Source organism: Pseudomonas sp. KBN12P06040 (assembly GCF_037574965.1).
Taxonomy (GTDB): domain Bacteria; phylum Pseudomonadota; class Gammaproteobacteria; order Pseudomonadales; family Pseudomonadaceae; genus Pseudomonas; species Pseudomonas aeruginosa.
Map to the genome: position 1 here is coordinate 5396894 of NZ_JBBELS010000001.1, position 56764 is coordinate 5453657.

At 64.7% G+C, this 56764-nt stretch carries 49 protein-coding genes, 4 tRNA genes, 3 rRNA genes and 1 pseudogene (2 of these 57 cut by a window edge); 27 read left to right on the plus strand and 30 right to left on the minus strand.

Annotated elements, in window-relative coordinates:
• Nucleotides 1-223 carry the start of a WbuC family cupin fold metalloprotein gene (locus tag VQ067_RS25495; RefSeq protein ID WP_003094965.1) on the minus strand. It extends 251 nt beyond the left edge of the window, so the window shows 223 of its 474 coding nt (coding positions 1-223); the start codon lies at nt 221-223; its stop codon lies beyond the left edge, outside the window.
• 1 nt (nt 224) lies between these two features.
• Nucleotides 225-782, minus strand: coding sequence for a hypoxanthine-guanine phosphoribosyltransferase (locus tag VQ067_RS25500; RefSeq protein WP_003094967.1), 558 nt, complete (start codon nt 780-782; stop codon nt 225-227).
• A 167-nt stretch (nt 783-949) separates the two neighbouring features.
• On the opposite strand from VQ067_RS25500, the gene upp reads away from it, so the two are divergent.
• From upp to VQ067_RS25540, 8 genes are all read left to right on the plus strand, one after another.
• Entirely contained in the window at nt 950-1588 is a 639-nt protein-coding gene (upp, locus tag VQ067_RS25505; protein WP_003094968.1) for a uracil phosphoribosyltransferase, read from the plus strand.
• A gap of 2 nt (nt 1589-1590) precedes the next feature.
• Complete coding sequence (locus VQ067_RS25510; RefSeq protein WP_003094970.1) at nt 1591-2874, plus strand: uracil-xanthine permease family protein; 1284 nt, start codon at nt 1591-1593, stop codon at nt 2872-2874.
• 320 nt (nt 2875-3194) lie between these two features.
• A complete protein-coding gene (locus VQ067_RS25515) occupies nt 3195-3743 on the plus strand; it encodes a Csu type fimbrial protein (RefSeq protein ID WP_003135087.1) in 549 nt (182 codons plus the stop codon).
• Between the two features lie 30 nt (nt 3744-3773).
• Entirely contained in the window at nt 3774-4307 is a 534-nt protein-coding gene (locus tag VQ067_RS25520) for a Csu type fimbrial protein (protein WP_003135089.1), read from the plus strand.
• Entirely contained in the window at nt 4307-4849 is a 543-nt protein-coding gene (locus VQ067_RS25525) for a Csu type fimbrial protein (RefSeq protein ID WP_031686593.1), read from the plus strand. The genes VQ067_RS25520 and VQ067_RS25525 overlap by 1 nt, the downstream gene beginning before the upstream one ends.
• Nucleotides 4850-4867: 18 nt before the next feature.
• Nucleotides 4868-5656 carry a fimbrial biogenesis chaperone gene (locus VQ067_RS25530; protein WP_031686594.1) on the plus strand — a complete coding sequence of 263 codons (789 nt, stop codon included), beginning with the start codon at nt 4868-4870 and terminating at the stop codon, nt 5654-5656.
• A 16-nt stretch (nt 5657-5672) separates the two neighbouring features.
• Nucleotides 5673-8045, plus strand: coding sequence for a fimbria/pilus outer membrane usher protein (locus tag VQ067_RS25535; RefSeq protein ID WP_033991158.1), 2373 nt, complete (start codon nt 5673-5675; stop codon nt 8043-8045).
• Nucleotides 8042-8989, plus strand: coding sequence for a Csu type fimbrial protein (locus VQ067_RS25540; protein ID WP_033991159.1), 948 nt, complete (start codon nt 8042-8044; stop codon nt 8987-8989). The genes VQ067_RS25535 and VQ067_RS25540 overlap by 4 nt, the downstream gene beginning before the upstream one ends.
• 1 nt (nt 8990) lies before the next feature.
• Here VQ067_RS25540 and VQ067_RS25545 read toward each other — a convergent pair whose 3' ends face one another.
• From VQ067_RS25545 to VQ067_RS25555, 3 genes are all read right to left on the minus strand, one after another.
• A complete protein-coding gene (locus tag VQ067_RS25545; RefSeq protein ID WP_003099328.1) occupies nt 8991-10364 on the minus strand; it encodes a spinster family MFS transporter in 1374 nt (457 codons plus the stop codon).
• 279 nt (nt 10365-10643) lie between these two features.
• Nucleotides 10644-11666 (minus strand): ferrochelatase, encoded by a 1023-nt coding sequence (gene hemH, locus VQ067_RS25550; protein WP_021264089.1) that lies wholly within the window; start codon nt 11664-11666, stop codon nt 10644-10646.
• Nucleotides 11663-12580: a TIGR01777 family oxidoreductase gene (locus VQ067_RS25555; RefSeq protein ID WP_031686598.1), complete on the minus strand. Its 918-nt coding sequence runs from the start codon at nt 12578-12580 to the stop codon at nt 11663-11665. Before VQ067_RS25555 ends, hemH begins: the two co-directional genes overlap by 4 nt.
• 413 nt (nt 12581-12993) lie before the next feature.
• Here VQ067_RS25555 and VQ067_RS25560 point away from each other — a divergent pair, with 413 nt between their 5' ends.
• The 4 genes from VQ067_RS25560 (at nt 12994) to phrB (ending at nt 17440) form a co-directional block, all read left to right on the plus strand.
• Nucleotides 12994-13977, plus strand: a complete 984-nt coding sequence (locus tag VQ067_RS25560; protein WP_003094987.1) for an NAD(P)/FAD-dependent oxidoreductase — start codon at nt 12994-12996, stop codon at nt 13975-13977.
• A 152-nt stretch (nt 13978-14129) separates the two neighbouring features.
• Entirely contained in the window at nt 14130-15089 is a 960-nt protein-coding gene (locus tag VQ067_RS25565) for a DUF523 and DUF1722 domain-containing protein (protein WP_031686599.1), read from the plus strand.
• Nucleotides 15090-15098: 9 nt separating this feature from the next.
• Nucleotides 15099-15998, plus strand: coding sequence for a MerR family transcriptional regulator (locus VQ067_RS25570; RefSeq protein ID WP_003141623.1), 900 nt, complete (start codon nt 15099-15101; stop codon nt 15996-15998).
• On the plus strand, nt 15995-17440 hold the full coding sequence (gene phrB / locus VQ067_RS25575) for a deoxyribodipyrimidine photo-lyase (RefSeq protein WP_031686600.1): 1446 nt from the start codon (nt 15995-15997) through the stop codon (nt 17438-17440). The genes VQ067_RS25570 and phrB overlap by 4 nt, the downstream gene beginning before the upstream one ends.
• A gap of 125 nt (nt 17441-17565) precedes the next feature.
• Here phrB and pagL read toward each other — a convergent pair whose 3' ends face one another.
• From pagL to hemA, 6 genes are all read right to left on the minus strand, one after another.
• Nucleotides 17566-18087 (minus strand): lipid A 3-O-deacylase, encoded by a 522-nt coding sequence (pagL, locus tag VQ067_RS25580; protein WP_003094992.1) that lies wholly within the window; start codon nt 18085-18087, stop codon nt 17566-17568.
• Nucleotides 18088-18220: 133 nt separating this feature from the next.
• A complete protein-coding gene (murI, locus tag VQ067_RS25585) occupies nt 18221-19018 on the minus strand; it encodes a glutamate racemase (RefSeq protein ID WP_003099300.1) in 798 nt (265 codons plus the stop codon).
• Nucleotides 19008-19766, minus strand: coding sequence for a molybdopterin-synthase adenylyltransferase MoeB (locus VQ067_RS25590; RefSeq protein WP_003141626.1), 759 nt, complete (start codon nt 19764-19766; stop codon nt 19008-19010). The genes murI and VQ067_RS25590 overlap by 11 nt, the downstream gene beginning before the upstream one ends.
• A complete protein-coding gene (gene prmC / locus VQ067_RS25595) occupies nt 19760-20590 on the minus strand; it encodes a peptide chain release factor N(5)-glutamine methyltransferase (RefSeq protein WP_003114694.1) in 831 nt (276 codons plus the stop codon). The genes VQ067_RS25590 and prmC overlap by 7 nt, the downstream gene beginning before the upstream one ends.
• Nucleotide 20591: 1 nt before the next feature.
• On the minus strand, nt 20592-21674 hold the full coding sequence (gene prfA, locus VQ067_RS25600; protein ID WP_003094997.1) for a peptide chain release factor 1: 1083 nt from the start codon (nt 21672-21674) through the stop codon (nt 20592-20594).
• A 17-nt stretch (nt 21675-21691) separates the two neighbouring features.
• Nucleotides 21692-22960: a glutamyl-tRNA reductase gene (hemA, locus tag VQ067_RS25605; RefSeq protein ID WP_003095001.1), complete on the minus strand. Its 1269-nt coding sequence runs from the start codon at nt 22958-22960 to the stop codon at nt 21692-21694.
• A 143-nt stretch (nt 22961-23103) separates the two neighbouring features.
• On the opposite strand from hemA, the gene lbcA reads away from it, so the two are divergent.
• The 9 genes from lbcA (at nt 23104) to VQ067_RS25650 (ending at nt 30209) form a co-directional block, all read left to right on the plus strand.
• Entirely contained in the window at nt 23104-24876 is a 1773-nt protein-coding gene (lbcA, locus tag VQ067_RS25610) for a proteolytic complex protein LbcA (RefSeq protein ID WP_074241324.1), read from the plus strand.
• A gap of 4 nt (nt 24877-24880) precedes the next feature.
• A complete protein-coding gene (gene lolB, locus VQ067_RS25615; protein ID WP_003095005.1) occupies nt 24881-25498 on the plus strand; it encodes a lipoprotein insertase outer membrane protein LolB in 618 nt (205 codons plus the stop codon).
• A 1-nt stretch (nt 25499) separates the two neighbouring features.
• Nucleotides 25500-26348: a 4-(cytidine 5'-diphospho)-2-C-methyl-D-erythritol kinase gene (ispE, locus tag VQ067_RS25620; protein ID WP_031686602.1), complete on the plus strand. Its 849-nt coding sequence runs from the start codon at nt 25500-25502 to the stop codon at nt 26346-26348.
• Between the two features lie 36 nt (nt 26349-26384).
• A tRNA-Gln gene (locus VQ067_RS25625) sits at nt 26385-26459 on the plus strand.
• A 55-nt stretch (nt 26460-26514) separates the two neighbouring features.
• Nucleotides 26515-27456, plus strand: coding sequence for a ribose-phosphate pyrophosphokinase (locus VQ067_RS25630; protein WP_003099281.1), 942 nt, complete (start codon nt 26515-26517; stop codon nt 27454-27456).
• Nucleotides 27457-27572: 116 nt separating this feature from the next.
• Complete coding sequence (locus tag VQ067_RS25635) at nt 27573-28187, plus strand: 50S ribosomal protein L25/general stress protein Ctc (protein WP_003095013.1); 615 nt, start codon at nt 27573-27575, stop codon at nt 28185-28187.
• Between the two features lie 41 nt (nt 28188-28228).
• Nucleotides 28229-28813 carry an aminoacyl-tRNA hydrolase gene (pth, locus tag VQ067_RS25640; protein WP_003099278.1) on the plus strand — a complete coding sequence of 195 codons (585 nt, stop codon included), beginning with the start codon at nt 28229-28231 and terminating at the stop codon, nt 28811-28813.
• 40 nt (nt 28814-28853) lie between these two features.
• A complete protein-coding gene (ychF, locus tag VQ067_RS25645) occupies nt 28854-29954 on the plus strand; it encodes a redox-regulated ATPase YchF (protein WP_003099270.1) in 1101 nt (366 codons plus the stop codon).
• Between the two features lie 178 nt (nt 29955-30132).
• Nucleotides 30133-30209, plus strand: a tRNA-Met gene (locus VQ067_RS25650).
• 150 nt (nt 30210-30359) lie between these two features.
• On the opposite strand, the gene VQ067_RS25655 is transcribed toward VQ067_RS25650, so the two are convergent.
• The 3 genes and pseudogenes from VQ067_RS25655 to VQ067_RS25665 all read right to left on the minus strand — a co-directional run.
• Nucleotides 30360-30665, minus strand: a complete 306-nt coding sequence (locus VQ067_RS25655) for a HigA family addiction module antitoxin (protein ID WP_003111575.1) — start codon at nt 30663-30665, stop codon at nt 30360-30362.
• An 11-nt stretch (nt 30666-30676) separates the two neighbouring features.
• Nucleotides 30677-30955 (minus strand): type II toxin-antitoxin system RelE/ParE family toxin, encoded by a 279-nt coding sequence (locus VQ067_RS25660; RefSeq protein WP_003113526.1) that lies wholly within the window; start codon nt 30953-30955, stop codon nt 30677-30679.
• 52 nt (nt 30956-31007) lie between these two features.
• A pseudogene (locus tag VQ067_RS25665) lies at nt 31008-31133 on the minus strand (phage integrase); the annotation flags it as partial.
• 150 nt (nt 31134-31283) lie between these two features.
• Here VQ067_RS25665 and VQ067_RS25670 point away from each other — a divergent pair.
• Complete coding sequence (locus VQ067_RS25670; protein ID WP_033991161.1) at nt 31284-33512, plus strand: TonB-dependent receptor; 2229 nt, start codon at nt 31284-31286, stop codon at nt 33510-33512.
• Nucleotides 33513-33582: 70 nt separating this feature from the next.
• Here the strand turns inward: VQ067_RS25670 and can are convergent, their stop codons facing one another.
• From can to VQ067_RS25710, 8 genes are all read right to left on the minus strand, one after another.
• Entirely contained in the window at nt 33583-34230 is a 648-nt protein-coding gene (gene can / locus VQ067_RS25675) for a carbonate dehydratase (protein ID WP_003095021.1), read from the minus strand.
• Nucleotides 34231-34291: 61 nt separating this feature from the next.
• Entirely contained in the window at nt 34292-35530 is a 1239-nt protein-coding gene (locus VQ067_RS25680) for a C69 family dipeptidase (protein ID WP_031686604.1), read from the minus strand.
• Nucleotides 35531-35728: 198 nt separating this feature from the next.
• The gene (rimI, locus tag VQ067_RS25685) at nt 35729-36181 is read right to left on the minus strand and encodes a ribosomal protein S18-alanine N-acetyltransferase (protein WP_003095025.1); all 453 of its coding nucleotides are present in this window, start codon (nt 36179-36181) and stop codon (nt 35729-35731) included.
• Complete coding sequence (locus VQ067_RS25690; protein ID WP_014603552.1) at nt 36178-37014, minus strand: hypothetical protein; 837 nt, start codon at nt 37012-37014, stop codon at nt 36178-36180. The genes rimI and VQ067_RS25690 overlap by 4 nt, the downstream gene beginning before the upstream one ends.
• A 124-nt stretch (nt 37015-37138) precedes the next feature.
• Nucleotides 37139-37675 carry a DUF6160 family protein gene (locus VQ067_RS25695; protein WP_003095029.1) on the minus strand — a complete coding sequence of 179 codons (537 nt, stop codon included), beginning with the start codon at nt 37673-37675 and terminating at the stop codon, nt 37139-37141.
• 30 nt (nt 37676-37705) lie between these two features.
• Entirely contained in the window at nt 37706-38725 is a 1020-nt protein-coding gene (locus VQ067_RS25700; RefSeq protein WP_033991163.1) for a hypothetical protein, read from the minus strand.
• A 1-nt stretch (nt 38726) separates the two neighbouring features.
• Nucleotides 38727-39773, minus strand: a complete 1047-nt coding sequence (locus VQ067_RS25705) for a DUF6160 family protein (protein ID WP_003095033.1) — start codon at nt 39771-39773, stop codon at nt 38727-38729.
• A gap of 204 nt (nt 39774-39977) precedes the next feature.
• Complete coding sequence (locus VQ067_RS25710; RefSeq protein ID WP_003095035.1) at nt 39978-40580, minus strand: hypothetical protein; 603 nt, start codon at nt 40578-40580, stop codon at nt 39978-39980.
• Nucleotides 40581-40865: 285 nt separating this feature from the next.
• Here VQ067_RS25710 and mksB point away from each other — a divergent pair, with 285 nt between their 5' ends.
• The 5 genes from mksB (at nt 40866) to VQ067_RS25735 (ending at nt 48370) form a co-directional block, all read left to right on the plus strand.
• Nucleotides 40866-42164 carry an Mks condensin complex protein MksB gene (gene mksB, locus VQ067_RS25715; RefSeq protein WP_003095037.1) on the plus strand — a complete coding sequence of 433 codons (1299 nt, stop codon included), beginning with the start codon at nt 40866-40868 and terminating at the stop codon, nt 42162-42164.
• Nucleotides 42154-42849: an Mks condensin complex protein MksE gene (gene mksE / locus VQ067_RS25720; protein ID WP_003095041.1), complete on the plus strand. Its 696-nt coding sequence runs from the start codon at nt 42154-42156 to the stop codon at nt 42847-42849. Before mksB ends, mksE begins: the two co-directional genes overlap by 11 nt.
• The gene (gene mksF / locus VQ067_RS25725; RefSeq protein ID WP_003106141.1) at nt 42846-45692 is read left to right on the plus strand and encodes an Mks condensin complex protein MksF; all 2847 of its coding nucleotides are present in this window, start codon (nt 42846-42848) and stop codon (nt 45690-45692) included. Before mksE ends, mksF begins: the two co-directional genes overlap by 4 nt.
• A 111-nt stretch (nt 45693-45803) precedes the next feature.
• Nucleotides 45804-46811, plus strand: coding sequence for an iron ABC transporter substrate-binding protein (locus VQ067_RS25730; RefSeq protein ID WP_003095046.1), 1008 nt, complete (start codon nt 45804-45806; stop codon nt 46809-46811).
• A gap of 20 nt (nt 46812-46831) precedes the next feature.
• The gene (locus VQ067_RS25735) at nt 46832-48370 is read left to right on the plus strand and encodes an ABC transporter permease (RefSeq protein WP_033874569.1); all 1539 of its coding nucleotides are present in this window, start codon (nt 46832-46834) and stop codon (nt 48368-48370) included.
• Nucleotides 48371-48454: 84 nt separating this feature from the next.
• On the opposite strand, the gene VQ067_RS25740 is transcribed toward VQ067_RS25735, so the two are convergent.
• From VQ067_RS25740 to VQ067_RS25775, 8 genes are all read right to left on the minus strand, one after another.
• Complete coding sequence (locus VQ067_RS25740; RefSeq protein WP_340080942.1) at nt 48455-50761, minus strand: PqiB family protein; 2307 nt, start codon at nt 50759-50761, stop codon at nt 48455-48457.
• Entirely contained in the window at nt 50754-51374 is a 621-nt protein-coding gene (locus tag VQ067_RS25745; RefSeq protein WP_003111274.1) for a paraquat-inducible protein A, read from the minus strand. The genes VQ067_RS25740 and VQ067_RS25745 overlap by 8 nt, the downstream gene beginning before the upstream one ends.
• Nucleotides 51361-52068, minus strand: a complete 708-nt coding sequence (locus VQ067_RS25750; RefSeq protein WP_011666770.1) for a paraquat-inducible protein A — start codon at nt 52066-52068, stop codon at nt 51361-51363. The genes VQ067_RS25745 and VQ067_RS25750 overlap by 14 nt, the downstream gene beginning before the upstream one ends.
• 146 nt (nt 52069-52214) lie before the next feature.
• Nucleotides 52215-52330: ribosomal RNA gene (rrf, locus tag VQ067_RS25755) — 5S ribosomal RNA — on the minus strand.
• Between the two features lie 143 nt (nt 52331-52473).
• Nucleotides 52474-55364, minus strand: a 23S ribosomal RNA gene (locus VQ067_RS25760).
• A gap of 226 nt (nt 55365-55590) precedes the next feature.
• Nucleotides 55591-55666: transfer RNA gene (locus tag VQ067_RS25765), tRNA-Ala, on the minus strand.
• Between the two features lie 28 nt (nt 55667-55694).
• Nucleotides 55695-55771: transfer RNA gene (locus tag VQ067_RS25770), tRNA-Ile, on the minus strand.
• A 64-nt stretch (nt 55772-55835) separates the two neighbouring features.
• Nucleotides 55836-56764 (minus strand): 16S ribosomal RNA (locus tag VQ067_RS25775) (it continues 607 nt past the right edge of the window).
• The 16S, 23S and 5S rRNA genes sit together here with 2 tRNA genes alongside, the layout of an rRNA operon.

The window sequence follows — 56764 nt, forward strand, 5'->3', positions numbered from 1 at the left end:
GCAGGCCGAGACGGCCCTTGAGCACGATCAGCGCCTCGGCCTTGCCCGCATCCAGGTGCCGGTGCGGCGGGATGTAGGTATTCGGCTGGAGGCCCACTGCCATGCGGTGGCAGGGCTCCTCCATGCGGTGGAAGTTGTGATGCTGGCGACCACGCGGCGCGTTGCCCGCCCCGCTCGCCAGTTCGGCGAACAATTGCTGGTCGAGGTAGCGCGGTCCGGCCATCTCAGAGCCCCTTGACCGCGAAGATGCCCGCGGCGTTGCGCCAGTAGCCCTTGTAGTCCATGCCGTAGCCGAACACGTAGCGGTCGGCGCAGTAGAGGCCGGTGAAGCTGGCCTTGAGGTCGGGCCGGGCCTTGCGCTCGTGTTCCTTGTCCACCAGTACGGCGGTGTGCACCGCGCGTGCGCCGGCATGCTTGCAGAAGTCGATGATCGCCGAGAGGGTGTGCCCTTCGTCGAGGATGTCGTCGATGATCAGCACGTCACGGTCGATGAAGGAGATTTCCGGCTTGGCCTTCCAGAACAGTTCGCCGCCGGAGGTCTCGTTGCGGTAACGGGTCGCATGCAGGTAGGACAGTTCGAGGGGGAAGTCGAGCAGCGGGAGCAGCTTGCCGGAGAAGATCAGGCCGCCGTTCATCACGCAGAAGACCACCGGGTTGGTCTCGCCGAGATCGCGGTTGATCGCCTCGGCGACGCGACCGATGGCTGCCTCGACCTCGTCGTTGTTGAACAGGCAGTCGGCTTCCGCCATGACTTGGCGGATGTGCGCGAGATCGACGGACATGGTGCTTCTCCCTGGCTGGGCTGAGAAAAAGTCGGCAAAGGTACTCATCCGGTCGCCATCGGGCAACCCCCGGCGGTCGAGTGCGAATCAGAATAATGGTCCAGACTGTGCGGAATGCATTACGCTAGCGCAATTTTTTTGCCCGCCCCCGTTGGAGACAGTCGCCCATGCCCGTACATGAGATCCGCCACCCCCTCATCCGCCACAAACTGGGCCTGATGCGCCGTGCCGATATCAGCACCAAGAACTTCCGCGAACTGGCCCAGGAAGTCGGCGCCCTGCTGACCTACGAGGCGACCAAGGACCTGCCCCTGGAACAGTACGAAATCCCCGGATGGGCCGGCCCGGTTACGGTGGAGAAGATCTCCGGGAAGAAGATCACCGTGGTGCCGATCCTGCGCGCCGGCATCGGCATGCTCGACGGCGTGCTCAGCCTGATTCCCGGCGCCAAGGTCAGCGCGGTCGGCGTCGCCCGCAACGAAGAGACCCTGGAAGCACGCACCTACCTGGAAAAACTGGCGCCGGACATCGCCGAGCGCCGCTCGCTGATCATCGACCCGATGCTCGCCACCGGTGGCTCGATGGTCGCCACCATCGACCTGCTGAAGAAGGCCGGCAGCAAGGAAATCCGCGCCATGGTGCTGGTCGCCGCCCCCGAGGGCATCGAGGCGGTACGCAAGGCCCACCCGGACGTGATCATCTATACCGCCTCGATCGACGAGAAGCTCGACGAGAACGGCTACATCATTCCGGGCCTGGGCGACGCCGGCGACAAGATCTTCGGTACCAAGCAGAAGGAAGCCTGAACATGGGCGATGCCTTCCAGGAGCCGCTCTGGCGCCAGGTGCTGTCAGGCGCGCAGATGCTGTTCGTCGCCTTCGGCGCGCTAGTGCTGATGCCGCTGATCACCGGTCTTGATCCCAACGTCGCGCTGTTCACCGCCGGCCTCGGGACCCTGCTGTTCCAATTGGTGACCGGGCGCCAGGTACCGGTGTTCCTCGCCTCCAGCTTCGCCTTCATCACCCCGATCATCCTCGCCAAGGGCCAGTTCGGCCTGGCCGCGACCATGGGCGGGGTGGTCGCCGCCGGCTTCGTCTACACCTTCATGGGCCTGGCGGTGAAGATCAAGGGCACCGGCTTCATCGATAAACTGCTGCCGCCGGTGGTGATCGGCCCGGTGATCATCTCGATCGGCCTGGCGATGGCGCCGATCGCGGCGAACATGGCGATGGGCAAGGCCGGCGACGGCAGCGAGTTGCTGCCGTACCGCACCGCGATGATGATCTCGATGCCGGCGCTGCTCACCACCCTGGTGGTGGCGGTATTCGGCAAGGGTATATTCCGCCTGGTGCCGATCATCGCCGGCGTGCTGGTCGGCTTCGCCCTGTCGTTCGTCTTCGGCGTGGTCGACACCGCCGCGATCGTCGCCGCACCCTGGCTGGAGCTGCCGAAATTCACCGCGCCGGAATTCAACTGGCAGGCGATCCTGTTCATCGTCCCGGTGGCCCTGGCCCCGGCCATCGAGCATATCGGCGGGGTCATCGCGGTGGGCGGCGTCACCGGCCAGGACTACCTGAAGAAGCCCGGCCTGCACCGCACCCTCCTCGGCGACGGCCTGGCCACCTCGGCCGCCGGCCTGTTCGGCGGACCGCCCAACACCACCTACGCGGAAGTCACCGGCGCAGTGATGCTGACCAAGAACTACAACCCGAAGATCATGACCTGGGCGGCGGTGATCGCCATCACCCTGGCCTTCGTCGGCAAGTTCGGCGCGATCCTGCAAAGCATCCCGGTACCGGTGATGGGCGGCATCCTCTGCCTGCTGTTCGGCACCATCGCCTCGGTCGGCATGAACACCCTGATCCGGCACAAGGTCGACCTCTCGGAAGCGCGCAACCTGGTGATCGTCTCGGTGACGCTGGTGTTCGGCATCGGCGGCGTGCTGATCGGCAGCGGTACCGGTCCCGACGACATCGGCCTGAAGGGCATCGCCCTGTGCGCCATCGTCGCCATTGTCCTCAACCTGCTGCTGCCGGGCAACGACGGCTGGCAGAACAAGGCGCTCGACGAACAGCACAAGGATTCGCACTGAAACCAACGGGCGGAACACTTCGCTGTTCCGTCCGTATTCCACCCGCCTCGTTATTTTCAAATCATGTAGTCAATCGCTTACTACTTTGTAATTAAACTTCCTTGCATTTCCCAAATAACCACGCCATCTGACTGGCAAAGATCTACTCGCGCTGCTATATAGCCAGTCAAACATGACTTGCGGACCGCTCTGCGCCGCGCCATCCATGAACTTATAGTTTTGCGGACATATAAGGCCGATCATTTAAAGTCGTGGGAACTTTATTTATCCGCCAACGTCCTTCTGCGCCACCGACATTCATTATCGACAGGAAGTTAGAGATGAATAAACGCACTCCGGCAGTCTTGTTGTTCTGTGCCTGCGCCAGCCTGCTGGGCACCGCCCAGGCCGCCGGTACGCTGATCGGCCAGGTCGGCGTGCAGATGGTCATCGGTGCCGGCTGCACCATCATCAACGGCAGCGTCAGCGGCGGTATCAACCAGTGGGGAACCCTGGACTTCGGCAGCCATTCCGACCTCACCAACGTGGTCGACGCGCAGACCGTCGGCACCAGCGGCAATATCCAGATCCAGTGCAGCACCGGCCTGACCCCGAGCCTGACAGTGAACGCAGGCCTGCACGCCAGCGGCGGCCAGCGCTACATGCAGAACACCACCACCACCACCAGCACCATCGCCTACAACATCTATTCGGACGCCGCGCGCAGCGCGCTGATCCAGGCCAACACACCGGTGGACATCTCCTCGGTCTCCACCGGCACCGCGGTCAACATCCCCCTCTATGGCCGCGTGGTGCCCACCGGACAAAGCACACCCACGCCGACGGCGGGGACCTACACCGACACCCTGCTGGTCACCATCGCCTGGTAAGACGCGCCGCCAGGCGCGGCGCCGGGCAGCATGGTCCTGGGGGGACCGATGAGCCTGAACCGCTACTTCACCGGAGGACTGCTCTGCCTGCTCGGCTGCAACCCGGCAAACGCGCAGACCGCCACCATCGTCCTGAGCGCCACGCTGCTCCCGGCCTGCGAGGCAGGTAGCGTCGGCAGCGGCGGCGCGATCACCTTCGGCACCCTCGACTTCGGCCAGTACGCCTCCCTGAACAACGCCATCAGCGCCACCAGCCAGCAAGGCGCAGGCTCCATCCGGGTCAAGTGCGTCAGCGGCCAGACCTATGCGATCACGCTCGACGGCGGGCTCTACGGCAGCGTCGCCACGCGGCGCATGGCGAACATCGCCAACACCGCCCTCACCCTGACCTACAACCTGTACAGCGACCGCCCCGGCGGCATCGTCTGGGACAACACCACCGGCGTTGCCGCCACCGGCAACGGCAACGACCAGTGGTACCCCATCTACGGCCTGGTGCCGGCACAGACCACGCCGGTCGCCGGGACCTACCGCGACACCGTCAACGTGACCATCAGCTGGTGATGCCGATGTCCAGCCGGCATCTACTCCTGTCGCTTCTCCTGCTCCCGCTGCCGAGCCTGGTCGCGCATGCCGATCCATCGCCGATCAGCCGCGCCTTCCAGGTCGAGGCGGTGGTCGCCAACGGCTGCGCCTTCGGCACCGCCATCAGCGACAACGCCTATGACCTCGGCACCCTGAGCTTCGGCACCCTCGGCAACCTGGCCAGTCCGGTTAACGTCGCCAGCAGCTCCGGGGCCGGCTCCATCATCCTGACCTGCACTCCGGGAATGACCGTCTCCGTCGCCCTCGACTACGGGGTCAATGGCGGCAGCAGCAGCCAGCGCTACCTGAAGCGGGTGAGCGGTAACGAGACCCTCGCCTACCAGCTCTACCAGGATGCCGCCTACTCCCAGGTCTGGGGCAACGGGGCACTCGCGCGGACCATCGCCAACTTTCCCGCCAGCACCCAGACCTACACGGTATACGCGCGCCTGTTCGCGGTCGGCAGCCTGCCGTCCGCCGGCAACTACCGCGATACCGTCACCGTCACCCTTTCGTTCTGAGCCGTCATGGAGGATCACATGCCCAGTCCACACCTACCTCTCCGCCCCGGCCGCTGGCTTGCGGCGCTGCTGGCGCTGTTCCTGGGCGGCCCGGCACAGGCCGCCAGTGCGGTGCTGATCTGGCCGATCAACCCGGCCATCGAAGCCGACCAACCAGCCACGGCGCTGTGGCTGGAGAATCGCGGCAAGCAACCGGTGGTCCTGCAGGTGCGCGTGCTCGGCTGGTCCCAGGCGGATTTCCAGGACGTCTATCGCAACCAGCAGGCAGTGATTCCCAGCCCGCCCTTCGTCAAGGTCGAGCCGGGCCGCCGGCAACTGGTCCGGCTGATCCGCCAGGGCGGCCAGCCCAGCACGCCGGAGGACGCCTACCGGGTGCTGATCGACGAAGTGCCCGACGGCAGCGCGGGGCAGACGCAACGAAGCCCCGGTCTCGCCCTGCAGTTCCAGATGCGCTATTCGGTGCCGCTGTTCGTCAGCGCCGACGGCGTCTGGACCCAGCCGCGCAGCGATGTCGAGCGCGACCCGGCCGACGCGACCCGGCCGAAGCTGGCCTGGCGGCTGGTCGAGGAACAGGGCAAGCGTTACCTGCAGGTGCGCAACGAGGGTAGCGTGCACGCCCGCCTCAGCCATGTCCGCTGGGAGGGCAACGGCCGCAGCCTGGCGCTGCTGGACGGCCTGCTCGGCTACGTGCTGCCCGGCCGGCAGATGCGCTGGCCGCTGCCGCCGGGGCTGCTGCCGGACGCCGGCATGACCCTGAAACTGCAACTGGCGGACAACGACGCGCCGATCAGCGTTCCCGGGTACTGAGGCGGACGTCGGTCCCGTGCCTCGCCCGTGTCAGCGGCGCTCTCGCCACCACCGCTCGCTACTGATCGGCCTGGCGCTGCTCTCCCCTGTCCATGCGGCGGACTACCTGGCCGGACTGCCGCCGCCGCAACCCGCTCCGTCCGGCGGCGGCAACGTCCTCTACTACCTGGAACTGGTGATCAACGGCCGCGACAGCGGCCAGGTGGTGCCGGTCAACGCCGCCGATGGCCATTACCTGCTCGACGCCGCGGCCCTGCGCGAAGCCGGCGTGCGCCTGCCTGGCAACCCCGCCGGACAGGTCGCGGTGGACGCCCTGCCCGAGGTCCGGGCGGACTATGACAGCGCCAGCCAGCAACTGCACCTGCAAGTGCCGCCGGACTGGCTGCCGGAGCAGCGCTTCGACGATCCCGGACTGGTCGCCCGCGCCCCGGCGCGCAGCAGCCTCGGCGCGCTGTTCAACTACGACCTGTACTACTCGGACCCCGCCGACGGCGCCACGCCCTGGCTTTCCGCGCTGCTCGAGCAACGTCTGTTCGACGGCTTCGGGGTGATCTCCAACACCGGCGTCTACACCCGCTATTTCGGCGACGCCGACAACCTCGACAGCCGCTACCTGCGCTACGACACCTACTGGCTGTACAACGACGAACGCAACATGCACAGCTACCAACTGGGCGACTACGTCAACGGCGCGCTGAACTGGACCACCCCGGTACGCATGGGCGGCTTTCGCTTCGCCCGCAACTTCGGCGTACGTCCGGACCTGGTCACCTATCCGCTGCTGCGCTTCGACGGCCAGGCCGCCGTACCCAGCACCGTCGACCTGTTCATCAACGGCTACAAGGCCAGCAGCGCCGACCTGCAGCCCGGTCCCTTCGCCATCAGCAACGTGCCGTATATCAACGGAGCCGGCGAAGCCACGGTGGTGACCACCGACGCCCAGGGCCGACAAGTGGTGACCAGCCTGCCGTTCTACGTATCCAACACCCTGCTGGCGCGCGGCCTGAGCGATTTCGACCTGTCCGTCGGGCGCCTGCGCGACGACTACGGCCTGCGCAACTTTTCCTATGCCGACAACGCCGCCAGCGGCATCTACCGCTACGGCGTCAGCGACCGCCTGACCCTCTCCACCCACGCCGAGGCCGCCAGCGACCTGCGCCTGCTCGGCATCGGCGGCGACATCGCCGTGGCCACCTTCGGCACCCTCAGCCTGGCGGCCAGCGGCAGCGACGGCCAGGGCGACAGCGGCCAGCAATACCTGCTCGGCTACTCCTACTATTCGCGACGGCTCGGCCTCAGCCTGCAACACATCGAGCGCAGCGCCGGCTATGGCGACCTCGGCACCCTGGACGGCGAGTACCAGTTGAGCCGGCGCACCGACCAGGCTACCGCCAGCCTGACCTTCGACGAGCAGGGCACCATCGGTGCTGGCTACTTCGACATCCGCGCCCGCGACGGCAGCCGCACGCGCCTGGCCAACCTCTCCTACAGCCGCCCGATCGGCAGCCGTAGCAGCTTCTACCTGGCGCTGAACAAAGATCTCGACGGCGACGGCTACAGCGCGCTGATGCAACTGGTGATTCCCTTCGACATCAACGGCCTGCTGAACATCGGCGTCACCCGCGACAGCGACCGGCGCTACAGCGAGCGGGTGATCTGGAGCCGCTCCACGCCGAGCCAGGGCGGCCTCGGCTGGAACCTCGGCTATGGCGGCGGCGCCAGCCGCTACCAGCAGGCCGACCTGACCTGGCGCATGCAGAACGTGCAACTGCAGGGCGGCCTCTATGGCGAGACCGGCAACTACACGCGCTGGGCCGATCTCAGCGGCTCGCTGGTATGGATGGACAACGCCGTGTTCGCCAGCAACCGGATCAACGACGCCTTCGTCCTGGTCAACACCAAGGGTTATCCACAGGTGCCGATCCGCTACGAGAACCAACTGATGGGCAGCACCGACGACAACGGCCACCTGCTGGTGCCCTGGGTCGCGGCCTACTACCCGGCGAAGTTCCAGATCGAGCCGCTGGACCTTCCGGCCAACGTCAGCGCGCCCGAAGTCGAGCAGCGCGTGGCGGTACGCCAGGGCAGCGGCCTGCTGCTGGATTTCCCGATCCGTGCCGTGGTCGCCGCCAGCATCAGCCTGGTGGACGAGCGCGGCGAACCGCTGCCGCTGGGCAGCCAGGCCGAAGAAACCGGCAGCGGCCAGCGCGCCAGCGTCGGCTGGGACGGCCAGGTCTATTTCGAAGGATTGCAAAGCGACAACCAGCTACGCGTGGTCCGCCCCGACGGCCGGGCCTGCCAGGCACGCTTCCGCCTGGACACGCGCAAACCCACCGTCAGCCAGGTCGGCCCGCTGACCTGCTCGGCCCCCATCGGAGATACGCCATGAGCCGCCACTCCACGTCCGCCTGCCTGCTCGGCTTCGCTACGCTCTGCACCAGCCCGTTGCTGCTCGCCGCCTGCACCACCAGCTCCGGCACCGGCAATTTCGGCAGCCTGAGCTCGTTCACCGTGGTCAGCACCGCACAGACCATCACCGGCACCACCGGCTTCAAGTGCACCGGCAGCCTGTTGTCGATCCTCAGCACCAACACCATCGACGCGACCATCGCCAGCACCGCCAATCCGCTGGGCACCACGCCGCGTCTGTACAATGCCGCCAGCGGCACCTACCTGCCCTACAGCATCTGCAAGGACAACGGTTGCGGCACCGTCTACAACGTCGGCTCGACGGTACGCTGGAGCAGCACCACCTTCCTCGGCATCCTCGGCCTGTTCAACGCCACCGACGGCAGCCTGCCGCTGTACCTGCGCACCGCCACCGGGGTGACCCTGCCGGCCGGCACCTATACCGATACCATCGGCCTGAACTGGGCCTGGCACCTGTGCGCGGCGGGCATCGGCCCAGTCTGCGTATACGACGACGGCACCGCCAGCAGCAGCGTCAACGTTACCCTGACGGTGCTCAAGGACTGCTTCATCGACAGCGCTCCGGACCTCAGCTTCGGCAGCGCCGCGCTGGTCTCGGCCTTCACCGCGGTGAACCAGAACATTGGCGTGCGCTGCACCCTGAACGCCACCTATACCATCGGCTTCGACAACGGCAACAACTTCAGCGGCGGCTGGCGGCGAATGCTCAGCGGCGCCAACGCGATCCAGTACAACCTCTACAAACCGGGCGACTCGACGGTCTGGACCACCAGCAACACCCAGGCAGGCACCGGTAGCGGCGCAGCGCAGAACGTGCTGTACCGGGCCATCGTCAACCCGGCACAGGGCAACGTCCCCGCCGGTACCTACAGCGATACCGTGCGGGTCATCCTCACCTACTGAGTCAGGCCGGCTGCCGGGACGCCTTCCAATCCTCGCCGCCCTCGCCTTCCCGTCGCAGGCTCCAGTCCTTCAGGTGCTCCAGGCTGGCGCGATAGGGCTTGAGGCCGATCCCCAGCAGGACCACCGCGCCGAGCACCGCGGCCAGGGTCACCAGCAGCAGCGAGTAGCGCAGCGCCATGTCGTCGGCGAAGACGAAATCGGTGACCAGCGCCACCGCCGTCGGGCCCACGCCGAGACCGAACAGGGTGACCACGAACAAGTAGATCGCCGAGGCCTGGCCGCGCATCGAGTTGGGCATGATCTCCTGGATCGCCGCCGGGGCCACGCCGAACGGCATGCTCAGGAAGAACACCGTCGGCGCCATCAGCGCCGCCGCCCAATTGGCGTTGTCCAGCAGCGGATAGACCAGGGTGAAGGGAATCACCGCCCAGGCGGCGAGCAGCCCGACGCGCATGTTCGCGTCGCTGCGCCCGCGCTTCGCCCAGTAGTCGGCCAGGCGCCCGCCGAAGACGATGCCGAGACAGCCGAACACCGCGACGATGCTGCCGTAGACCACCCCGACATGACCGGCGTCCCAGCCGTGGGTGCGGACGAAGAAGGTCGGCACCCAGGCGCCGCTGCCGTAGCCGGCGAAGGACAGGCAGGCGAAACCGAAGTTGTGGCAGAGCACGGTCTTGCGGTTGGCCCGCAGGTAGGCGCCGACCTCGCCCAGCGGCACCGCCACGCCTGCGCCGACTCCGCGCCGGGCCGGCTCGCGGATCGCCAGCAGCAACAGGCAGAAGAGCACGCCGGCGGCGCCGAGGATGAGGAAGATCAGTTGCCACGGGCGCACCTCGCCGAACAGCGGCAGGTGCACGTCGCCCTGGGCCGAGGCGAACTTGATCACCAGCCCGCCGAGCAGGAAGGCCAGCCCCGAGCCCAGGTAGATGCCCATCGAGTAGACGCTGATCGCCGTCGCCCGACGCTCGCGCGGGAAGCTGTCGGCGATCAGCGAATAGGCCGCTGGCGACAGCGCCGCCTCGCCAACCCCGACGCCGACCCGGAAGGTGAGGAATTGCCAATAGCTGCGCGCCAGACCGCAGGCCGCGGTCATCGCGCTCCACACCAGCACGCCGAACAGGATCAGACCGCGCCGGCTGCGGTTGTCGGCCATGCGTCCGAGCGGGATACCGCAAAGGGTGTAGAACAGGGCGAAGGACAAGCCCATCAGCAGGCTCATTTCCGTGTCGCTGATGGCCAGGTCGCGGCGGATCGGGCCGACCAGCAGGTTGAGGATCTGCCGGTCGATGAAGGACAGCACATAGGCGACCATGAGGATCGCCACCGTGGTCCAGGCCGCAAGGTTGGAGGGATAGCCGTTATTGTTGTTATGCATGCCGAACTCCTGGACGCCGCCGAAGCGGCGGATGCGAAGGGAGGGTCGACAGGCAGGATAAGCCGGCAACATCCGGGCTTATACCCAGGGCAAGGGACTATAGAACTGCTGAATGCGGGAAGCGGGTTCCGGCGAATGACCGCCAGGTCATTCGCCGCCGCGTGCGCTCAGAGCCTGTCCAGCATCTCGCGAGCTGGGCGGGGAAGCGGAGCTGACGAGCGGCAAATGAGCACTTCGAAGCCTTCATACCGCGCCGCGCAGCGGATCATGAACAGGCTCTCAGAGCGGCCTGGCCAAGCGCCCGCTCATGTCGGCCAGGGCGCCGACCCAGGCGGGGTGGTCGTTGAGGCAGGGAATCAGCACCAGGTCCTCGCCGCCGGCGCTGATGAACTGCTCGCGGCCGCGCATGCCGATTTCCTCCAGAGTCTCGATGCAGTCGGCGACGAACGCCGGGCACATCACCAGCAGGCGCTTCACCCCACGCTGCACCAGTTCGTCGAGCTTGGCGTCGGTATAGGGCTCGATCCACTTGGCGCGCCCCAGGCGCGACTGGAACGCCACCGACCAGCGCCCCTGCTCCAGGCCGGCGCGCTCGGCGAAGGCCTCGGCGGTGCGCAGGCACTGGCTGCGGTAGCAGAGGGCGAGGGCTTCGGGGCTGACGTTGCGGCTGTTCTCGGCCAGCAGGTCGTGGGCAGGATCCTTCACCAGCTTGCGGATGTGCCGCTCGGGCAAGCCATGGAAGCTCAGCAACAGATGGTCGTGGGGCTGCTGCAGGTACGGACGCACGCTTTCCACCAGGGCATCGAGGTAGACCGGCTGGTCGTAGAACGGCGGCAGCGTGCTGACCTCCAGGCCCAGGCGATGGGCGGCGATCACCCGGCGCACCTCCTGTTCGGCGGTGGTCGTAGTGCTGTCGGCGAACTGCGGATACAGCGGCGCCAGGGTGACCCGCCGGATACCACGGCGCGCCAGGTCGAGCAGGACCTTCTCGATGGCCGGCTGGCCGTAGCGCATCGCCAGTTCCACCGGTCCATGCGGCCAGTGCGGCTTCATCGCTTCCTGCAGGCGACGACTGAGGACGATCAGTGGCGACCCTTCGTCCCACCAGATCGAGCTGTAGGCGTGCGCCGATTCGGCCGGACGCTTGATCAGGATCAGCGACACCAGCAGGCGCCGCAGCGGCCAGGGTAGGTCGACCACGTAGGGATCCATGAGGAACTGGTCGAGATAGCGGCGGACATCCTCCACCCGGGTCGAATCCGGGGAGCCCAGGTTGAGCAACAGCAGGGCATTCTCGGTCATGCCTGATCCTTTCGTCGGGCGTCCAGGACATCGGCCAGCGCCACGTCCAGGTCGGTGAATTGAAAACGGTAGCCGGCGTCCTGCAAGCGTTGCGGCAAGGCTCGCTGGCCGCCGAGCAGCAATCCGGACATTTCTCCCAGCCCGAGGCGCAGGACGAACCCGGGGGTCGGTATCCGCGCCGGCTTGTGCAGCGCCCGGCCCAGGGCCTTGGCGAAATCGCGGTTGCGCACCGGGTTGGGAGCGCACGCATTATAGGGACCGCTGGCATCGGGCCGCCGCAAAAGAAAATCGATCAGCTCGATTTGATCCTCGATATGAATCCACGGCATCCATTGCCGGCCGTCACCCAGCGGTCCGCCCAGGCCGAGCCGGTAGAGCGGCAACAGGCGCCCGAGGAAGCCGCCCTCGGGGGCCAGCACCAGGCCGGTGCGCAACAGCACGACACGGGTGCCGAGCTTCTCCGCCTCGCGGGCGATCTGCTCCCAGGCTAGGCATAGCTCGCTAGCGAAATCCTCGCCGGCCGCCGCCCCCTCCTCGGTCACCGGGCGCTCGCCGCTGTCGCCATACCAACCCACCGCAGAACCCGATAACAGAACGCCCGGGCGCTGCTCACGAGCGTCCAGCCATTCCACCAGGCGCTCGGTAAGGCGTACCCGGCTTTCCCACAGCAGCGCCTTGCGCTTGTGGCTCCAGGGTTTGTCCGCGATCGGCTCGCCGGCCAGGTTGACCACCGCGTCGAGCGGCTGGTCGCCGTACTCGTCGAAACGATCGATGCCGCGCACGCCGACGCCGCACAGCGATTCCACCTGCTGCGGCCGCCGGCTGAACACGGTCAGCCGGTGTCCGGCCTGTCGCCAGCGGGCGCACAGGCGGCGACCCATCAGGCCGGTACCGCCGGTCAAGAGAATGTGCATGGCTGTCTCCTCGTTTTGCCTGCGTGCCCTTTCAGTCTGGACCCTGGACATCGATCTGCCCGATGACCGTGCATCCTCCCCCCATTCCGGCGTTATCCTGTGGATGGAAGATCCGTCGGCTCCGGCCGGGGAACCCTGGCGTCGTTTTCGACTCAGCCAAGGAACAGGGCTTGCATCGCACTGGTGCCTTAGTGAACGGCGCCAGCCGTCTATTCTTCAGATAACTCGGTTGATACTTCCGAACGGAACGTCTGAAGGTTCGACAGGCCAGGAAGCGAGCCGTGCGCCGCAAGCGCGCCATCGGCGCGATGCAAGGTGCGCCTCGAAGCACGCGCAATACTGTACATTAAATCAAGCTTGTACAAGAAACCTGATTCGCCTGTCCAGACGCTACACAACCAGAGAGGCATGTCATGAGCGTCCCCATCGCCATCATCGGTACTGGCATCGCCGGGCTTTCCGCCGCCCACGCATTGAGATCCGCCGGCCAGACCGTACAACTGTTCGACAAGGGCCACGGCAGCGGCGGCCGCATGGCCAGCAAGCGCAGCGAGGCCGGCACGCTGGACCTCGGCGCGCAATACTTCACCGCCCGCGACCGGCGCTTCCTCGACGCCTTGCAACACTGGCGCGAGGAAGGCTGGGTGGACGAGTGGAAACCCGCTCTCTACCAATACCGCGACGGCCAGCTGAGCCCCTCCCCGGACGAGCAGCCACGCTGGGTCGGCATCCCGCGAATGAGTGCGATCACCCGCGCCCTGCTCACCGATCTGCAAGTGGTCTTCTCCTGCCGCATCACCGAGGTCTTCCGCGGCAAGCAGCACTGGCACCTGCAGGACGCCGAGGGACAGAACCACGGTCCGTTCAACCAGGTCCTGATCGCCATCCCCGCTCCCCAGGCCACGCCGCTGCTGGCCAGCGTGCCGAAACTGGCGGCCACCGCCGCGAGCGTGGTCATGGAGCCGACCTGGGCGGTGGCGCTAGGCTTCCGCGAGGTACTCGACACCCCGGTGCAGGGCTGCTTCGTGCACGGCAGTCCGATCGCCTGGCTGGCCTGCAATCGCAGCAAGCCGGGGCGCGACACCGCCCTCGATACCTGGGTGCTGCACGCCACCAGCCAGTGGAGCCGGCAACACATCGACATGGCCAAGGAAGACGTGGTCGAGCACCTGCGCTGCGCCTTCGCCGAAGTGATCGGCTGCGCCGTGCCGGAAGCCGCCTTCAGCATCGCCCACCGCTGGCTCTATGCACGCCCGGCGGAGGCTCACCAATGGGGTGCCCTCGGCGATCCCGACCTGGGCATCTACGCCTGCGGCGACTGGTGCTCCAGCGGCCGCGTCGAAGGCGCCTGGCTCAGCGGCCAGGAAGCCGCGCGGCGCCTGCTGGAACATCTCTGAGGGGATCGGGCCGTCGCCTGGCGGCCCGATGTGACAAGAAAATACCTATACAAATACATTGACCTGTACAAGATAAGTTCTAGGATGTGTCGTATGACCGCCTGGCTGTCGAGCTGCGCGCGAACCTCCTTTCCCCTCGGGAGACGACACCGATGCACGAATCTCACCACCCTTCCCTGACGCCCCGACTCGGCATCAGCGCCTGCCTGCTCGGCGAACCGGTGCGCTTCAACGGCGGCCACAAGCGATCCGCGCTTTGCGAGGAACTGGCGCGACACGTCGAATTCGTCTCCTTCTGCCCGGAACAGGCCATCGGCCTGGGCACGCCGCGCCCGGCGATTCGCCTGGAAGGCACTCCGGAAGCCGCCGAGGCGCGGAGCCACGACGGCCTGGCGGTCGGCGGAGCGCTCGCCGAATATGCGCGGCGAGTGGCGCAACGGGCGGATACGCTGGACGGGTTCATCTTCATGCAACGTTCGCCGTCCTGCGGGCTGCAACGGGTCAAGGTCTACCCTGAAGGCGGCGGCGCGCCGCGCGCCGAAGGCCGTGGACGCTTCGCCGCAGCCCTTTGCGAAGCCTTGCCGGAGCTACCGGTGGAAGAAGAAGGCCGGCTGCACGATCCGGTCCTGCGGGAGAACTTCCTCACCCGCGTGTTCGCCCATGCCCACTGGCAGGCCCTGTGCCAGCGCGGCCTCAGCCATTCGGCCATCGTCGCCTTCCATAGCCGCTACAAGTACCAGTTGCTGGCGCATTCGCCGGAGCACTACCGCAGTCTCGGCCGCCTGCTCGGCGAAGCCGGCCACTACCAGCCGGAAGCCCTCGGCATGCGTTACTTCGGCGAGCTGATGCAGGGCCTGCGCCGCTGCGCGACCCGCGGCAGCCATGGCAACGTGTTGCTGCACCTGAGCGGCTACCTGAAACGCGACCTCGCAGCCGAAGACAGGCGTGAATTGCGCGAGCTGATCGAGCAATACCGGCATGGCAGCGTGCCGCTGGTGGTACCGCTGACCCTGCTAAAGCACCACTTCCGTCGCCACCCGCATGCATACATCGCCCAGCAGGCCTACCTGCAACCACACCCGACCGAACTCGGCCTGCGCAACGCGCTCTAGGATTTCCCGATGAACTCGCCCCACCTCGAACGCGGCGGCCTGCCGATCCGCGAAGTCACTCGTCTGACCGGCGTCCATCCGGTCACCCTGCGCGCCTGGGAGCGCCGCTATGGCCTGGTGGTGCCGCAACGCACCGGCAAGGGGCACCGGCTCTACAGCGAAGAGCAGGTCGAGCGCATCCGCCGGATACTCGTCTGGCTCGAGCGTGGCGTCGCCATCAGCCAGGTGCGCGCGCTGCTGGAGCGTCCGGAGGAAACCCCGGCGGCGGATGTCGAATCCCCCTGGGAACGCCTGCACGAACAACTGCTGGACGCCATCGCCGCGCTGGCCGAGCGACGCCTCGACGACCTGTTCAACCAGGCCGCGTCGCTCTATCCGGTAGCGACCCTCTGCGAAAAGCTTCTGCAACCCTTGCTGCAGCACCTCGAACGACGCTGGCAGGGACAATTCGGCGCGCGCATGGAGCGGGCCTTCTTCTTCTCCTGGTTGCGCAGCAAGCTGGGCGCCCGCCTTTATCACCAGCAGCGGCTGCAACAGGGCGCGCCGCTGCTGCTGGTCAACCAGTCCGAGCTGTCGCTGGAACCGAACCTCTGGCTGTGCAGTTGGTTGCTCGGCAGCGGCGAGGTGCCGCTGCAGGTCTTCGACTGGCCGCTGCCACCGGCCGAACTGGCCCTGGCCTGCGAACGCCTGGAAGCTCGCGGCGTGTTGCTGTACGCCAGTCATCGCCTCAACCCGGAGCACCTGCCGCGCCTGCTGGCAGGGGTTAGCTGCCCGGTGGTGCTGGTCGGACCGGCCGTGGAGATCCAGCGCGAAGCCTTCGAAACCCTGGCGCTAGCCGGCCTGCTGCTGGCGAGCACGCCCCTGGAAGCCCGCCGCCTGCTCGGCGAACGAGGCCTGTTGAACCCATGAACGGACTTCCGATGAACCTGATCTGGTTTCGCTGCGACCTGCGAACCACCGATAACAGCGCGCTCCTCGCCGCCGCCGATGGGCGCCCTTGCGCGGCCCTCTACCTGCTCAGCCCGGCGCAGTGGCGGGAACACGACGATGCGCCCTGCAAGGTCGACTTCTGGCTGCGCAACCTGGGCGAGCTGCAACGCCAGCTCGCCGCGCTGAACATCCCGCTGCTGGTGCGCGACTGCGGCCACTGGCGGCAAGCCCCGGAAGTCATCGGCCGGCTCTGCCGGGAGCTGGGAATCGGCGCGGTACACGTCAACCAGGAATACGGGGTGAACGAGGAACGCCGCGACCAGGCCGTCGGCCAACGCCTGCGCGAACAGGGCGTGGCCTTCCACAGCCACCTCGACCAGCTGTTCTTCGCCCCCGGCTCGGTACTGACCCGAACTGGCGGCTATTTCCAGGTGTTCAGCCAGTTCCGCAAGGTCTGCCACGAACGGCTGTACCAGGCCCTGCCGGGTGTCCGCCCGCGTCCGCAGCCCCAGCCACCGCACGCGCTGGCCAGCGACCCGCTGCCGGATGCCGTGCCCGCCTTCCCGCGGCCGGCCGATAGCTTGCGCCGCCTCTGGCCGGCAGGCGAAGAGGTAGCGCAGGAACGCCTGCGCGACTTCGCCGAGCAGCACCTGGCCGACTACCATGAACGGCGCGACTTCCCGGCGCTTCCCGGCACCAGCCAACTGTCGCCCTACCTGGCTGCCGGCGTACTCTCGCCCAGGCAATGCCTGGACGCCGCGCTGGTTGCCAACCGCGGCGAGTTCAGCGGCGGCCAGCAAGGCGCCGCGACCTGGATCAACGAACTGCTCTGGCGCGAGTTCTACAAGCACATCCTGGGCGGCTACCCACGGGTCTCCCGGCACCGCCCCTTCCGCGAGGAGACCGAAGCCCTGCGCTGGCGCCAGGCCCCGGCGGAACTCGAAGCCTGGCAACAGGGGCGCACCGGCATACCGATCATCGACGCGGCAATGCGCCAGTTGCTCGCCACCGGCTGGATGCACAATCGCCTGCGGATGGTGGTAGCGATGTTCCTCAGCAAGAACCTGCTGATCGACTGGCGCGAAGGCGAACGCTGGTTCATGCGCCACCTCATCGACGGCGACCTGGCGGCGAACAACGGCGGCTGGCAGTGGAGCGCATCCACCGGCACCGACGCCGTCCCCTACTTCCGCCTGTTCAATCCGCTCTCACAGTCCGAACGCTTCGATCCACGCGGCGAGTTCATCCGCCACTGGCTGCCGGAACTGGCCGGCCTGGAGCGCAAGGCGATCCACGATCCGTCCAGCCTGGGGCTGTTCGCCGGGGTCGACTATCCACGGCCGATGGTCGACCTGAAGGCCAGCCGCGAACGGGCGCTGGCAGCTTTCCGCAACCTGCCGCCGCGCGATGGTCGCGCGTAGGGCGCGTCAGCGAGCTATCGCCTCCCGCCAAATGGCTCGCTCTTTCCATGGGGCGGTGCGGCGTGGTGGAAGAATCGCAGGCATGAAAAAGCCGGGATGAACCCGGCTTTTTTCGACCGTGCCGACTAGATCGGGATCTTGTAGAACAGGCTGTAGGACTCGATACCGTCGTTCGGCTGTTTCAGGCCGGCGTTGGAATAGTGGATCGCCCGAATGCCGACCGACTGGCCGTTGGCGAACTTCAGGCCGGCGCCGATGCGGTCTTCGAAGTTCAGGGAGGAACCCAGGTTCTGGTCGCCGACACGGGTGCCGGAGAACGCCGCCACGCCGATACCGGCCTCGATGAATGGCTTGATCGAGTCGCCGGCGAACTCATAGACGAATACCGGAGCGAACGACAGCGAATGCTTGCCGGCGCCTTCATCGCCACCTTCCCAATAGGTGTAGCCCGCATCCCAGTAGCCGGTCAGGCGCCCGGTGGAGGTCTGCCACCAGCTCTTGTCCCAATCCCAGCTCAGGCCCAGGCGATAGGTCATGCCCGACTGGCCGGTCGCACCGACGGCGGCCGAGACGTCCGCCGCCTGGGCGGAGGCCACGTGGACGGAGGAAAGTGCGGCCAGAACGGCCAGCGGAAGTAGTTTCTTCATTGAAACGTCCTTTTCGAAAGTTGCATGAAAGCCCCCGCATTCAAGCTGCGCATTATAAGAGCGCACTTACTAAAGCAGATACTAGACCAAACGCTTTAGTTCAAAAAATCGCTGTCACGTCTGCCAGGAACGACTAAACGACTAATTTTCCTACGCTTTCCGGGCTTCCCCAGAGGATCGGCAGGATCCTTTCCATCTCCTCCGGCAGCGCGCTGGTCCAGAAACGCGGCGTTGCGGCCTGGCCAGAGGCCAGTAGCGCCCGCGCCGACAATACGCGCTCCAGCTGCCGGGCGACAGCCGCTCCCGTATCGATCACCGCCATCTCCGCCGGGATCAGCTCGGCCAGCAGGGGTTTGACGAAGGGATAATGAGTACAGCCGAGGATCAGCGTATCGCAGCCCTGTTCGAGGATGGGTGCCAGCAGGCGTTCCAGCAGTGCCCGGGTTTGCGGCCCATAGAGATCGCCGGCTTCGATGCGCTCGACCAGCCCCGGACAGGGCTGGGTGAAGACCTGTACATCGCTGGCGAAGCGGTCGAGCAAGGCGGCGAAACGCGCGCTCTTCAGAGTTCCGGTGGTGGCGAGGACGCCGACCCGACCGTTGCGGGTGGCCGCCGCGGCCGGCTTCACCGCCGGCTCCATGGCCACCAGCGGCACCTGCGGATAACGTTCGCGCAATTCCGCCGCAGCCGCTGCCGTCGCGGTATTGCAGGCCAGTACCAGAGCCTTGGCGCCCTGCTCCAGAAGGAAATCACCGATCCGCTCGCAGCGTTCGCGGATGTACTCCGCGCTCTTCTCGCCGTAGGGCACATGGGCGTTGTCGGCGACGTAGAGCAACGATTCGGATGGCAGGCGCGCACGAATCTCACGCAATACGCTGAGCCCGCCGACCCCGGAATCGAAAACGCCGACCGCGGCCGACTCAACCGCCATGGCGTTGCCCGCAGACGGCACAGGAAGGATCGCGACGCACCCGCAATTCGCGGAAGCGCGTGCCGAGGGCGTCCACCAGCAGCAGGCGGCCCACCAGCGGTTCGCCGAAACCGGCCAGCAGCTTGAGCGCCTCCAGCGCCTGCAGGCTACCGACCAGGCCCACCAGCGGACCGATCACGCCGGCCTCGCTGCAGGTCAGCTCGGCCTCGCTGCCGTGCCCGTAGAGGCAGTGGTAGCAGGGGCTTGCGTCGCAGCGGGTATCGAATACCGAAAGCTGGCCCTCAAGACGGATCGCCGCGCCACTGACCAGCGGCTTGCCGGCGCGCACGCAGGCGACGTTGACCGCCTCGCGGGTGGCGAAGTTGTCGGTGCAGTCGAGCACCAGGTCGACCGCCGCCACGGCGGCATCGAGGGAGTCCTCGTCCAGCGCGGCGCTATGGCTGACCAGGCGGATCTGCGGATTCAGTGCGCCCAGCCGGCGCATCGCCGACTCCACCTTGCCGATACCCACGCTGGCGCCATCGTGGATGACCTGCCGTTGCAGGTTGGTCAGGTCGACCGTATCGAAATCCGCCAGGTGCAGCTCGCCGACCCCGGCCGCGGCCAGGTACAGCGCCACCGGCGAACCCAGGCCGCCAAGACCGACGATCAGTGCGCGGCTGCGCTTCAGGCGCAGCTGGCCCTCGACGTCGACCTGCGCCAGCAGGATCTGGCGACTGTAGCGCAGCAGTTCCTCGTCGCTCAGCATGCCCATTGTCCGAGTGTGATCCGCTCGTTGCCGCCGAGGTCGCGCAACGTATGTACCCCGGCGAAGCCGCGGGCGCCGAGCAGTTCGCGCACCGCCGCCCCTTGATCATAGCCGTGCTCGAGCAGCAGCCAGCCTTCGTCCAGCAAATGCCGCGGCGCCTGGGCGACGATCTGGCGGATGTCGTCGAGGCCATCGCTACCCGCGACCAGCGCGCTCTTCGGCTCGAAACGCACGTCGCCCTCGCTCAGGTGCGGGTCGCTGGCAGGGATGTACGGCGGATTGCCGACGATCATCCGGAAGCGCCGGCCATCGAGGGCGGAGAACCAGTGGCTGCGGCGCACCTCGACGTTCTCCAGGAGCAGCCGCTGGCGATTGCGCTCGGCCAGCGCCACGGCCTCTTCCACACGGTCCACCGCAGTCACTGTCCACAGCGGCCGCTCGCTGGCCAGGGCCAGGGCGATGGCGCCGGTGCCGGTGCCCAGGTCGAGCACCGTAGCGGTGTCCGCCGCGAGGGTCGCCAGCGCGGTTTCCACCAGCAGTTCGGTGTCCGGGCGCGGGATCAGGGTGTGTGGCGCGACCTCCAGGTCCAGGCTCCAGAAGCCCTGGTGGCCAAGGATGTAGGCCACCGGCTCGCCGTTGCGCCGACGGGCGATCCAGTCGTCGAACCGCTCGTTGGCCTCGCGCGGCACGATGCGCTCCGGCCAGGTACGCAGGAAGCTGCGCGGCTTGCCCATCGCCGCCGCCAGCAGCAACTCGGTGTCGAGCCGGGCGCTGGGCGAATCGGGCAGTTGGGAATCCTTGAGAAGGGTACAGATAGTGGTCATATCAGTCGCCCAGGGCCGCCAGTTGATCGGCCTGGTATTCCTGCAGCAACGGCTCGATCACCTGTTCCACCGCGCCCTCCATCACCTCGCCCAGGGAGTACAGGGTAAGGTTGATGCGATGGTCGGTGACCCGCCCTTGCGGGAAGTTGTAGGTACGGATGCGCTCCGAGCGGTCGCCCGAGCCCACCAGCAGCTTGCGCGTGCTGGCGATCGCCTGCTGCGCCGCGGCCTGCTGCTGGTCGTTGAGCTTGGCCGCCAGCCAGGCCATGGCCTTGGCGCGGTTCTTGTGCTGCGAGCGCTCTTCCTGGCACTCGACCACGATGCCGCTGGGAATGTGGGTGATGCGCACCGCCGAGTCGGTCTTGTTGACGTGCTGGCCGCCGGCGCCGGAGGAACGGTAGGTGTCCACCCGCAGGTCGGCCGGGTTGATCTCGATCGTTGCCTGTTCGTCCGGCTCCGGCAGCACCGCGACAGTGCAGGCGGAAGTGTGGATCCGGCCCTGGGATTCGGTTTCCGGCACCCGCTGCACGCGGTGCGCGCCGGACTCGAACTTGAGCTTGGCGTAGACGTTGTCGCCCTCGACCCGGGCAATCACTTCCTTGTAGCCACCGTGCTCGCCCTCGTTCTCCGACAGCGTCTCGACCCGCCAGCCCTGGCGCTCGGCGTAGCGCGAATACATGCGGAACAGGTCGCCGGAGAAGATCGCCGCCTCGTCGCCACCGGTGCCGGCACGGATCTCCAGGAACACGTTGCGGCTGTCGTTGGGATCCTTCGGCAGCAGCATGCGCTGCAGGCTGTCGCCGAGGGCAGCGAGACGGCCGCGCGCTTCGGCGACCTCCTCCTCGGCGAGGTCGCGCAACTCCGGGTCGCTGTCCTTGAGCAACGCCTGGGCGCCCTCGAGGTCGGCCTGCACCTTGCGGTAGTCGCGGAACGCCAGGATCACCGGTTCGACCTCGGCGTACTCGCGGGAATAGGCGCGGAAGCGGGTCTGGTCACTGATCACCTCGGCGTCGCCGAGCAGCGCCGTCAGTTCTTCGTAGCGATCGCTGAGGACATCCAGCTTTTTCAGCAGAGAAGCTTTCATGCAGGCATAGGTACCGGTCAGTGGCGCGGCGCGCCCTCGTCGAGGGCGAACAGCTCCTGGGCCAGGGCCAGCGCGTCGATGCGGCCCTCGGCGGACATTTTCTTCATCTGCACGCTGGGCGCGTGCAGCAGTTTGTTGGTCAGGCCGCGGGCCAACTGGGCCATCACCTCGGCCGGGTCGGCACCGTTGGCCAGTTGCCGCTGGGCCTTGCCCAGTTCTTCATCGCGCAGGCGCTCGGCCTGCTGCCGATAGGCGCGCAGCACGTCCACCGCAGCCAGTTCGCGCAGGCGCTGCATGAACTCGGCGACGCCGCTGCCGACCAGTTCCTCGGCGGCCTGGGCAGCGCCCTGGCGGCTCTTGAGATTCTCCGCCACTACTTCGTGGAGGTCGTCGACGCTATAGAGGTAGACGTCGTCCAGTTCGCCGACTTCCGGCTCGATGTCGCGCGGCACGGCGATGTCGACCATGAACATCGGCTTGTGCTTGCGCTGCTTCAGCGCGCGCTCCACGGCGCCCTTGCCGAGGATCGGCAACTGGCTAGCAGTGGAGCTGATGACGATATCGCTGTTGGCCAACTCCTCGGGTATCTCCGAAAGCAGCACCGCATGGGCGCCGAACTGCTCGGCGAGCAGGCTGGCGCGCTCCAGGGTGCGGTTGGCCACCACGATGCGCTTCACGCCTTGCTCGAACAGGTGGCGCGCGACCAGGGTGATGGTCTCGCCGGCGCCGATCAGCAGCGCCTGGCTGCGGTGCAGGTCGCTGAAGATCTGCTTGGCCAGGCTCACCGCGGCGAACGCCACGGACACCGGGTTCTCGCCGATGGCGGTATCGGTGCGGACGGTCTTCGCCGTACTGAAGGTGGCCTGGAACAGGCGGCCGAGCAGCGGACCGACGGTGCCGGCCTCGCGCGCGACGGCGTAGGCCGACTTCATCTGGCCGAGGATCTGCGGCTCGCCGAGGACCATCGAGTCGAGGCCGGAGGCCACGCGCATCATGTGGCGCACCGCGTCTTCGTCCTGGTGCACATAGGCGCAGGCGCGCAACTCGTCGAGGGTCAGACGATGGTAGTCCGCCAGCCAGGCGAGCACGTCGTCCGCGGTCGGATGGTCGATCTCCAGGTAGAGTTCGCTCCGGTTGCAGGTCGACAGGATGGCCGCCTCGCGGCTGGTGGTCAGGCGGCAGAGCTGCTGCAGCGCCTCGACCATCTGTTCCGGAGTGAAAGCCACGCGCTCGCGGACAGCCACCGAGGCGGTCTTGTGATTGATGCCGAGGGCAATGAAGGCCATGCAGGATCGCTGAGCTAATCGGGGAAACGCGCAATTCTCCTACTTCGCCAAGGGCAGGACAACCATTGCCGATGTATTGACCCCATAGACAGCTTCGTCGACGCCCGTCCCGGCCCCCTTGGGCTTGCCGGACGGCTTATGTCATGATGGCGCCACCCTCGCAGGTTCAAGGCCGGCTTTCTTCCTCTATGAACAAATCCCTTGCGCTGCTGACCGTCACGCTGCTGCTCGGCGGCTGCCAGTCACTTATCCACAAGACTCCCGATGGCACCCCGCCGGTGGAAGACACCGCGGTCGAGACCAAGGCCAAGCCGGAAAAGTACGGCTCCTTCAGCGAGGACAGCCTGTATTCGCTGCTGGTGGCCGAACTGGCCGGGCAGCGCAACCGCTTCGACATCGCCCTGAGCAACTATGTGGTGCAGGCGCAGAAAACCCGCGACCCCGGAGTTTCCGAGCGCGCCTTCCGCATCGCCGAATACCTCGGCGCCGACCAGGAAGCCCTCGACACCTCCCTGCTCTGGGCGCGCAGCGCGCCGGACAACCTCGATGCCCAACGCGCCGCCGCGATCCAGTTGGCCCGCGCCGGGCGCTACGAGGAGTCCATGGTGTACATGGAGAAGGTCCTCAACGGCCAGGGCGACACGCACTTCGACTTCCTCGCCCTGTCTGCCGCGGAGACCGACCCGGATACCCGCACCGGCCTGCTGCAGAGCTTCGACCACCTGTTGAAGAAATACCCGAACAACGGCCAGTTGCTGTTCGGCAAGGCCCTGCTGCTGCAACAGGACGGCCGCCCGGACGAAGCCCTGACCCTGCTCGAGGACAACTCCGCAAGCCGCCACGAAGTCGCCCCGCTGCTGCTCCGCTCCCGCCTGTTGCAGAGCATGAAGCGCAGCGACGAGGCCCTGCCGCTGCTCAAGGCCGGGATCAAGGAACACCCGGACGACAAGCGCGTGCGCCTCGCCTACGCGCGCCTGCTGGTGGAGCAGAACCGCCTGGACGACGCCAAGGCCGAGTTCGCCGGACTGGTCCAGCAATTCCCCGACGACGACGACCTGCGTTTCTCCCTGGCGCTGGTCTGCCTGGAAGCCCAGGCCTGGGACGAAGCCAGGATCTACCTGGAAGAACTGGTCGAGCGCGACAGCCACGTCGACGCCGCCCACTTCAACCTCGGCCGCCTCGCCGAGGAACAGAAGGACACCGCGCGCGCCCTCGACGAGTACACCCAGGTCGGCCCGGGCAATGACTTCCTCCCGGCGCAACTGCGCCAGACCGACGTCCTGCTCAAGGCCGGTCGCGTCGACGAAGCCGCCCAGCGCCTGGACAAGGCGCGCAGCGAGCAACCCGACTACGCCATCCAGCTGTACCTGATCGAAGCCGAGGCGCTGTCCAACAACGACCAGCAGGAAAAGGCCTGGCAGGCCATCCAGGAGGGTCTGAAGCAGTACCCGGAGGACCTCAACCTGCTCTACACCCGCTCGATGCTGGCGGAGAAGCGTAACGACCTGGCGCAGATGGAAAAGGACCTGCGCTTCGTCATCGCCCGCGAGCCGGACAACGCCATGGCCCTCAACGCCCTCGGCTACACCCTGGCCGACCGCACTACCCGCTACACCGAGGCGCGCGAGCTGATCCTCAAGGCGCACAAGTTGAACCCGGACGACCCGGCGATCCTCGACAGCATGGGCTGGATCAACTATCGCCAGGGCAAGCTGGCGGACGCCGAGCGCTACCTGCGCCAGGCGCTGCAGCGCTACCCCGACCACGAGGTCGCCGCGCACCTGGGCGAAGTCCTCTGGGCCCAGGGGCGCCAGGACGACGCCCGAGCCATCTGGCGCGAATACCTCGACAAGCAGCCCGACAGCGACGTGCTGCGCCGCACCATCAAGCGCCTGACCGGCGCCGAGACTCCTTGAAACCATGCGTCTACGTCTTTTCCTCGCCGCCTCCGCGCTGGCCCTGCTCAGCGGCTGCGCCGGCCTGACCTCCCACGAAGCCCTGGAAGGCCAGGGCGATGCGCAGACCTGGAAAACCCACAAGCAGCAACTCAGCGAGCTGGATGCCTGGCAGATCGACGGCAAGGTCGGCATCCGCGCCCCGCGCGACTCCGGCAGCGGCACCCTGTTCTGGCTGCAGCGCCAGGGCTACTACGACATCCGCCTGTCCGGCCCGCTCGGCCGCGGCGCAGCACGCCTGACCGGGCGTGAAGGCGCGGTGAGCCTGGAGGTCGCCGGGCAGGGCCGCTACCAGGCTGAGTCCCCGGAAGCCCTGCTGGAAGAACAACTAGGCTGGCGCCTGCCGGTCTCGCACCTGCTCTGGTGGGTACGCGGCCTCCCGGCGCCGGACAGCAAGAGCCGCCTGACCCTCGACGCCGACAGCCGCCTGGCGCGCCTGGAACAGGACGGCTGGCAGATCGAATACACCCGCTACGCCGAACAGAACGGCTACTGGCTACCCGAGCGCCTGAAGCTGCACGGCCAGGACCTCGACGTCACCCTGGTGATCAAGGACTGGCAGCCGCGCCAGCTCGGCCGCTGACATGAGCGTGCGCCTCAGCCTGCCTGCCCCGGCCAAGCTCAATCTGTTCCTGCATATCCTCGGCCGCCGCGACGATGGCTATCACGAGTTGCAGACCCTGTTCCAATTCCTCGACCACGGCGACGAGCTGCATTTCGAAGCCCGCCAGGACGGCCAGGTACGCCTGCACACGGAAATCGCCGGGGTGCCGCACGACAGCAACCTGATCGTGCGCGCCGCGCGCGGGCTGCAGGAAGCCTCCGGCAGCCTGCAAGGCGTCGACATCTGGCTGGACAAGCGCTTGCCCATGGGGGGCGGCATCGGCGGCGGCAGCTCCGACGCCGCCACGACGCTCCTGGCCTTGAACCATCTCTGGCAACTCGGCTGGGACGAGGACCGCATCGCCGCCCTGGGCCTGCGCCTGGGCGCCGACGTGCCGGTCTTCACCCGCGGACGCGCGGCTTTCGCCGAGGGCGTGGGCGAAAAGCTCACCCCGGTGGATATCCCGGAGCCCTGGTATCTCGTCGTGGTTCCGCAAGTACTTGTCAGCACAGCAGAAATTTTTTCAGATCCACTGTTGACACGCGATTCTCCCGCCATTAAAGTGCGCACCGTTCTCGAGGGGGACAGCCGAAACGACTGTCAGCCGGTAGTCGAGAGGCGTTACCCAGAAGTTCGTAACGCTTTGATCTTGCTAAACAAATTTGTTTCAGCTAGATTAACCGGCACTGGAGGTTGTGTGTTTGGGAGCTTCCCAAACAAAGCTGAAGCTGATAAAGTCTCGGCCCTTCTTCCAGACCACCTTCAGAGGTTCGTCGCCAAAGGAAGCAACCTCTCGATGTTGCACCGGAAGCTGGAAACTCTGGTCTGAGAAAGGAATGCCGAAACGGCATTCGAGCAATACCACAGGGGCGTCGCCAAGCGGTAAGGCAGCAGGTTTTGATCCTGCCATGCGTTGGTTCGAATCCAGCCGCCCCTGCCATTTTCCTCTTCTGTATTTCATCCGGATCCCTTCGGTCGACACAGGTACCTGTAGCGTGTCCAAGATGATGGTCTTCACGGGGAACGCTAACCCCGATCTTGCACGACGCGTCGTGCGTCAGCTGCACATTCCTCTTGGCGATGTTTCAGTTGGCAAATTCTCCGATGGCGAAATCAGCGTCGAAATCAACGAAAACGTCCGCGGCAAGGACGTATTCCTGATTCAGCCGACCTGCGCGCCGACCAACGACAACCTGATGGAACTGGTGGTGATGGCCGATGCCTTCCGCCGCTCCTCGGCCACTCGTATCACCGCTGTCATCCCCTACTTCGGCTATGCCCGCCAGGATCGCCGTCCGCGCTCCGCCCGCGTGGCCATCAGCGCCAAGGTAGTGGCCGACATGCTGACCGTCGTCGGGGTCAACCGTGTCCTCACGGTCGACCTGCACGCGGATCAGATCCAGGGCTTCTTCGATATCCCGGTAGACAACATCTACGGTTCCCCCGTGCTGGTGGACGATATCGAAGACCAGCGCTTCGAGAACCTGATGATCGTCTCCCCAGACATCGGCGGCGTGGTGCGCGCGCGCGCCGTGGCCAAGTCCCTGGGCGTGGACCTTGCGATCATCGACAAGCGTCGTCCCAAGGCCAACCAGTCCGAAGTGATGCACATCATCGGTGACGTCGAAGGCCGTACCTGCGTACTGGTAGACGACATGGTCGATACCGCCGGCACCCTCGGTCACGCCGCCAAGGCACTGAAAGAGCACGGCGCCGCCAAGGTCATCGCCTACTGCACCCACCCGGTGCTGTCCGGCCGTGCCATCGAGAACATCGAGAAATCCGTACTGGACGAGCTGGTGGTGACCAACACCATCCCGCTGTCCGCCGCTGCCCAGGCCTGTGGCCGCATCCGCCAGCTGGACATCGCTCCGGTCGTTGCGGAAGCCATGCGCCGGATCAGCAACGAAGAATCGATCAGCGCGATGTTCCGCTGAGGCCCAGCCTCGGCGAACGCGCCTGAACGAAAACGCCCCGCTCCGGCGGGGCCTTTGAAATCGCCCGAACGCTGGTCGCAAGCGTTCGGGCGCATTGTTATTTTTGGAGATACACAATGGTCGACTTTATTCTGAATGCCCAAGTGCGTTCCGATCTGGGGAAAGGTGCGAGCCGCCGCCTGCGTCGTAACGCCGGTCTGGTTCCTGCTGTCGTTTACGGCGGCGACAAAGAGCCCCAGTCCGTAACCCTGGAACTGCGCGAAATCGCCAAGCTCCTGGAAAACGAGGCTGCCTTCAGCCACGTGATCGCCCTGAACGTTGGCGGCGCCAAGGAAACCGTACTGATCAAGGCCCTGCAGCGCCATCCGGCGAAAGGCTTCGTGATGCACGCCGACTTCCTGCGCGTGGTCGCCGACCACAAGCTGACCGCCCACGTACCGCTGCACTTCATCAACGAAGAAGTAGCCGTTGGCGTCAAGCAATCCGGTGGCGAGATCTCCCACACCATCTCCGAAGTCGAAGTTTCCTGCCTGCCGAAAGACCTGCCGGAATTCATCGAAGTCGACATGGCCAAGGTCGAGCTGGGCCAGATCGTTCACCTGTCGGACCTCAAGGCTCCGAAAGGCGTCGAGCTGGTACAACTGGCCCACGGCAACGATCTGGCCGTTGCCAACATCCACGCTTCCCGCGTGGTGAAGGAAGAAGGTAGCGAAGAAGGCGCCGCCGAGTAATTCATTACTCGATCGCCTTTTTATAGAGAGGGGCTCCCGTCGTGACTGCCGTACAACTGATCGTTGGCCTGGGAAACCCGGGTCCTGAATACGACCAGACCCGGCATAACGCGGGGGCCCTTTTCGTTGAGCGCCTGGCGCATGCCCAGGGCGTCAGCCTCGTGGCTGACCGCAAGTATTTCGGCCTGGTCGGCAAGTTCAGCCACCAGGGCAAGGACGTTCGTCTGTTGATCCCGACTACCTACATGAACCGCAGCGGCCAGTCCGTGGCGGCGCTGGCGGGATTCTTCCGGATCGCCCCGGACGCCATCCTGGTGGCCCACGACGAACTCGACATGCCCCCTGGCGTCGCCAAGCTCAAGACCGGCGGTGGACACGGCGGGCACAACGGGTTGCGCGATATCATCGCCCAGCTCGGCAATCAGAATTCTTTCCATCGCCTGCGGCTTGGCATCGGCCATCCGGGGCACAGCAGCCTGGTTTCCGGTTACGTGCTCGGCCGCGCCCCGCGCAGCGAGCAGGAACTGCTCGACACCAGCATCGACTTCGCCCTCGGCGTGCTGCCGGAAATGCTCGCCGGGGACTGGACCCGGGCGATGCAGAAGCTGCACAGCCAGAAGGCCTGAACCACTTTTCTAGCGCCTGTCTGAGCGCGAGGGACATAGCATGGGATTCAACTGCGGCATCGTCGGCCTGCCCAACGTCGGCAAGTCCACCCTGTTCAACGCCCTGACCAAATCCGGTATCGCGGCGGAAAACTTCCCGTTCTGCACCATCGAGCCGAACAGCGGCATCGTGCCGATGCCCGACGCGCGCCTGAACGCCCTGGCCGAGATCGTCAAGCCCGAGCGCGTACTGCCGACCACCATGGAATTCGTCGACATCGCCGGCCTGGTGGCGGGCGCCTCCAAGGGTGAGGGCCTGGGCAACAAGTTCCTCGCCAACATCCGCGAGACCGACGCCATCGCCCACGTGGTGCGCTGCTTCGAAGACGACAACGTGATCCACGTGTCCAACAGCGTCGACCCCAAGCGCGACATCGAGATCATCGACCTCGAACTGATCTTCGCCGACCTCGACAGCTGCGAGAAGCAACTGCAGAAAGTCGCCCGCAACGCCAAGGGCGGCGACAAGGAAGCCCTGGCCCAGAAGGCCCTGCTGGAAAAGCTCATCCCCCACTTCACCGAAGGCAAGCCGGCGCGTTCGCTGCTGAAGAACCTCGGTGACGAGGAGAAGCGCCTGGTACGCAGCTTCCACCTGCTGACCAGCAAGCCAGTGATGTACATCGCCAACGTCGCCGAGGACGGCTTCGAGAACAACCCGCACCTGGATGTGGTGAAGGCCATCGCCGAGGAAGAAGGCGCGGTGGTGGTGCCGGTGTGCAACAAGATCGAAGCCGAGATCGCCGAGCTGGAAGACGGCGAAGAGAAGGACATGTTCCTCGAGTCCCTCGGTCTCGAGGAACCCGGCCTGAACCGTGTGATCCGTGCCGGCTACGGCCTGCTCAACCTGCAGACCTACTTCACCGCCGGGGTGAAGGAAGTCCGCGCCTGGACCGTCCGCGTCGGCGCCACCGCCCCGCAGGCCGCCGGCGTGATCCACACCGACTTCGAGAAAGGCTTCATCCGCGCCGAAGTGGTCGCCTACGACGACTTCATCCAGTTCAAGGGCGAACAGGGCGCCAAGGAAGCCGGCAAGTGGCGCCTGGAAGGCAAGGACTACATCGTCAAGGACGGCGACGTGATGCATTTCCGCTTCAACGTGTAATCCCCTTCCCGTCCCAGGAAAGCCCCGGCCAAGCGCCGGGGCTTTTCGTTCCTGCCCCTCCCCATCGCCCTCTCTCCGGCGATCCGACCCCTTCCGTCTAAACGATTGAAAGATCAGAAAATTATCTAGGCCCAGGGGTTGACAGCCCCGCCCGAGATACGGAAAATGCGCGCCACTCGGCTACATAGCTCAGTCGGTTAGAGCGCAGCATTCATAATGCTGATGTCCCAGGTTCAAGTCCCGGTGTAGCCACCATATTTTTCAAGGGGTTAGCGCAAGCTAACCCCTTTTTGTTTTGGTCGGCAGACTACAAACCGACTACAAACCGTCTACGCCCCCCTTTACCGATTTACGGTTCGCATAAAAAAGCCCCGCATCCGCGGGGCTCTACGATCAACGTCACCGCTATCCCTGAGCAAGCAGCGGCTCAATCTCATGTTCGATCTGCTCGCCATTCGCCGCATAAGCAGTTGCTAACGAATACTCACTCTGGAGATTCATCCAGAACTGAGCGGACGTATCAAAGTAACGCCCCAGACGAATCGCCATATCTGCGGAGATACCACGCTGCTCACGAACGATATCATTCACTGTCGGAGCGGAGACTTTCAAAGCGCGTGCTAGAGCAGCTGGAGAGATATCCAACTCCATCAGAAACTCATCGCGCAATATTTCCCCAGGATGGATGGGGCGCATACCATTGGTAGCCATGGTCCACCTCCTCAGTGGTAATCAACTATTTCGACTTCTTCGGGACCCGCATCCGTCCAGACGAAACAGACACGCCACTGGTCATTGATCCTGATGCTATGTTGGCCCGCCCGCTTTCCCTGCAACGGCTCCAACCGGTTTCCAGGTGGAGAGCGCAAGTCTCGAAGCTCCGTAGCCGCATGAAGCATTGCGAGCTTACGCGTAGCGACTGTGAGGATCGCTCCCCACCGTCTCGAAAGACCCGTCTCAAAAAGCTGACGAGTCTCGTCGCAGCGAAAGGTCAGAATCATTCATTAACCCTTAACGTTAAGCGTTAACTTCACTACAGATTACCACAGATCCTCATGTGGTCAATTTGTAGCCAGACTGAGTAATCGGAGAAAAGCGCATCGCCGATTCCAAGTGCTCCGGCGTTAGGTGCGCATACCGCATCGTCATCGAGGAATGCCCGAGGATCCGCTGTAGGGCCACGCCATGCGCAGCGCCCCGTGTCAGGCATTTCATCTTGCTTTGGAAGCCAGGCATGCCTCATTGAAACAGTTCGAATCATTTGATAATCATTATCGATTTGTTTAGCTTTGCCGCCCATCAAAACAACAGCAACTCGGACATCTCCTCATGCCCCGCTCCATCCCTTCGCGCCCGGCTCCCCTGGCGCTTTCCCTGTCCCTCTTCGCTTCGTTTTTCGCTCCTGCGCTGGCTGCCGATCCGGTGGAGCAGCAAATGGTGGTGATCGGCTCGCGCGCGCCGACCAGCATCAGCGAGTTGCCCGGCACGGTCTGGGTGATCGAGCGCGAGCAACTGGACCAGCAGACCCAGGCCGGCGTGCCGCTGAAGGAGGCGTTGGGACAATTGATCCCGGGCCTGGATATCGGCTCCCAGGGTCGTACCAACAACGGCCAGAATCTGCGCGGACGCAGCGTGCTGGTGATGATCGACGGAGTGTCGCTGAACAGTTCGCGGGGCATCAGCCGGCAGTTCGACTCCATCGACCCATTCAACATCGAGCGCATCGAGGTGATGTCCGGCGCCAGCGCGGTGTACGGCGGCGGCGCCACCGGCGGGATCATCAACATCGTGACCAAGAAGGGCGTCGGCGGCGACACTCGCTTCAATACCGAGCTGGGCGCCCGCAGCGGCTTCCAGAGCCATGAGGACCATGACCTGCGCGCGGCGCAGTCGATCAGCGGCGGCAACGACCTGTTCAACGGCCGCCTGGCCATCGCCTACCAGAAGAACGGCGCGGCCTACGACGGCAATGGCGACCAGGTACTGACGGACATCACCCAGACCGACCTGCAGTACAACAGGTCGGTGGACCTGATGGGCAGCCTTGGCTTCACTTTCGCCAATGGCCACAGCCTCGATCTCGGCCTGCAGTACTACGACTCCGGCTACGACGGCGACCGCGGCCTCGATCTCGGGCGCAACTTCGATGCCCTGCGCGGACGGGCACCCTATTCGATCAAGGGCGGCGTCGACCTCGACCGCGAGCCGGAAAGCAAGCGCCATCAGTTCAACGCCACCTACCATGCGCCGGAAGTGCTGGGTCACGACCTCTACCTGCAGGCCTACTACCGCAACGAGAAGATGGCCTTCAACCCCTTCCCCACCATCCGCTACAGCAATAGTGGCGCAATCAACTACGGCACTTCCTACTACTCGGCCTCGCAGCAGGACACCGACTACTACGGGATGAAACTGGCCCTGGTGAAGACCTGGGAGCGCGCCAGCCTGACCTACGGGGTGGACCTGGACCGGGAAAAATTCACGTCCGACCAGATGCTCTTCAACCTGCCGCTCGCCGCCGCCAGCGGCGGGCTGGTAGCCAGCGAACAGGCCAAGCTGGGCCGCTACCCGGACATCGATACCGACAGCCGCGCCTTCTTCCTCCAGGGCAGTTGGAAGGCCACCGACGACCTGACCCTGAGCGCCGGCGTGCGGCGCCAGTCGATGAGCACCGACGTCAGCGACTTCGTTGCGGCGAACCAGCAGATCCTCATCGCCAACGGCCTCGGCAAGACCGCCGACGCGGTTCCGGGCGGGAGCAAGGACTACGACGTCAACCTGGTCAACGTCGGCGCCATCTACAAGCTGAACCTGCAACAACAGGTCTGGGCCAACTACAGCGAAGGCTTCGAGCTGCCGGACCCGGCCAAGTACTACGGTTTCGGACGCTACGGCGCAGCCGACGGCAATGGCCACTACCCGCTGTTGCAGGGGGTCAGCGTGAACGACTCGCCGCTGGACGGGATCAAGACCAAGCAGGTCGAGCTGGGCTGGCGGCACACCGACGGTGCCCTGGATACCCAGGTGGCGGCGTTCTATTCCTGGTCGGACAAGAGCATCAAGTACGACTCGAAGACCCTGGCGGTGCTGCAGCAGGACACCAAGAAGCGCAACTACGGCCTGGAGGGCCAGGCTACCTACTGGCTGGACGATCACTGGCAGGTCGGCGTCAACGGCCTGGCCATCCGCTCCCAGGAGAAGGTCGACGGCCGCTGGCTGAAGCAGGACGTGACCTCGGCCAGCCCGTCCAAGGCCGGCGCCTTCGTCGGCTGGAAGGACGACCAGCGCAGCCTGCGCCTGCAGGGCGTGCGCACCTTCAACCTGAACGACGAGCCGGGCAACAAGATCGACGGCTACACGCTGTTCGACCTGCTCGGCACCCAGGCGCTGCCGGTGGGCACCCTCACCGCGGGCATCCAGAACCTGCTGGACAAGGACTACACCACGGTCTGGGGACAACGCGCCCAGGTCTACTACGGCGGGCTCGCACCAGCGGGACTGTTCGACTACAAGGGACGGGGGCGGACCTACAGCCTGACGTATAGCGTGGAGTTCTGAAGCCCGTCCTCGACAGTTCCCCTGTCCCTCCAGGGACAGGGGAACTCGTGGGAAAGAGCTTCCGCCTCTCTCAGCAGCAACCGCCCAGCGGACTCAAGCGATACTGCGGCGGCAACTGGTCGAGGCCGCTGACGGTGACGTTGAGGTTCTTCCACAGGCCATCCTTGATCCCGTAGATGCAGCCATGCACGGACAGCGACTGGCCGCGGTGCCAGGCGTTCTGGACGATGCTGGTGTGGCTGACGTTGGCCACCTGCTGGATCACGTTGAGCTCGCAGAGGCGATCGACGCGCTCCTCCTCGGTCGGCAACTGCTCCAGGTGCTCGCGGTATTCGTAGGCGAGGTCGCGAATGCTGCGCAGCCAGCCGTCGATCAGGCCGAGCTGGTCGTTGTGCAGGGAGGCGCGCACGCCGCCGCAGCCGTAGTGGCCGGTGACCAGGATGTGCTTGACTTTGAGCACGTCGACGGCGAACTGGATCACCGACAGGCAGTTGAGGTCGGTGTGCAGCACGACGTTGGCGACGTTGCGATGGACGAACAGGTCGCCGGGCAGCATGCCGACGATTTCATTGGCCGGCACCCGCGCGTCGGAGCAGCCGATCCAGAGGTACTCGGGGGTCTGCTGGCGGGCCAGCTTGGCGAAGAAGTCCGGGTCTTCCTGCTTGATCGCTTCGGCCCAGCGGACGTTGTTCTCGAACAGTTGCTGCAAGTCGCTCATGGCATGCCCCTCGTTTGACCGGTGCAGCACCTTACGGAAGGCGATGCCCGTTTGACAAGCGTCACAGCGCGGCGTGACTACGCCACCAGCGCTGCTGCGCCAGCGGCTGCATGGCGACCTGATCATGCCAACAGGCGTGCCAGACTGCGGCGTCCTCTGCCAGGCGCGGCCAGTCGGGCTGTGCGAGGTCGGCGAAGAGTTCCCGTTCCAGCCAATCACGGCCGCTGCGCAGGAGCCGGCGGAAGGCTCGGTCGGTGAGCGCGCGGCGGTGCACCGCCTCGAAGCGCCACCAGGGGGATTCCTGTACCGCCTCGCGCGGCTGGCTGAGCACGGCGGCGCCGGAGGCCGGATCGAAGGACAGCGGCTGGAACAGTCCCAGGCACGGCGCCGAAGTACCGGTGGCGGCCAGTAGCGGGCCGTCGTCGCGCAAGCGGGCGACCAGACTGGCGGTGGTCTGCGAAGGCCGCCAGAAGCTGCCGGCGTGCATGCATACCTGGCGGTTGTTGTGGCGGCGGAAGTGGTCCCCGCGCGGGCCATGGTGGCGCAGCGCGACGAACAGCGCGTGCCAGTCCGGCTCGCCAGGCAGACTGTCGAGGAAGCGCTGGTTGATCCGACAGCGCCGGTGCGCACCGCCGACCCAGGGTAGCAGGCGGGTGTCGAAGACCCGCGCGAAGTGGAAGTCGCCGCGACCATCCCAGCAGCCCTGGCGGCGTGCCTGGTCCTCGAGGTCGCGGCTGCACAGGTCGAATTCGTGGCCAAGGGTCAGGGCGTTGGAGATGGCCCAGCGCTCGACCTTCTTCGCCGCCCACAGGTTGCCGGCGGTTTCCAGCACCCAGGCTTCGCCGGGGTCGGCGATGAGAAAGCTGTTGTCGTAGCGGATGCGCTTGTCACGGTAGCCGGCCGGGCCGCCCTGGCCGTAACGCTGCAACAACCCGGTGATCACCTCTAGCGCCTCGCGGGCGCTGGCACCGCGCTCCAGTCCCAGGCGCAGCAGGTCCATGCCGAGCAGCGCGGTGCCGCGCTGACGGGTCAGCTTGGTGAACACCGCTTCGTTGCCGATGGCCACGCCGTGCTCATTGACGCCCATTTCCGCGCCCCAGATCCAGCTCGGCTGGCTGATCACCAGCGCATGTCGCTGGGCGGCCTGGGGAATGTCGAGGTAGGTGGTGCGCAAGCGCGCTTCCGGATCGTTGCGCACCGCCGGCAGGCGCAGCAGACGCTGCGGTTCGGCGGGCTCGCGGTCGCTGTTCTTGGCGAACCAGGTCTGGCCCTGGTGGCGAAGGATCAGGGTGTCGCACATGGGGGGCTCCAGTCTGCGCATCCTGCCACCGGCCGCTGTCGACCTGACTTCGCACTCCCGCGAAGGGTTACCGCATGAAGGGACCTGCCTGCGGTATGCAGGCGAGAATCGGAATGCTGGTAAGGGTACGGCGGTGCCAGAAGGCCAGCCAGCTACTCCAAGTGATAGCTAGTTGCCGGCAGGGAAGCGGAGCAAGCCTCAGTCGAACAGGGTGCAGGCCATGACCAGGGCGTCTTCGCGCCCGCCGACGGCGGGGTAGTAGTCGCGACGGCGGCCGATCTCGTTGAAACCGTAGCGTTCGTAGAGGCGGTAGGCGGCCTGGTTGGAAGCGCGCACTTCGAGGAAGCATTCGCGAGCCTGGTGGCCGGCCGCCTCGCGCATCAGGTGTTCGAGCAGGCGCAGACCGAGGCCACGCCCCTGGCTTTCGGGCTTCACCGTGATATTCAGCAGGTGCGCCTCGTCGAGGATGATCTGGATGACGCCATGGCCGACCTGCTGGCTACCCTCGAACATCAGCCAGCAATGGTAGTTCTTCAGGCCTTCGCTGAAGATGCCACGGGTCCATGGGTGGCTGAAGGCGGCATATTCGATTTTCAGCACGGCATCGAGGTCCGCCTCGGTCATCGGGCGGAAGGAAATCGCATCGCTCATTGAATCTCGCTCGACCAGCGCTGACGGACACGGCGCATGGCGCGCCACAGCTCGCCCTTGAGGGCGGGTTCTTCCATGAGGGCTTCCAGGCCCGGCACGGCCCAGGTTGCGCCCAGACCGTCCACCTGCAGTTCGCGGAACAGGCTGCCCTCGTCGCCCTCGCCGGCGAAGCGGATCGCCGGCAGGCCGACCAACCACAGGCAGCGGCTACGCTCGCTCTCCTCCATGCGCGCGGCGACGAAGCTCTGGACGAACTCTAGGGCCGCCTGCGGCCCCTGGTCGAGGTTGCCGCGCGCCAGCAGCGGCCAGCGTACCGGTTCGCCGATCAGCCGCGGGCTGTCCGGCAGGCCGGCGGCGCGCAGCAGGTCGCGCAGCAGCAGGTAACCCGGATCGCGGCTGGCGAAGGGTTCGCCGGTGGGCAGTTCGACCAGCAGGGTGCAGGAGCCCGCCTGCAGCAGTTGCAAGGCGAAGCGCGGCGGCGGGGCCTGGACCGCCGGCGGCTCGGCCGGGGCCTCTTCGACCGGCGCGACCGGCTCGGCTTTCTTCGCCGCCGGGGCGCCCGGCTTCGGCAGGCTGATCGGAATCCCCCGGCCTTCCGCGGGCGCGGCAGGAGCCACGCTTGACGCGCTGGCCGGCGCCTCGGCTTGCGGGACGCGGGCCTGCGGCGCATCGATCGCGGCGCGCGCACGCACAGGCACCGCCGGCTCTTCCCGGGGCGGGGTCTCCAGCAACTCCGGCCGCGAGGGTGCGGCGAACGGCAACGGCTGGCGGGGCAGCCAACTGGTTATCTGCATCGCGCCCAGGAAGGCGCGGCGACGCTGTTCTTCGATCAAATCTCGGGCACCGGCAATTAGGCGATGCGCGGGGACGGTTTCGCCCCCGGCGTTCAGGCAGGCAATGATAGCGGTTCTTCGACCTCGGCGGAGCGGCTTTGTCCCGCCATGCGACGGTTCGCCCTCAACGCGGGGCGACGGTGAAGATGTTGACGTTGCCTTGCAGCTTGAGGGTGCCGTCGATGCGTGCGCTGACCAGGTTGGTCTGCACCAGCCCAGGATCGGTACCGCGCGCCTTGTTGGCGCCAGCGATGGTGAAGCGCAGGTCCTGGAAGCTGGTGTCCTTCAGGCCGACGCGCAGCACCGGGCGGTTGAAGGCAGCGCCGTCGCCGCCGAAGCCGTCCTTGATGGTCACCACGTCCAGGGTGACTTCGTCGAAGCTGAACTTGCCGCTGATATCGTCGATCACCAGGTAGTTGTTGCCGCTGCCGGCCGGCTGGATCGCCAGGCGCGCGCCGCAACCGCCGGCGCAGCGCGTCTGCGAAGGATTTTCCTGGAGATTGAGCGAGGCGCTGATGCTGATCCCGGCCTGGCCGACCACGTCGTCCAGATCGCTATCGCCCAGCGAGCGCAACTCAGCCCCGGCCGAAGCGCTGAACAGCAGCGCCAGCGCCGCGAGGATGCCGATGCCGCCTGCCAGTGGATGAGTCTGCTTGGTCATGTGCTGCGTACCTCGTTTCCCGCCGCCACCTCAGAGGTTGTGCGACGTCACCTTCAGGTAGTTGAAGCTGAGCCCGGATATCTCGTTGCGGCCCATGTTGTAGCCGCCGGTCGGTACCTGCCCGTAGCCTGGCCGGGTACCGCCGATGTTGAGGTTTTCGATCACCAGGCTGGTGCGCGGCGCATTGGCGTAGAAGTCGGCGGCGTTGGCCAGGGTCAGCTTGGGCAGTTCGAAAGTGAAGTTGCCGTCGGCGGTGACCGAGAACAGCAACGGCTGCGACTTCCCGTAGCCAAGCGCGACGCTGGCATAGGCGTTGGTCAGGTAGACGGTGCGCGCAGCCTGCTCGGCGGCGCTGACGCAACTGGGCGAGCCAGCACCGCAGGACATGATCTCGAAAGTCTTGGCGTAGAGGTTCAGGCGCATCTCGCCAACCAGTTGGCTGCGCGCGTTGGCGCCCCAGAAGCGCAGGTAGGAACCGTCCATCGCCAGTTCGGAGAAGTCCAGGTTGAGCACATCGGTGCGCGTGGAAGTGACGCCGAAGTCGAAGCGGATGCCGGCGTCGACCTTTTCGCTGGCCCGGCTCGAGCAGTTGCTGCCGGCACCGGCGTAACCAGCGATGCACGGCTGGCCGCCGGCGCCGCTCACCAGGCTGGGGAAGGCCAGTTCGATCACGTCCGCGGTGTCCGGCAAGGTGCTGACCACCCGCCCGTCGTCGAGCTGGGTGGTCAGCACCGAACCCTTGGCCAGATTCAGCTTGAACGGGAAATTGAGACGGCCGAGAGTCACCGGCGCCAGGGTGCTGCCCTTGTTGCTGCCAGTGGCGGCGACGTACAGCTCCTTTACCGTGATCGGCACGTTCTGCCCGGTGGCGGTGTTGGTCACGCCATTGATCGCGATGGTGGCCTCGTTGCCGTCGACCATGGCGCTGTCGAGGACGAAGCCGATGCCGGCACCCTGCACGTCCGACAGTTGCTCGTCGTCGAGCGCTGTCATCTCGGCATGGGCGAAGGGGGCGGCCAGCAGGGCCGCGAGCAGGCAGGCGCGACTCATCTCAGCAGCCCTTGTTCAGGCCGCCCAGGCAGGTGTCCTGCCGTGGAATGCCATTGAAGGCCTGACCGAAGTCGACCTTGATCGGCGCCGTTCCATCGGCGTTGCGCGACATGTTGAGGAAGGCACCGGCCAGCGCGGCGACCAGCTTGGAGGGATCCTGCTGGTCGCGCCACTGGACGTTCTGGCTCTGCATCGAGATGAAGAAGCCTTTCGACGAGTCGATGAAGTTCTGCGCGTTGTTCGGATCCACGGTGCCGATCGGGAACGACTGGTACTGGGCCAGGTTGAAGCAGGTCTGGGCGCCCATCAGCTTGCAGTCGTTGGAGGTGAGGAAGGGCAGCAGGACGTTCACCAGGCTGCCGATGATGGTGCTGTCGTGCATGTCCAGGGCTGTGCCGTTCTTCAGGCCGATCATGGCAGCGCGGATCGGGTCGGGGTTGCCGGAGCTGTTCACCAGTTCGGCCTGGGCGGTGTATTGGGAACTGCCGGTGAGGGTGATGGCGGTCTTCGCCGCCAGGCAGTCGAGGGCCAGCAGGCCGCAGGAAATGCTGCCTCCCAGTTGGCTGCCGGTGCCGTACAGGTCCACCGGCACGTTGCCGGTGAGGGTCTTGATATCGCCCGAGAGGTAGCCCTTGGCTTCGCCGAAACCGATACGGATGCCGACCATCTTGCTACCGTCGTAGGCGAACTCGATGTAGGGATTGCTGATGAGGAACGGGTTGATCGCGCCGGTGGCGTCGTTGACCGTGCCCAGGGCGAAGTTGTCGATGGCGATGTCGGCACTGCCGGCAAGCTCGCCGCTGCGGTTGTACTGGCCCAACTGCAGCTTCTTCATGTTCAGTTGGGTCTCGATGTCGGCGCCGAAGTTGATGCGGGTGAAGTTCAGTCCGTTGGCGGCGTCGGTGGTGAGGTTGATGAAGGCCTGGCCGACCACGTCGGAAAGCTGGTCGTCGTCCAGCGACTCCATCCTCGCCTGGGCGGTGGCAGCCAGCAGACCGGCGCCGCAGAACAGCGCGCAACGCAGCAGGAAGGGCAGACGACGGGACATGGGCTCACCTCTTGTTCTTCTCGTGGCCGACGGCAGAGACACTGCGGCCTGTAGTCACTATAGAAAGCCCCGGGCGAATCGGGGCCGACCCATAGTCGAGAAAAACCGCCGAACGACGCGGTCGCCGCGCTCGCTGCAGCGGATGAGCGGTCGCTCGGCCAGGATGGATGTTACCCATCGTCACACGGGGGTAACGTCAGCCCTTCACTGCTGGCGGAACAGGCCGATCAGATGGTCGGCAATGGCACCCTTGATGGCGTTGAGGCTGAGCAGGGAGTGTGCGCTGAGGCGGGCGGGGTTGATCCGGTGCAGGTGCAGCGAGGGCATGCGCGCTTCGTACTCGCGCAGGTCGCCCTTGACCAGGATCGGCAGGAACACGTCGTCGTGAGCCTGGTAACGCTGGATCAGCAGTTTCAACCCTTCCTGGAACGGCAATTCCTTCGACGCCACCAGGCGGTGCTCGCCGGGAATCTTCAGGTAGAGCCCGCGATAGCCCATGGTCTCGCCCGGCAGGATATGGATCCCGGTGGGCTCCACCGCGGCCAGCGGGATATCGTGGAAGGTGTCGTGCCAGGCCTGCTCGCTGGGCAGGATGGTGATGCCGCCATGGTCGCTCTCGGGAATCACGAAGCTGTAGTTGCTGTAGAGCTTCTCGACATAGGCCGAGTAGATACACAGGCGGTTCTCGAAACGTTTGAGGAAGGCGATCGCCTCGCTGCGGTTGGTGATGGCATCCAGGTCCCAGGCAAGGTCACCCTGGTTCTGCAGTTCGGCCCAGCGGGCCTCGGCGTAGGCGGCGTCGTTCAAGAGTCGGCATTCATTTGGAATAGACAGGCCAGGGGACTTCAGCAGAAAGCGTGCCAGCCCCTGGAAGCCCCCATTCCCCGGACCAGGCGGGGCAGGAAAGTCCTTACGCAGTCATAAACTGCCGCTTTTCGACACCTCGATGATAGCCAGATGCCATCCGCCGATACCGGGCCCGTACCTGCGCCGCAGACGTGTCGACGGCCTGCATCGCACTCATCGGCGGCGTCTGCGTCGCCCGTGCCTTTGCAGTACAATCGGCGCTTTTTCCACGGACCGGCCCTCCCGATGATCGACCCCCGACGCGTACTGCGTGCGCTTGCCGAACACTGGGCCCTGCTCGAGCCTCTCTGCGAGCGCTTCGATGCCGGCACCCTGAGCCTGGCGGAACTGCGCAGCCAGTTGAACACCCAGTTACCGGAAAGCAACCCGGCGGAAATCACCGCCCTGCTCGACCAGTGGATCCGCCTGGATATCCTGGTCCCGGTGGCCAAGAGCCCCAACCGTTTCGAGCTGAACGCGCAGATCCACGACTTCCTCGCCTACCTGCGCCACGAGCATCGCCTTGGTCTGTGCCTGGAGATCGAGGCCTACCTGCGCCATCTGGAGCGCCTCGCCGGGTACATCCAGGACGCCTTCGAGACCCGCGACAGCCAGGACCTGGCGCGCCAGCTGCGACTGCTCGACATGCGCGTGCGCGATGTACTGAAGAAGCTCGGCAATGACGAGCAGGCACTGATCGGCGTGGCCGAGCGGGCCAAGACCAGCGACCGGCAGATTCCCCTGGCGCAGCGCTACGCGGAGGTCCTGGCGACCTGGGACGAGTACGTCGAGCCGATGATCCAGCTGGTCAGCGCCGACGGCGCCTTCGAGCAGGGCGTGCGGCGGGTCGAACAGGTCCTGCTGCGCCTGCTAGGCGAACAGCAGCGCCTCGGCCACCTGGTCGACGACGACCTGGTGCTGCGCACCCACGCGCGCATCCTCGAGATGCAGACCAACGCCCAGCTGACCCTGCGCCGCGCCCGCGAATTATTGCTGCCGCTGCGCGAGGAAGCGCGCCGGCACAACGCGGTGACCCGTGGCGCCGCCCTGGCGCTGGCGGCGATCCGGCGCAAGGGCCTGGACGCCGTGCCGCAGGCGGCGATGCCGCTGTTCACCCGGCCGCAGAGCACCTTCCTCGGCACCGCCTCGCAGGTCGAGAGCTACGTCTTCGCCCTCGCCCGCTTCGAGCCGAAGCCGGCGCAGTTCCCCAAGTCCAGCGGCACGCGCAAGAGCAACGGGCCGGCGCGACCACCGCGGACCGCGCGGGAAATGATCGAGCGCTGCCAGGCGGCGCTGCCGCTGCCGGACCTCATGCAATGGCTGCTGGCCCAGGAACCGGACGGCGCCACCGACGAGTTGCTCTACTGGTTCTCCCGGCTGTCGCGCGACGCGCGCTTCCAGCGCGAACGCCTGCAACGCCGCGAGTACGAAACCACCGAACATTGCGTCAGCCTCTGCTCCTTCGCCCTGAACCCCGCCGCCAAGGACAAGGGCCAGGCCAGGGACGCAGACACCCTTTCCGCGAGCGAAACCCATGCATCTTGATCTCTCCGAACTGACCCAGCTCGCGCCGATCTTCCGCGAGCTGTTCAAGGGCTACCACATCAGCCACCGCGACCCCGAGCTGTACACCCAGCTGTCCTCGCACCAGGACCAGTACCGCGGCCTGTTCCGCGCCATGGGCTTCGAGCTGGTCTGCGACACCCGCGGCTTCTACTACTTCGTCCCGGAGCAGGTCGGCGCCCAGGTGAACAAGACCGCCCAACGCCTGGCGCTGTTCACCTTCATCCTCGTCGAACACCTCGCCGACCAGGGCCGCGACCCGCTGTCCGTGCTGGACGGCGGCAGCATCGGCCGCGAAGAGCTGCCGCCGCTGCTGGAGAAATACCGCGACCTGTTCCTCCAGGCCGAGGTGCAGACCCAGGAAGAACTGGAAGAGAAAGTCATGCGCCGCCTGACCCAGCTCGGCTTCGCCTCCGAGGACAGCGGCGTGTACCGCTTCATGCCGCCGATGCACCGTTTCCTCGACGTCTGCCTGTCGGTGCAGCAGGACCGCAACCTGTCCGCCAGCCTGCACGCCGACCTGCCGTTGCAGACGCCGGTGCTGGTCGATGACGGCGAGATCGAACCGCTGATGGCCAGCGACGAAGAATTGTCCGAAGAGAGCGAGGAAGACGCCCTCGCCCGTGCCATCGCCGAAGAACACGCGCAACAGGAGGCTGACGCATGAGCCAGACCCGCTACGGCATCCGCCGCTTCGCCCTGCTCAATACCGCCGGCTACAGCCTGGGTATCTTCCCGCTGGAAAACCCGCTGTCGATCTACGGCGCCAACAACCTGGGCAAGAGCGCCTCGATCAACGCCCTGCAGTTCCCGATCCTTGCCCGCCTGTCGGACATGAGCTTCGGCAAGTACAGCATGGAGCAGTCGCGGCGCTTCTACTTCGCCTCGGACACCAGCTACATCCTCCTCGAACTGATGCTGCCCCACGGTCCGCACGTGATCGGCGTGGCCGGGCGCGGCCCGGGCGGCGGCTTCGGCCACCAGTTCTTCGCCTACGCCGGCGAGCTGAGCCTGGACCACTACCAGAAGAACGGTACCTGCCTGCGCCAGCGCGAGCTGTTCGCCAACCTCGAGCGCGAAGGCATCAAAGCCTACGAGGTGAAGCCGGAAGAGCTGCGCCGCCTGCTGGTCGGCGGGCACACGTCGATCCCGCTCGACCTGACCATGATCCCGCTGCGCTCCACCAGCGAGCAGAGCCTGAAGACCTTCCGCTCGCTGTTCATCAACCTGCTGCACATGCGCGAGATCACCGCGGCCAAGCTCAAGCAGCTGTTCCTCGACGCCTTCGAGCACAGCCTGCGCTCGGGTAACGTCGACTACATCGCCGCCTGCGAGGAGGCCTTCCGCGACGTGCGGCGGATGGAGCAGGACTACCAGGCGCTGGTCGCCGCCGGCCCGCTGGTGGAAGCCCTGGCCAACGGCGTGACCCAGCGCGACGTACTGCGCGGCAAGATGCACCGCCTTTCACCGCTGCTCGACAGCCTGCTCGGCACCTGGCACGACTACGCCGGGGCGCGCCGCGAGGAACTGCTGATCCAGCACGAGCAATACCGCGCCGAGCAGGACGGCCTGCAGAACGAACAGCGTGGCGGCACCCAGGAGCTGATGCGCCTGGAGCGCGAAATCGCCGGCATCCAGCGCTGGCTCGGCGAACTGTCGGTGCTCAAGACCCGCTTCGCCCTGGTCGACGACGCCAAGGTCCTCGAACAACAGCTGCTCGCCGCCAAGGATGCCCACGACGAACTGGCCGGCGCCCTGGCCCATTCGCGGCAGTTCTCCAGCGAAGACCTGGAAGAGCGCCTGCGCGACCTGGAAAAACGCCTGAAGAACGTCCGCCAGCAGCTCGAACACGCCGACAACAACAGCTACGCACGCCTGCGCGAGGAGTTCAGCCAGCAAGACGTGGAACGCCTGATGCGTCTGTTCAACGGCGCGCTGTTCAGCCTGCCGCTCGGCGAGAACGGGGTGAACCTGGATGACGGCGACGTCTGGGTGAAGAGCGTCGAAGCCATCCTCGACCACTTCAAGGGCGAGCATTTCGAAGCCCCTGGCCTGAGCATCGACCTGTCGCACATCGAACCGCCGGCGTTGCAGGCCCTGGCCGACCGCGCCGCCCTGCGCGACCAGAAGGAGCGCCTGGAGAAGGAGCTGAAGCAGCTCAAGACCCAGCAGAGCGTCGCCGCCGACCGCGCCGCGAGCAAGGCCCAGGCAGAGAAGCTGTACCAGGACGTGCTGGATGCGCAGAAGGCCCTGGAAGACTTCCGCCGCACCCAGACGCTGACCGCCGAGGAGCCCGAGAAGCTCGCCGAACTGGCCCAGCTGGAGGCGTCCCAGGACGAACTCAAGCGCTCCAGCGACGCCTTCGCCGAGCGCGTCCAGCAACTCTCCGCGCGCCTGCAACTGGTGGCCCGGCAACTGGGCGACCTGGAGGCCAAGGAGCGCACCCTGGAAGATGCCCTGCGCCGCCGCCAGCTACTGCCGGCCGACCTGCCCTTCGGCACGCCGTTCATGGAGCCGGTGGACGACTCGCTGGACAACCTGCTGCCGCTGCTCAACGACTACCAGGACACCTGGCAGGCGCTGCAGCGCATCGACGGGCAGATCGAGGCGCTGTACGCCCAGGTGCGCCTGAAGGGCGTCGCCAAGTTCGATAGCGAAGACGACACCGAGCGCCGCCTGAAGCTGTTGATCAACGCCTACGCGCATCGCCAGGACGAGGCCCTGACGCTGGCCAAGGCGCGCCGCGCGGCGGTCACCGACATCGCCCGGACCCTGCGCAACATCCGCAGCGACTACGACAACCTGGAACACCAGTTGGCCCTGTTCAACCGCGAGATCAACAAGCGCCAGGTGTCCAACCTGCAGAGCTTCCGCATCGTCCTCGCGCCGAACAAGGATGCGCTCAAGCACATCGACCAGATCATCCACAGCGCCGGCCAGTACGAGGAAGGCGAGAACCTCTCGGTGTTCGACCTGACCCAGAGCGCCGAGCAGGACGCGAAGAACGAGGAGGCCAAGGAATACCTGGCCCGCCTGGTCGCCGCCAACCACAACCAGTTGGGCCTGAAGGACCTGTTCGAACTGGCCTTCGAGATCACCAAGGTCAACGGCCAGCCGATCATGCACACCGACATCGACGGCGCCGCCTCCAACGGCACCACCATGACCATCAAGGCGCTGACCAACATGTACCTGTTGCTGCACCTGATGGACCGCGAGCAGGCCGGGCGCGTGCGCCTGCCCTACTACCTGGACGAGGCGGCGGACATCGACGAGCGCAACCAGGCCGCGCTGCTGGAGACCAGCCTGCAACTGGGCTTCGTGCCGATCCTGGCGAGCGTGAAGCCGCAGGTTTCCGCACACGTGGCGATCGACCTGGAAGGCGGTAGCGGCCCGAACGGCATCTATATCGACGAAGCCGACTGGAAATACATCCGTCGCCGGGATGCCGCCGCCAGCGGCGAAACCCGCGCAGCCAGCGAGCCGGAGGAAGCCGGCGAACCGGCGTGAAGCGTCTGCCACGGCCCTGCCTGACAGGGCCGTGGACTTTTCCGATAGGCCCGAAGCTCCCGCGAAGATATAATTGGTTACATTCGCATTTGTAACCCACGGGGAGAATCCATGCCTGTTCGACTTCTCAACCGTTTCCGCCACGCCGCCCTGGCGTGCCTGCTCGGTTCGCTTTCCCTCAATGCGGCGGCCGATCCCGTCACCCTTACCCTCTACAATGGCCAGCACGCCGCCACCGGTATCGCCATCGCCAAGGCCTTCCAGGACAAGACCGGCATCCAGGTGAAGATCCGCAAGGGCGGCGATGGCCAGCTCGCCAGCCAGATCACCGAGGAAGGCGCGCGCTCGCCGGCCGACGTGCTCTACACCGAGGAATCGCCACCGTTGATCCGCCTGGCCAGCGCCGGCCTGCTGGCCAAGCTGGAGCCAGAGACCCTGGCCCTGGTCGAGCCGGAGCACGCCGGCGGCAACGGCGACTGGATCGGCATCACCGCCCGCACCCGGGTACTGGCCTACAACCCGAAGAAGATCGACGAGAAGGATCTGCCGAAGAGCCTGATGGATCTTTCCGATCCGTCCTGGTCCGGCCGTTTCGGCTTCGTGCCCACCAGTGGCGCCTTCCTCGAACAGGTCGCCGCCGTGATCAAGCTCAAGGGCCAGGAGGAAGCCGAGGATTGGCTGACCGGCCTGAAGGCCTTCGGCTCGATCTACACCAACAACGTCACCGCCATGAAAGCCGTGGAGAACGGCGAGGTCGACATGGCGCTGATCAACAACTACTACTGGTACACCCTGAAGAAGGAAAAGGGCGAGTTGAACTCGCGCCTGCACTACTTCGGCAACCAGGACCCGGGCGCGCTGGTCACCGTCTCCGGCGCCGCAGTGCTCAAGTCCAGCAAGCACCCCAGGGAAGCCCAGCAGTTCGTCGCCTTCATGCTCAGCGAGGAAGGCCAGAAGGCGATCCTCAGCCAGTCCGCCGAGTACCCGATGCGCAAGGGGATGCAGGCCGATCCGGCGCTGAAGCCGTTCGCCGAACTGGACCCACCGAAACTGACCCCGGCCGACCTGGGTGAGGCCAGCGAGGCCCTCAGCCTCGAACGCGACGTTGGCCTGAATTGATCGGCGCCGCCTCCACGCCCGTGCGCCTGCGCACGGGCTCGCGCCGGCGAACGCCATTCTGGTTGTTCCTGCCGGTCCTGCTCCTCGCCCTGCTGGCCAGCCTGCCGCTGCTCTACGTCGCGGCCAAGGCCTGGGACGCCGGCTGGCACACCGCCTGGCAACTGCTCTGGCGCCCCTACGTATTCCGCTTGCTGGGCAACACCCTGTGGCTGATGTTCGGCGTGACCCTGCTCAGCGCCCTGCTCGGCCTGGCCCTGGCCTGGTGCGTGGAGCGCAGCGACCTGCCGGCGCCGCGCTTCTGGAACGTGGTGCTGTGCCTGCCGTTCGCCATCCCCGCCTTCGTCAGCAGTTTCACCTGGGTTTCGCTGAGCCCGATGTACGAAGGCCTCGGCGGCGCCATCCTGGTCATGACCATGTCCAAGTATCCGCTGGTCTACCTGCCGGTAGCGGCGACCCTGCGCGGCATCGATCCTTCCCTGGAGGAGTCGGCGCGGATGCTCGGTCTGTCACGGCGCCAGGTGTTCCTGCGGGTCACCCTGCCGCTGCTGCGCCCGACCCTGGCCGCCACCGGACTACTGGTGGCGCTGCACATGCTGGTGGAGTTCGGCGCGCTGTCGATCCTGCGCTACCAGACCTTCACCACAGCCATCTACCAGGAGTTCGAACTGGAGTTCAGCAACGCCACCGCGGCGATGCTCTCCTCGGTACTCCTGGCACTGTGCTTCCTGCTGCTCTGGCTGGAGTTGCGCATGCGCGGCCGCGGCCGCCTGGTACGCACCGGCCAGGGCAGCGCGCGGCGGGCCGAACGAGTCCGCCTGGGGTTCGGCAAGTGGCCGCTCCAGGCGCTGCTGGCGACGCTGGTGCTGGTCGGTACCGGTATCCCCCTGGTGATGCTCGGTTATTGGCTGTACGAAGGCTCCTCGGCCAGCTTCCCGCTGATGGAAATCGCCTCGACCCTGCTTTCCTCCCTGTCGCTGGCCTTCGGCGGGGCCCTGCTCAGTTGCCTGCTGGCGCTGCCCGTAAGCATCCTGGTGGTGCGCTACCCCGGCGCCCTGGCGCGTTGGACCCAGCGCCTGCCGTATCTGCTGCAAGCGTTGCCGGGACTGGTGATCGCCCTCTCGCTGGTGTACTTCTCGCTGCACTACCTGCCAGCCACCTACCAGACCACCGGCTTGCTGCTGGTCGCCTATGCCCTGCTGTTCATGCCGCTGACCCAGGCACCGATCCGCGTGGCCCTGGAAAAGGCCTCGCCGCAGTTGGAGGAAGCCGCCCGCACTCTCGGCCAGACGCCCTTGATGGCCTTCCTGCGGATCACCCTGCCGATCATCTCGCCGGCCATCGGCGCCGGCTTCGTGCTGGTGTTCCTCGACACCATGAAGGAACTGACCGCCACCCTGGTGCTAGGTCCCACCGGGCTGTCGACCCTGGCCACCTCGGTCTGGGTGCACACCGCCAACCTGGAGTACGCTGCCGCCGCACCCTACGCCGCGCTGCTGATCCTGATCTCCGGCTTGCCGGTGTACCTGCTGACCACCCGGGCGCATCTCAGCACTCACTGACACCCACTCCCCAGCATGCATGCATGCATGAACGAAAACGCCGCTTACCCAGGTAAGCGGCGTTTCTTTTTGCCGATCCGACAATCAGCGGCGGGCGGTTTCCTTCAGAGGAATCTTCGGCGCCCACTCCAACCATTCGTCATTGGCCGAATCGAACAGGGCGAAGGTCTGCCCCGGCTTGGCGGGCTCGCCCATCTGCGCATTGTTCGGGGTGGCGAAGGCAATGCCGCCCTCCATCAGCGCCTCCATCGACTCGGTGCGTAGCGACAGCCCCTTGAACAGGCTGGCGTCGACGCCGAAGCCGCTGGCATTCCAGAAACGGCTGCCGGTACGCACCAGCGGTACGTAGCGCGGTTCGATGAGGATGCTGATCAGCACCCGGTCGGCCTGTTCGCCCAAGGCCAGGTCGACGACCTTGCCCACCGGGATCTGCCGGTAGGTCACCAGGTTGCCCGGCTTGATCGAGCCCTTGCGCGGCGCGCTGAGGGTCAGCCGCAGGCCGTTTTCCCGGCCCAGCAGGTTGGGCGCTTCGGCGAGAGTCTGGAAGCGTGCCTGGCGCTCGCCCGGCGTGCTCGACGGCAGCGCCTCGATGTAGGGGCCGCTGACCAGGGTTCCGAGGTTCTCGGTACGCAGCAGGCCGAGCGCCGGACGCACCACCCAGAAGCGGGTTCCGCTGCGGGCGACGCGCTCGCCGGCGGAAGTCAGGCGGGCCTTCATCAGTACCCCGGAGAGGTCCGGGTTCAGCTCGACGCTTTCGATCTTGCCGATGTCCAGGCCCTTGAAGCGGATCGGCGTGCCTTCGCGCAGGCCGTCGGCATTGTCGATGCTCAGCTGGATCTCCACGCCACGGGCCATCGCCGCCTCCTCGCTGTCGAAGAGGGTGAAGCGACGCACCTTGGTCACGGTCGGCGCCTTCGGATCGAGGGTGTCGAAGGAAATCCCGCCGGTGATCAGGGTCTGTAGCGACTCGCTCTTCACCTGCACGCCGCTGAGGTTGCCGGTCAGGGTGATCCCGCTGGAGTTCCAGAAGCGCGTCGAGGTATTCACCAGGTGCGCGTACTCCGGCTCGATGTGCACACCCACCACCACTCGCTGGCGGTCGCGCGACAGCTGGTAGCTCTGCACGCTGCCGACGCGGACCTGGCGGTAGAGGATCGGCGCGCCGATATCGATCGAGCCGAGCTTGTCGCTGGTCAGCACCAGGTGCAGGCCGGGCGCGTCGGTGTTCAGCGGCGGCGCTTTCGGGCGGATGGTGAACTCGCGACTCGGCGCGCCGCTCTTGGCGAAGCGCACGTCGATATAGTTACCTTTCACCAGAGCCTCGAGGCCGGTGATGCCGGCCAGGGAGATGCTTGGCTTGACGGTCCAGAATTCGGTGCCTTCCAGCAGCATGTCCTCGACCCGCGGATCCATCGCCAGGTCGGCAGTGGCGCTGCTGTAGTCCTTGCCCATGTCGATCGACTTGACTAGGCCGACCTGCACGCCGTTGAACATCACCGGGGTGCGGCCCGGATCGATGCCGCTGACGTCGTTCATCTTCAGCTTCACGCGCAGACCGGCCTGGGCCGCGTCGTAGTCGTCGTACAGGCGGAACGGCTTGCTCGGATCGGTCGGCGGGCTGTCGGTGCGGTTCTCCGGGGTAGAGAAGGCAATACCGCCGGCGACCAGGGTCAGCAGCGACTCGCTGTGCACCTTGAAGCCGGACAGGCCGCCGGAAATGGAGATGCCGCTGGCGTTCCAGAATCGCGTGTGCTTGCGCACCAGGTCGGCGTAGGCCGGCTCGATGTGCACCTTGATCTCGATGGTCCTCTGGTCATCGCCCAGCTGGAAGCTCTTCACCTGGCCGACCTGGATCTGCCGGTAGAACACCGGGCTGCCCTGCTCCAGGGAGCCCAGGCGATCGGCCTTGAGGGTCAGGTGCAGGCCGGGCAGCTTGTCGGAAAGGGGTGGCGGCTCCTTCAACGCGGTGAAGTAGCGTTCTTCCTTCTCGCCCTTCACCGGATCGACCGCGATGTAGACGCCGGAGACCAGGGTTTCCAGGCCGGTGACGCCAGCCAGGGAAACCCGCGGCTTGACCAGCCAGAAGCGGGTGTCCTTGCTCAGATATTCCTGGGCTTCCTTCTTGATCTCGATGGTCGCGACCACGCCCTTGATGTCCTTGCTGACATGCAGGTCGGTCACCTTGCCCACCGAGATGCCCTTGTACAGCACCTCGGTCTTGTTGGCCTGGATCCCGTCGCCGCTCTCGAAGCGAACCTGGATGTCCACGCCGGCCTGGTCGAAGGCACGCCACGCCAGCCAGGCACCGATGGCCAGGGCTACCAGCGGCAGCCCCCAGATCGCCGACCAGTTCGAGGTCTTGTGTTTCTTCGGACTTGGCAGATCACTCATTCTCGTCATCCAGATTGGTGTTGTCCCAGATCAGCCGGGGGTCGAACGTCACGGCGGCGAGCATGGTGAGCACCACCACGCTGGCGAAGGCGGCGGCGCCGAGGTTGGCCTCGATGCTCGCCAGGTTGCCGAAATTCACCAGCGCCACGAGGATGGCGATGACGAAGATATCGAGCATCGACCAGCGCCCGATCCATTCGATGAAGCGATACATCAGGATACGCTGGCGGGCCGACATCGGCTGGTGCCGCTGCACCGAATAGAGCAGCAGGGCGATGCCCACCAGTTTGAAAGTAGGAACCAGGATACTGGCGACGAACACCACCATGGCGATGGGGAACATGTCGGCATGCACCAGTTCGACCACGCCCTCCATGATGGTGGCGGGCATTCCGCTGCCGAAGAGGTTGACCGTCATGATCGGCAGCAGGTTGGCGGGTATGTAGAGGATCGCCGCGGTGATCAGCAACGCCCAGGTGCGCGTGAGGCTGTTTGGGCGCCGGGCGTGCAGCACCGCACCGCAGCGACTGCAACGCGAATGCTCGTCCCCGTCGGCGCGATTCAACTGGTGGCACTCGCCGCACACCAGAATTCCGGCATCAAGCGCGCGCATCGTCGTCCTCGCCGCCCAGCGCTTCCCATACCTGGTGCGGCGACATGGTGACCTCCAGCCAGACCTGGGTGAACAGCAGCGCCACGAAACAGGCCAGGCCGACGCCCAGGCTGAGGTCGGCCATGTCGATCAGCTTGACGATGGAAACCAGGATGCCCATGAGGTAGACCTCGAGCATCCCCCACTCGCGCAGATGGTGATAGCCGCGGTAGAGCAGCATGCCGATGTGACGGGCGATGCCGAAACGCACGCTGATCATCACCAGCAACTGGCAGAGCAACTTGACCAACGGGATCACCATGCTGCACAGGAATACCAGGATGGCGACGCCCTGCATGCCACTGTCGTAAAGACCGAGCACTCCCGTCCAGACCGTATCGCTGCGGGTCTGGCCGAGCAGGCTGAGATTCATGATCGGCAGGAAATTGGCTGGGATATAGAGAAATAGCGCCGTCAGAACCAGCGCGAAGCAACGGCGTTTCCATTGATGGCGATGCGCGGCCAACTCGAAACCGCAGCGCGGACAATTGGCTTTCTCGCCCGGACCCAGGGGTTCCCGGCGCATCAACAGATCACACTCATGGCAAGCAACCAGTTCTTCCAGGGGAAGATCCTGCAGGCCACGGACATCGGTATCGGACATGAATGAGCTCGGCTGGATTTGTCGGCTATTGTAGACGAGCGCACAGTGCAAATCGCGTCTCCCATGCCCTCGGAAGTACGCCGCCCGGCAGCTCTCGAAGTTTTTCGATTATCGTCCGCAGCGCTGCTGGCTTGCCACTTTTCCGCGCGCAAAAGCAAAACCCCCGGTCATCGCTGACCAGGGGTTTTGGGATAGGAGCTTGACGATGACCTACTCTCACATGGGGAGACCCCACACTACCATCGGCGATGCGTCGTTTCACTTCTGAGTTCGGGAAGGGATCAGGTGGTTCCAACGCTCTATGATCGTCAAGCAATTCGGTTGGATATCCGTTCGCTTGGGCTTACGTCTATCCGGATTCAGGTATGTGATTTCAAGGTGTTTGCGGTTCATGCGAACTTTCGGTTCGTCGACTTCACCTTACAACACACAATCGTCAGATTGTTTGGGTGTTATATGGTCAAGCCTCACGGGCAATTAGTACTGGTTAGCTCAACGCCTCACAACGCTTACACACCCAGCCTATCAACGTCGTAGTCTTCGACGGCCCTTCAGGGGAATCAAGTTCCCAGTGAGATCTCATCTTGAGGCAAGTTTCCCGCTTAGATGCTTTCAGCGGTTATCTTTTCCGAACATAGCTACCCGGCAATGCCACTGGCGTGACAACCGGAACACCAGAGGTTCGTCCACTCCGGTCCTCTCGTACTAGGAGCAGCCCCTCTCAAATCTCAAACGTCCACGGCAGATAGGGACCGAACTGTCTCACGACGTTCTAAACCCAGCTCGCGTACCACTTTAAATGGCGAACAGCCATACCCTTGGGACCGGCTTCAGCCCCAGGATGTGATGAGCCGACATCGAGGTGCCAAACACCGCCGTCGATATGAACTCTTGGGCGGTATCAGCCTGTTATCCCCGGAGTACCTTTTATCCGTTGAGCGATGGCCCTTCCATACAGAACCACCGGATCACTAAGACCTACTTTCGTACCTGCTCGACGTGTCTGTCTCGCAGTCAAGCGCGCTTTTGCCTTTATACTCTGCGACCGATTTCCGACCGGTCTGAGCGCACCTTCGTACTCCTCCGTTACTCTTTAGGAGGAGACCGCCCCAGTCAAACTGCCCACCATACACTGTCCTCGATCCGGATTACGGACCAGAGTTAGAACCTCAAGCATGCCAGGGTGGTATTTCAAGGATGGCTCCACGCGAACTGGCGTCCACGCTTCAAAGCCTCCCACCTATCCTACACAAGCAGGCTCAAAGTCCAGTGCAAAGCTACAGTAAAGGTTCACGGGGTCTTTCCGTCTAGCCGCGGATACACTGCATCTTCACAGCGATTTCAATTTCACTGAGTCTCGGGTGGAGACAGCGCCGCCATCGTTACGCCATTCGTGCAGGTCGGAACTTACCCGACAAGGAATTTCGCTACCTTAGGACCGTTATAGTTACGGCCGCCGTTTACCGGGGCTTCGATCAAGAGCTTCGCTTGCGCTAACCCCATCAATTAACCTTCCGGCACCGGGCAGGCGTCACACCCTATACGTCCACTTTCGTGTTTGCAGAGTGCTGTGTTTTTAATAAACAGTCGCAGCGGCCTGGTATCTTCGACCAGCCAGAGCTTACGGAGTAAATCCTTCACCCTAGCCGGCGCACCTTCTCCCGAAGTTACGGTGCCATTTTGCCTAGTTCCTTCACCCGAGTTCTCTCAAGCGCCTTGGTATTCTCTACCCGACCACCTGTGTCGGTTTGGGGTACGGTTCCTGGTTACCTGAAGCTTAGAAGCTTTTCTTGGAAGCATGGCATCAACCACTTCGTCATCTAAAAGACGACTCGTCATCAGCTCTCGGCCTTGAAACCCCGGATTTACCTAAGATTTCAGCCTACCACCTTAAACTTGGACAACCAACGCCAAGCTGGCCTAGCCTTCTCCGTCCCTCCATCGCAGTAACCAGAAGTACAGGAATATTAACCTGTTTCCCATCGACTACGCTTTTCAGCCTCGCCTTAGGAACCGACTAACCCTGCGTCGATTAACGTTGCGCAGGAACCCTTGGTCTTTCGGCGTGGGTGTTTTTCACACCCATTGTCGTTACTCATGTCAGCATTCGCACTTCTGATACCTCCAGCAAGCTTCTCAACTCACCTTCACAGGCTTACAGAACGCTCCTCTACCGCGTCACTTACGTGACACCCGCAGCTTCGGTGTGTGGTTTGAGCCCCGTTACATCTTCCGCGCAGGCCGACTCGACTAGTGAGCTATTACGCTTTCTTTAAAGGGTGGCTGCTTCTAAGCCAACCTCCTAGCTGTCTAAGCCTTCCCACATCGTTTACCACTTAACCACAACTTTGGGACCTTAGCTGGCGGTCTGGGTTGTTTCCCTTTTCACGACGGACGTTAGCACCCGCCGTGTGTCTCCCATGCTCGGCACTTCTGGGTATTCGGAGTTTGCATCGGTTTGGTAAGTCGGGATGACCCCCTAGCCGAAACAGTGCTCTACCCCCCAGAGTGATACATGAGGCGCTACCTAAATAGCTTTCGAGGAGAACCAGCTATCTCCGAGCTTGATTAGCCTTTCACTCCGATCCACAAGTCATCCCCTACCTTTTCAACGGGAGTGGGTTCGGTCCTCCAGTCAGTGTTACCTAACCTTCAACCTGCTCATGGATAGATCGCCCGGTTTCGGGTCTATACCCAGCGACTAAACGCCCTATTAAGACTCGCTTTCGCTACGCCTACCCTATACGGTTAAGCTTGCCACTGAATATAAGTCGCTGACCCATTATACAAAAGGTACGCAGTCACCTAACAAGTAGGCTCCCACTGCTTGTACGCATACGGTTTCAGGTTCTATTTCACTCCCCTCTCCGGGGTTCTTTTCGCCTTTCCCTCACGGTACTGGTTCACTATCGGTCAGTCAGTAGTATTTAGCCTTGGAGGATGGTCCCCCCATGTTCAGACAAAGTTTCTCGTGCTCCGTCCTACTCGATTTCACTTCAAAGATCCTTTCGCGTACGGGGCTATCACCCACTATGGCCGCACTTTCCAGAGCGTTCCGCTAAAATCAATGAAGCTTAAGGGCTAATCCCCGTTCGCTCGCCACTACTAAGGGAATCTCGGTTGATTTCTTTTCCTCAGGGTACTTAGATGTTTCAGTTCCCCTGGTTCGCCTCTTGCACCTATGGATTCAGTACAAGATACCTAGGTTATCCTAGGTGGGTTCCCCCATTCAGAGATCTCCGGATCAAAGTCTGTTTGCCGACTCCCCGAAGCTTTTCGCAGGCTACCACGTCTTTCATCGCCTCTGACTGCCAAGGCATCCACCGTATGCGCTTCTTCACTTGACCATATAACCCCAAGCAATCTGGTTATACTGTGAAGACGACATTCGCCGAAAATTCGCGCTTGAACTCGCAAATTTTACCTTGACTTGAATGATCACCAGTGAAAGAGATCATTCAGTCTTACTTCTATCACATACCCGAATTTTTAAAGAACAGTTCTGGTGCAAAGACCAGAAATCAATGTTCATTCACGAACATTCATTTCTGAGCTTTCGACGATTGTTTTAGATGGTGGAGCCAAGGAGGATCGAACTCCTGACCTCCTGCGTGCAAAGCAGGCGCTCTCCCAGCTGAGCTATGGCCCCGTATCGGATCACGCAGCACACCAACAATTGGTGGGTCTGGGCAGATTCGAACTGCCGACCTCACCCTTATCAGGGGTGCGCTCTAACCAACTGAGCTACAGACCCAATCGTCTAACCAGTGAATCAAGCAATTCGTGTGGGAGCTTATGAAGAAGCTGAGATCTTCGATTAAGGAGGTGATCCAGCCGCAGGTTCCCCTACGGCTACCTTGTTACGACTTCACCCCAGTCATGAATCACTCCGTGGTAACCGTCCCCCTTGCGGTTAGACTAGCTACTTCTGGAGCAACCCACTCCCATGGTGTGACGGGCGGTGTGTACAAGGCCCGGGAACGTATTCACCGTGACATTCTGATTCACGATTACTAGCGATTCCGACTTCACGCAGTCGAGTTGCAGACTGCGATCCGGACTACGATCGGTTTTATGGGATTAGCTCCACCTCGCGGCTTGGCAACCCTTTGTACCGACCATTGTAGCACGTGTGTAGCCCTGGCCGTAAGGGCCATGATGACTTGACGTCATCCCCACCTTCCTCCGGTTTGTCACCGGCAGTCTCCTTAGAGTGCCCACCCGAGGTGCTGGTAACTAAGGACAAGGGTTGCGCTCGTTACGGGACTTAACCCAACATCTCACGACACGAGCTGACGACAGCCATGCAGCACCTGTGTCTGAGTTCCCGAAGGCACCAATCCATCTCTGGAAAGTTCTCAGCATGTCAAGGCCAGGTAAGGTTCTTCGCGTTGCTTCGAATTAAACCACATGCTCCACCGCTTGTGCGGGCCCCCGTCAATTCATTTGAGTTTTAACCTTGCGGCCGTACTCCCCAGGCGGTCGACTTATCGCGTTAGCTGCGCCACTAAGATCTCAAGGATCCCAACGGCTAGTCGACATCGTTTACGGCGTGGACTACCAGGGTATCTAATCCTGTTTGCTCCCCACGCTTTCGCACCTCAGTGTCAGTATCAGTCCAGGTGGTCGCCTTCGCCACTGGTGTTCCTTCCTATATCTACGCATTTCACCGCTACACAGGAAATTCCACCACCCTCTACCGTACTCTAGCTCAGTAGTTTTGGATGCAGTTCCCAGGTTGAGCCCG

Excerpts from the sequence above, each read along its gene's own strand:
- VQ067_RS25500 (WP_003094967.1), bottom strand. The coding sequence starts at position 782 with ATGTCCGTCGATCTCGCGCACATCCGCCAAGTCATGGCGGAAGCCGAC.
- upp (WP_003094968.1), top strand. The coding sequence starts at position 950 with ATGCCCGTACATGAGATCCGCCACCCCCTCATCCGCCACAAACTGGGC.
- VQ067_RS25510 (WP_003094970.1), top strand. The coding sequence starts at position 1,591 with ATGGGCGATGCCTTCCAGGAGCCGCTCTGGCGCCAGGTGCTGTCAGGC.
- VQ067_RS25515 (WP_003135087.1), top strand. The coding sequence starts at position 3,195 with ATGAATAAACGCACTCCGGCAGTCTTGTTGTTCTGTGCCTGCGCCAGC.
- VQ067_RS25520 (WP_003135089.1), top strand. The coding sequence starts at position 3,774 with ATGGTCCTGGGGGGACCGATGAGCCTGAACCGCTACTTCACCGGAGGA.
- VQ067_RS25525 (WP_031686593.1), top strand. The coding sequence starts at position 4,307 with ATGCCGATGTCCAGCCGGCATCTACTCCTGTCGCTTCTCCTGCTCCCG.
- VQ067_RS25530 (WP_031686594.1), top strand. The coding sequence starts at position 4,868 with ATGCCCAGTCCACACCTACCTCTCCGCCCCGGCCGCTGGCTTGCGGCG.
- VQ067_RS25540 (WP_033991159.1), top strand. The coding sequence starts at position 8,042 with ATGAGCCGCCACTCCACGTCCGCCTGCCTGCTCGGCTTCGCTACGCTC.
- VQ067_RS25545 (WP_003099328.1), bottom strand. The coding sequence starts at position 10,364 with ATGCATAACAACAATAACGGCTATCCCTCCAACCTTGCGGCCTGGACC.
- hemH (WP_021264089.1), bottom strand. The coding sequence starts at position 11,666 with ATGACCGAGAATGCCCTGCTGTTGCTCAACCTGGGCTCCCCGGATTCG.
- VQ067_RS25555 (WP_031686598.1), bottom strand. The coding sequence starts at position 12,580 with ATGCACATTCTCTTGACCGGCGGTACCGGCCTGATGGGTCGCCGCCTG.
- VQ067_RS25560 (WP_003094987.1), top strand. The coding sequence starts at position 12,994 with ATGAGCGTCCCCATCGCCATCATCGGTACTGGCATCGCCGGGCTTTCC.
- VQ067_RS25565 (WP_031686599.1), top strand. The coding sequence starts at position 14,130 with ATGCACGAATCTCACCACCCTTCCCTGACGCCCCGACTCGGCATCAGC.
- VQ067_RS25570 (WP_003141623.1), top strand. The coding sequence starts at position 15,099 with ATGAACTCGCCCCACCTCGAACGCGGCGGCCTGCCGATCCGCGAAGTC.
- phrB (WP_031686600.1), top strand. The coding sequence starts at position 15,995 with ATGAACGGACTTCCGATGAACCTGATCTGGTTTCGCTGCGACCTGCGA.
- pagL (WP_003094992.1), bottom strand. The coding sequence starts at position 18,087 with ATGAAGAAACTACTTCCGCTGGCCGTTCTGGCCGCACTTTCCTCCGTC.
- murI (WP_003099300.1), bottom strand. The coding sequence starts at position 19,018 with ATGGCGGTTGAGTCGGCCGCGGTCGGCGTTTTCGATTCCGGGGTCGGC.
- VQ067_RS25590 (WP_003141626.1), bottom strand. The coding sequence starts at position 19,766 with ATGCTGAGCGACGAGGAACTGCTGCGCTACAGTCGCCAGATCCTGCTG.
- prmC (WP_003114694.1), bottom strand. The coding sequence starts at position 20,590 with ATGACCACTATCTGTACCCTTCTCAAGGATTCCCAACTGCCCGATTCG.
- prfA (WP_003094997.1), bottom strand. The coding sequence starts at position 21,674 with ATGAAAGCTTCTCTGCTGAAAAAGCTGGATGTCCTCAGCGATCGCTAC.
- hemA (WP_003095001.1), bottom strand. The coding sequence starts at position 22,960 with ATGGCCTTCATTGCCCTCGGCATCAATCACAAGACCGCCTCGGTGGCT.
- lbcA (WP_074241324.1), top strand. The coding sequence starts at position 23,104 with ATGATGGCGCCACCCTCGCAGGTTCAAGGCCGGCTTTCTTCCTCTATG.
- lolB (WP_003095005.1), top strand. The coding sequence starts at position 24,881 with ATGCGTCTACGTCTTTTCCTCGCCGCCTCCGCGCTGGCCCTGCTCAGC.
- ispE (WP_031686602.1), top strand. The coding sequence starts at position 25,500 with ATGAGCGTGCGCCTCAGCCTGCCTGCCCCGGCCAAGCTCAATCTGTTC.
- VQ067_RS25635 (WP_003095013.1), top strand. The coding sequence starts at position 27,573 with ATGGTCGACTTTATTCTGAATGCCCAAGTGCGTTCCGATCTGGGGAAA.
- ychF (WP_003099270.1), top strand. The coding sequence starts at position 28,854 with ATGGGATTCAACTGCGGCATCGTCGGCCTGCCCAACGTCGGCAAGTCC.
- VQ067_RS25655 (WP_003111575.1), bottom strand. The coding sequence starts at position 30,665 with ATGGCTACCAATGGTATGCGCCCCATCCATCCTGGGGAAATATTGCGC.
- VQ067_RS25660 (WP_003113526.1), bottom strand. The coding sequence starts at position 30,955 with ATGATTCTGACCTTTCGCTGCGACGAGACTCGTCAGCTTTTTGAGACG.
- VQ067_RS25670 (WP_033991161.1), top strand. The coding sequence starts at position 31,284 with ATGCCCCGCTCCATCCCTTCGCGCCCGGCTCCCCTGGCGCTTTCCCTG.
- can (WP_003095021.1), bottom strand. The coding sequence starts at position 34,230 with ATGAGCGACTTGCAGCAACTGTTCGAGAACAACGTCCGCTGGGCCGAA.
- VQ067_RS25680 (WP_031686604.1), bottom strand. The coding sequence starts at position 35,530 with ATGTGCGACACCCTGATCCTTCGCCACCAGGGCCAGACCTGGTTCGCC.
- rimI (WP_003095025.1), bottom strand. The coding sequence starts at position 36,181 with ATGAGCGATGCGATTTCCTTCCGCCCGATGACCGAGGCGGACCTCGAT.
- VQ067_RS25695 (WP_003095029.1), bottom strand. The coding sequence starts at position 37,675 with ATGACCAAGCAGACTCATCCACTGGCAGGCGGCATCGGCATCCTCGCG.
- VQ067_RS25700 (WP_033991163.1), bottom strand. The coding sequence starts at position 38,725 with ATGAGTCGCGCCTGCCTGCTCGCGGCCCTGCTGGCCGCCCCCTTCGCC.
- VQ067_RS25705 (WP_003095033.1), bottom strand. The coding sequence starts at position 39,773 with ATGTCCCGTCGTCTGCCCTTCCTGCTGCGTTGCGCGCTGTTCTGCGGC.
- mksB (WP_003095037.1), top strand. The coding sequence starts at position 40,866 with ATGATCGACCCCCGACGCGTACTGCGTGCGCTTGCCGAACACTGGGCC.
- mksE (WP_003095041.1), top strand. The coding sequence starts at position 42,154 with ATGCATCTTGATCTCTCCGAACTGACCCAGCTCGCGCCGATCTTCCGC.
- mksF (WP_003106141.1), top strand. The coding sequence starts at position 42,846 with ATGAGCCAGACCCGCTACGGCATCCGCCGCTTCGCCCTGCTCAATACC.
- VQ067_RS25730 (WP_003095046.1), top strand. The coding sequence starts at position 45,804 with ATGCCTGTTCGACTTCTCAACCGTTTCCGCCACGCCGCCCTGGCGTGC.
- VQ067_RS25740 (WP_340080942.1), bottom strand. The coding sequence starts at position 50,761 with ATGAGTGATCTGCCAAGTCCGAAGAAACACAAGACCTCGAACTGGTCG.
- VQ067_RS25745 (WP_003111274.1), bottom strand. The coding sequence starts at position 51,374 with ATGCGCGCGCTTGATGCCGGAATTCTGGTGTGCGGCGAGTGCCACCAG.